This window comes from Streptomyces sp. NBC_00376, from assembly GCF_036077095.1.
In the GTDB taxonomy this organism is placed as follows: domain Bacteria; phylum Actinomycetota; class Actinomycetes; order Streptomycetales; family Streptomycetaceae; genus Streptomyces.
This window is the reverse complement of sequence record NZ_CP107960.1, coordinates 6,546,073-6,602,651: the sequence shown is the minus strand read 5'-3', so window position 1 is coordinate 6,602,651 and position 56,579 is coordinate 6,546,073. Positions and strand designations below refer to the sequence as shown.

Annotated in this window: 49 protein-coding genes and 1 tRNA gene (2 of these 50 only partly in view); 22 read left to right on the top strand and 28 right to left on the bottom strand. The window is 71.4% G+C overall.

The annotated features are described in order from the left end of the window. A protein-coding gene (gene uvrA, locus OG842_RS29770) for an excinuclease ABC subunit UvrA (protein WP_266736513.1) crosses the window boundary here: on the bottom strand, nucleotides 1-2,807 show its 5' portion. It extends 214 nt beyond the left edge of the window; the window shows 2,807 of its 3,021 coding nt (coding positions 1-2,807); it begins with the start codon at nucleotides 2,805-2,807; its stop codon lies off the left edge, out of view. 175 nt (nucleotides 2,808-2,982) lie between these two features. Here uvrA and OG842_RS29765 point away from each other — a divergent pair, with 175 nt between their 5' ends. Together OG842_RS29765 and OG842_RS29760 are read left to right on the top strand one after the other, a co-directional pair. Further along, a complete protein-coding gene (locus OG842_RS29765; protein ID WP_266736514.1) occupies nucleotides 2,983-3,672 on the top strand; it encodes a maleylpyruvate isomerase family mycothiol-dependent enzyme in 690 nt (229 codons plus the stop codon). Nucleotides 3,673-3,682: 10 nt separating this feature from the next. Next, entirely contained in the window at nucleotides 3,683-4,339 is a 657-nt protein-coding gene (locus OG842_RS29760; RefSeq protein ID WP_266736516.1) for an MBL fold metallo-hydrolase, read from the top strand. Between the two features lie 127 nt (nucleotides 4,340-4,466). Here OG842_RS29760 and OG842_RS29755 read toward each other — a convergent pair whose 3' ends face one another. The 5 genes from OG842_RS29755 to OG842_RS29735 all read right to left on the bottom strand — a co-directional run bounded on the left by OG842_RS29755 (nucleotide 4,467) and on the right by OG842_RS29735 (nucleotide 11,643). Further along, entirely contained in the window at nucleotides 4,467-5,477 is a 1,011-nt protein-coding gene (locus OG842_RS29755) for a TerC family protein (RefSeq protein ID WP_266736518.1), read from the bottom strand. A 294-nt stretch (nucleotides 5,478-5,771) separates the two neighbouring features. Next, nucleotides 5,772-7,715, bottom strand: coding sequence for a TerD family protein (locus tag OG842_RS29750; protein WP_266736520.1), 1,944 nt, complete (start codon nucleotides 7,713-7,715; stop codon nucleotides 5,772-5,774). A gap of 159 nt (nucleotides 7,716-7,874) precedes the next feature. Further along, complete coding sequence (locus OG842_RS29745; protein WP_073747806.1) at nucleotides 7,875-8,453, bottom strand: TerD family protein; 579 nt, start codon at nucleotides 8,451-8,453, stop codon at nucleotides 7,875-7,877. A gap of 131 nt (nucleotides 8,454-8,584) precedes the next feature. Beyond that, nucleotides 8,585-10,705: an excinuclease ABC subunit UvrB gene (gene uvrB / locus OG842_RS29740; protein WP_266736521.1), complete on the bottom strand. Its 2,121-nt coding sequence runs from the start codon at nucleotides 10,703-10,705 to the stop codon at nucleotides 8,585-8,587. Between the two features lie 62 nt (nucleotides 10,706-10,767). Beyond that, on the bottom strand, nucleotides 10,768-11,643 hold the full coding sequence (locus OG842_RS29735) for an MHYT domain-containing protein (RefSeq protein ID WP_266736523.1): 876 nt from the start codon (nucleotides 11,641-11,643) through the stop codon (nucleotides 10,768-10,770). Between the two features lie 215 nt (nucleotides 11,644-11,858). On the opposite strand from OG842_RS29735, the gene OG842_RS29730 reads away from it, so the two are divergent. The 3 genes from OG842_RS29730 (at nucleotide 11,859) to OG842_RS29720 (ending at nucleotide 14,900) form a co-directional block, all read left to right on the top strand. Further along, entirely contained in the window at nucleotides 11,859-12,851 is a 993-nt protein-coding gene (locus OG842_RS29730; RefSeq protein WP_266736525.1) for a glycerophosphodiester phosphodiesterase, read from the top strand. A 72-nt stretch (nucleotides 12,852-12,923) separates the two neighbouring features. Further along, nucleotides 12,924-13,466 carry a methylated-DNA--[protein]-cysteine S-methyltransferase gene (locus OG842_RS29725; RefSeq protein WP_266736527.1) on the top strand — a complete coding sequence of 181 codons (543 nt, stop codon included), beginning with the start codon at nucleotides 12,924-12,926 and terminating at the stop codon, nucleotides 13,464-13,466. 120 nt (nucleotides 13,467-13,586) lie between these two features. Further along, nucleotides 13,587-14,900 (top strand): MFS transporter, encoded by a 1,314-nt coding sequence (locus OG842_RS29720; protein ID WP_266736529.1) that lies wholly within the window; start codon nucleotides 13,587-13,589, stop codon nucleotides 14,898-14,900. A 65-nt stretch (nucleotides 14,901-14,965) separates the two neighbouring features. Here OG842_RS29720 and OG842_RS29715 read toward each other — a convergent pair whose 3' ends face one another. Further along, the gene (locus tag OG842_RS29715; protein WP_266736531.1) at nucleotides 14,966-15,328 is read right to left on the bottom strand and encodes a cupin domain-containing protein; all 363 of its coding nucleotides are present in this window, start codon (nucleotides 15,326-15,328) and stop codon (nucleotides 14,966-14,968) included. Nucleotides 15,329-15,501: 173 nt separating this feature from the next. Here OG842_RS29715 and OG842_RS29710 point away from each other — a divergent pair, with 173 nt between their 5' ends. Both OG842_RS29710 and OG842_RS29705 read left to right on the top strand, forming a co-directional pair. Continuing rightward, a complete protein-coding gene (locus OG842_RS29710) occupies nucleotides 15,502-16,467 on the top strand; it encodes a pseudouridine-5'-phosphate glycosidase (protein WP_266736532.1) in 966 nt (321 codons plus the stop codon). Then, the gene (locus tag OG842_RS29705) at nucleotides 16,464-17,429 is read left to right on the top strand and encodes a carbohydrate kinase family protein (protein ID WP_266736533.1); all 966 of its coding nucleotides are present in this window, start codon (nucleotides 16,464-16,466) and stop codon (nucleotides 17,427-17,429) included. Before OG842_RS29710 ends, OG842_RS29705 begins: the two co-directional genes overlap by 4 nt. 2 nt (nucleotides 17,430-17,431) lie before the next feature. On the opposite strand, the gene OG842_RS29700 is transcribed toward OG842_RS29705, so the two are convergent. Both OG842_RS29700 and OG842_RS29695 read right to left on the bottom strand, forming a co-directional pair. Continuing rightward, nucleotides 17,432-18,082 (bottom strand): uridine kinase, encoded by a 651-nt coding sequence (locus OG842_RS29700; RefSeq protein WP_266736534.1) that lies wholly within the window; start codon nucleotides 18,080-18,082, stop codon nucleotides 17,432-17,434. 7 nt (nucleotides 18,083-18,089) lie between these two features. Next, nucleotides 18,090-19,253: a nucleotidyltransferase domain-containing protein gene (locus tag OG842_RS29695; RefSeq protein WP_266736535.1), complete on the bottom strand. Its 1,164-nt coding sequence runs from the start codon at nucleotides 19,251-19,253 to the stop codon at nucleotides 18,090-18,092. A gap of 60 nt (nucleotides 19,254-19,313) precedes the next feature. Here OG842_RS29695 and OG842_RS29690 point away from each other — a divergent pair, with 60 nt between their 5' ends. Continuing rightward, nucleotides 19,314-19,679, top strand: a complete 366-nt coding sequence (locus OG842_RS29690) for a nuclear transport factor 2 family protein (RefSeq protein ID WP_266736536.1) — start codon at nucleotides 19,314-19,316, stop codon at nucleotides 19,677-19,679. Between the two features lie 68 nt (nucleotides 19,680-19,747). Here the strand turns inward: OG842_RS29690 and OG842_RS29685 are convergent, their stop codons facing one another. Together OG842_RS29685 and OG842_RS29680 are read right to left on the bottom strand one after the other, a co-directional pair. Beyond that, nucleotides 19,748-20,260 carry a cupin domain-containing protein gene (locus OG842_RS29685; RefSeq protein ID WP_401876456.1) on the bottom strand — a complete coding sequence of 171 codons (513 nt, stop codon included), beginning with the start codon at nucleotides 20,258-20,260 and terminating at the stop codon, nucleotides 19,748-19,750. Nucleotides 20,261-20,368: 108 nt separating this feature from the next. After that, nucleotides 20,369-21,037 carry a winged helix-turn-helix transcriptional regulator gene (locus OG842_RS29680; protein ID WP_266736537.1) on the bottom strand — a complete coding sequence of 223 codons (669 nt, stop codon included), beginning with the start codon at nucleotides 21,035-21,037 and terminating at the stop codon, nucleotides 20,369-20,371. A gap of 85 nt (nucleotides 21,038-21,122) precedes the next feature. Here OG842_RS29680 and OG842_RS29675 point away from each other — a divergent pair, with 85 nt between their 5' ends. Next, the gene (locus OG842_RS29675; protein ID WP_266736538.1) at nucleotides 21,123-22,334 is read left to right on the top strand and encodes a pyridoxal phosphate-dependent aminotransferase; all 1,212 of its coding nucleotides are present in this window, start codon (nucleotides 21,123-21,125) and stop codon (nucleotides 22,332-22,334) included. Nucleotides 22,335-22,347: 13 nt separating this feature from the next. Then, entirely contained in the window at nucleotides 22,348-22,965 is a 618-nt protein-coding gene (locus OG842_RS29670) for a peptidase (RefSeq protein ID WP_266736539.1), read from the top strand. Nucleotides 22,966-23,283: 318 nt separating this feature from the next. Here OG842_RS29670 and OG842_RS29665 read toward each other — a convergent pair. The 3 genes from OG842_RS29665 to OG842_RS29655 form a co-directional block, all read right to left on the bottom strand. Beyond that, nucleotides 23,284-23,369, bottom strand: a tRNA-OTHER gene (locus tag OG842_RS29665). Nucleotides 23,370-23,401: 32 nt separating this feature from the next. Continuing rightward, on the bottom strand, nucleotides 23,402-24,133 hold the full coding sequence (locus OG842_RS29660; RefSeq protein WP_266736540.1) for a DUF7873 family protein: 732 nt from the start codon (nucleotides 24,131-24,133) through the stop codon (nucleotides 23,402-23,404). A gap of 70 nt (nucleotides 24,134-24,203) precedes the next feature. Then, nucleotides 24,204-24,611 (bottom strand): RidA family protein, encoded by a 408-nt coding sequence (locus OG842_RS29655; RefSeq protein WP_266736541.1) that lies wholly within the window; start codon nucleotides 24,609-24,611, stop codon nucleotides 24,204-24,206. Between the two features lie 313 nt (nucleotides 24,612-24,924). On the opposite strand from OG842_RS29655, the gene OG842_RS29650 reads away from it, so the two are divergent. Then, nucleotides 24,925-25,416, top strand: a complete 492-nt coding sequence (locus tag OG842_RS29650) for a DUF3574 domain-containing protein (RefSeq protein WP_401876491.1) — start codon at nucleotides 24,925-24,927, stop codon at nucleotides 25,414-25,416. Nucleotides 25,417-25,498: 82 nt separating this feature from the next. Continuing rightward, nucleotides 25,499-25,810: a hypothetical protein gene (locus OG842_RS29645; RefSeq protein ID WP_266736543.1), complete on the top strand. Its 312-nt coding sequence runs from the start codon at nucleotides 25,499-25,501 to the stop codon at nucleotides 25,808-25,810. A gap of 32 nt (nucleotides 25,811-25,842) precedes the next feature. Here OG842_RS29645 and OG842_RS29640 read toward each other — a convergent pair whose 3' ends face one another. The 3 genes from OG842_RS29640 to OG842_RS29630 all read right to left on the bottom strand — a co-directional run bounded on the left by OG842_RS29640 (nucleotide 25,843) and on the right by OG842_RS29630 (nucleotide 31,223). After that, nucleotides 25,843-27,147: an SWIM zinc finger family protein gene (locus OG842_RS29640; protein ID WP_266736544.1), complete on the bottom strand. Its 1,305-nt coding sequence runs from the start codon at nucleotides 27,145-27,147 to the stop codon at nucleotides 25,843-25,845. Beyond that, entirely contained in the window at nucleotides 27,144-30,083 is a 2,940-nt protein-coding gene (locus OG842_RS29635) for a DEAD/DEAH box helicase (protein WP_266736545.1), read from the bottom strand. Before OG842_RS29635 ends, OG842_RS29640 begins: the two co-directional genes overlap by 4 nt. Nucleotides 30,084-30,173: 90 nt before the next feature. Next, entirely contained in the window at nucleotides 30,174-31,223 is a 1,050-nt protein-coding gene (locus OG842_RS29630; protein WP_266736547.1) for a slipin family protein, read from the bottom strand. 234 nt (nucleotides 31,224-31,457) lie between these two features. Between OG842_RS29630 and OG842_RS29625 the strand changes: the two genes are divergently transcribed. Beyond that, entirely contained in the window at nucleotides 31,458-31,805 is a 348-nt protein-coding gene (locus OG842_RS29625) for a hypothetical protein (RefSeq protein ID WP_266736549.1), read from the top strand. A gap of 32 nt (nucleotides 31,806-31,837) precedes the next feature. On the opposite strand, the gene OG842_RS29620 is transcribed toward OG842_RS29625, so the two are convergent. Then, nucleotides 31,838-32,545 (bottom strand): class I SAM-dependent methyltransferase, encoded by a 708-nt coding sequence (locus tag OG842_RS29620; RefSeq protein ID WP_266736551.1) that lies wholly within the window; start codon nucleotides 32,543-32,545, stop codon nucleotides 31,838-31,840. An 84-nt stretch (nucleotides 32,546-32,629) separates the two neighbouring features. Further along, nucleotides 32,630-33,841, bottom strand: coding sequence for a PucR family transcriptional regulator (locus OG842_RS29615; RefSeq protein WP_266737355.1), 1,212 nt, complete (start codon nucleotides 33,839-33,841; stop codon nucleotides 32,630-32,632). 193 nt (nucleotides 33,842-34,034) lie between these two features. Between OG842_RS29615 and OG842_RS29610 the strand changes: the two genes are divergently transcribed. The 3 genes from OG842_RS29610 to OG842_RS29600 are packed head-to-tail and all read left to right on the top strand — an operon-like array spanning nucleotide 34,035 to nucleotide 38,066. Then, nucleotides 34,035-34,931, top strand: a complete 897-nt coding sequence (locus tag OG842_RS29610; RefSeq protein WP_443064012.1) for an SGNH/GDSL hydrolase family protein — start codon at nucleotides 34,035-34,037, stop codon at nucleotides 34,929-34,931. Between the two features lie 6 nt (nucleotides 34,932-34,937). Further along, the gene (locus tag OG842_RS29605) at nucleotides 34,938-36,929 is read left to right on the top strand and encodes a hypothetical protein (RefSeq protein ID WP_266736555.1); all 1,992 of its coding nucleotides are present in this window, start codon (nucleotides 34,938-34,940) and stop codon (nucleotides 36,927-36,929) included. Between the two features lie 39 nt (nucleotides 36,930-36,968). Continuing rightward, complete coding sequence (locus tag OG842_RS29600; protein ID WP_266736557.1) at nucleotides 36,969-38,066, top strand: tyrosine-protein phosphatase; 1,098 nt, start codon at nucleotides 36,969-36,971, stop codon at nucleotides 38,064-38,066. A 145-nt stretch (nucleotides 38,067-38,211) separates the two neighbouring features. On the opposite strand, the gene OG842_RS29595 is transcribed toward OG842_RS29600, so the two are convergent. Further along, a complete protein-coding gene (locus tag OG842_RS29595; RefSeq protein WP_266736559.1) occupies nucleotides 38,212-39,330 on the bottom strand; it encodes an ADP-ribosylglycohydrolase family protein in 1,119 nt (372 codons plus the stop codon). Nucleotides 39,331-39,407: 77 nt separating this feature from the next. On the opposite strand from OG842_RS29595, the gene OG842_RS29590 reads away from it, so the two are divergent. Continuing rightward, the gene (locus OG842_RS29590) at nucleotides 39,408-39,686 is read left to right on the top strand and encodes a DUF6343 family protein (RefSeq protein ID WP_266736561.1); all 279 of its coding nucleotides are present in this window, start codon (nucleotides 39,408-39,410) and stop codon (nucleotides 39,684-39,686) included. A gap of 40 nt (nucleotides 39,687-39,726) precedes the next feature. Here the strand turns inward: OG842_RS29590 and OG842_RS29585 are convergent, their stop codons facing one another. From OG842_RS29585 to OG842_RS29575, 3 genes are all read right to left on the bottom strand, one after another. Next, nucleotides 39,727-40,095: a tetratricopeptide repeat protein gene (locus tag OG842_RS29585; RefSeq protein WP_266736563.1), complete on the bottom strand. Its 369-nt coding sequence runs from the start codon at nucleotides 40,093-40,095 to the stop codon at nucleotides 39,727-39,729. Between the two features lie 135 nt (nucleotides 40,096-40,230). After that, complete coding sequence (gene coaE, locus OG842_RS29580) at nucleotides 40,231-40,836, bottom strand: dephospho-CoA kinase (RefSeq protein ID WP_266736565.1); 606 nt, start codon at nucleotides 40,834-40,836, stop codon at nucleotides 40,231-40,233. Between the two features lie 34 nt (nucleotides 40,837-40,870). Next, on the bottom strand, nucleotides 40,871-41,809 hold the full coding sequence (locus tag OG842_RS29575; protein WP_266736567.1) for a PAC2 family protein: 939 nt from the start codon (nucleotides 41,807-41,809) through the stop codon (nucleotides 40,871-40,873). Between the two features lie 453 nt (nucleotides 41,810-42,262). Between OG842_RS29575 and OG842_RS29570 the strand changes: the two genes are divergently transcribed. Then, nucleotides 42,263-43,225 (top strand): right-handed parallel beta-helix repeat-containing protein, encoded by a 963-nt coding sequence (locus OG842_RS29570; RefSeq protein WP_266736569.1) that lies wholly within the window; start codon nucleotides 42,263-42,265, stop codon nucleotides 43,223-43,225. A gap of 100 nt (nucleotides 43,226-43,325) precedes the next feature. Here the strand turns inward: OG842_RS29570 and rpsA are convergent, their stop codons facing one another. Beyond that, a complete protein-coding gene (gene rpsA / locus OG842_RS29565; protein WP_072483117.1) occupies nucleotides 43,326-44,837 on the bottom strand; it encodes a 30S ribosomal protein S1 in 1,512 nt (503 codons plus the stop codon). Nucleotides 44,838-45,236: 399 nt separating this feature from the next. On the opposite strand from rpsA, the gene OG842_RS29560 reads away from it, so the two are divergent. After that, a complete protein-coding gene (locus OG842_RS29560; RefSeq protein ID WP_266736571.1) occupies nucleotides 45,237-46,061 on the top strand; it encodes a class I SAM-dependent methyltransferase in 825 nt (274 codons plus the stop codon). 55 nt (nucleotides 46,062-46,116) lie between these two features. After that, the gene (gene hrpB / locus OG842_RS29555; protein WP_266736573.1) at nucleotides 46,117-48,624 is read left to right on the top strand and encodes an ATP-dependent helicase HrpB; all 2,508 of its coding nucleotides are present in this window, start codon (nucleotides 46,117-46,119) and stop codon (nucleotides 48,622-48,624) included. Here hrpB and OG842_RS29550 read toward each other — a convergent pair. The 3 genes from OG842_RS29550 to OG842_RS29540 all read right to left on the bottom strand — a co-directional run bounded on the left by OG842_RS29550 (nucleotide 48,605) and on the right by OG842_RS29540 (nucleotide 51,657). After that, nucleotides 48,605-49,594, bottom strand: a complete 990-nt coding sequence (locus tag OG842_RS29550) for a DUF3068 domain-containing protein (RefSeq protein WP_266736575.1) — start codon at nucleotides 49,592-49,594, stop codon at nucleotides 48,605-48,607. The genes hrpB and OG842_RS29550 overlap by 20 nt on opposite strands. A 56-nt stretch (nucleotides 49,595-49,650) precedes the next feature. After that, a complete protein-coding gene (locus OG842_RS29545) occupies nucleotides 49,651-49,788 on the bottom strand; it encodes an SPW_0924 family protein (protein ID WP_266736577.1) in 138 nt (45 codons plus the stop codon). Between the two features lie 150 nt (nucleotides 49,789-49,938). Continuing rightward, nucleotides 49,939-51,657, bottom strand: coding sequence for a lytic transglycosylase domain-containing protein (locus OG842_RS29540; RefSeq protein WP_266736579.1), 1,719 nt, complete (start codon nucleotides 51,655-51,657; stop codon nucleotides 49,939-49,941). A gap of 252 nt (nucleotides 51,658-51,909) precedes the next feature. Between OG842_RS29540 and OG842_RS29535 the strand changes: the two genes are divergently transcribed. Next, entirely contained in the window at nucleotides 51,910-52,740 is an 831-nt protein-coding gene (locus OG842_RS29535; RefSeq protein WP_266736581.1) for a DUF4184 family protein, read from the top strand. A gap of 59 nt (nucleotides 52,741-52,799) precedes the next feature. Here OG842_RS29535 and polA read toward each other — a convergent pair whose 3' ends face one another. Continuing rightward, entirely contained in the window at nucleotides 52,800-55,511 is a 2,712-nt protein-coding gene (gene polA, locus OG842_RS29530; protein ID WP_266736583.1) for a DNA polymerase I, read from the bottom strand. A gap of 145 nt (nucleotides 55,512-55,656) precedes the next feature. Here polA and OG842_RS29525 point away from each other — a divergent pair, with 145 nt between their 5' ends. Next, nucleotides 55,657-56,579 carry the beginning of an FdhF/YdeP family oxidoreductase gene (locus tag OG842_RS29525; protein ID WP_266736585.1) on the top strand. The gene runs 1,354 nt beyond the window's last position, so only the first 923 of its 2,277 coding nucleotides appear in the window; its start codon is at nucleotides 55,657-55,659; the stop codon falls past the right edge of the window.

The window sequence follows — 56,579 nt, the reverse complement described above, 5'->3', positions numbered from 1 at the left end:
TGGCTGGCCGGAACCCCGGCGACCTCCTCCGGAGTGCCCTCGGCGATGACCAGACCGCCGCCGCTGCCCCCTTCGGGACCCATGTCGATGACCCAGTCCGCGGTCTTGATCACATCGAGGTTGTGCTCGATGACGATCACCGAGTTGCCCTTGTCGACCAGCCCGGAGAGCACCTTGATGAGCTTGCTGATGTCCTCGAAGTGCAGACCCGTGGTCGGCTCGTCCAGGACATAGACCGTACGGCCGGTGGAGCGCTTCTGCAGCTCGCTGGCGAGCTTCACGCGCTGCGCCTCACCGCCGGAGAGCGTCGGCGCGGACTGGCCGAGCCGCACGTATCCGAGGCCCACCTCGTTGAGCGTGCGCAGGTGGCGGGCGATCGTCGGGACGGCCTCGAAGAACTCCAGGCCCTCCTCGATCGGCATGTCCAGTACCTCGGCGATGGACTTGCCCTTGTAGTGGACCTCCAGGGTCTCCCGGTTGTAGCGCGCTCCGTGGCAGACCTCGCACGGGACGTACACGTCCGGCAGGAAGTTCATCTCGATCTTGATGGTGCCGTCGCCGGAGCAGTTCTCGCAGCGGCCGCCCTTGACGTTGAAGGAGAAGCGGCCCGGCAGATAGCCGCGCACCTTCGCCTCCATTGTCTCCGCGAACAGCTTGCGGACATGGTCGAAGACGCCGGTGTACGTGGCCGGGTTGGACCGGGGCGTGCGGCCGATGGGCGACTGGTCGACGTGCACCACCTTGTCGACCAGGTCGTCGCCGTCGACCCGGGTGTGCCGGCCGGGGACCGACTTGGCGCCGTTCAGCTCGCGCGCCAGGTGGGTGTAGAGGATGTCGTTGACCAGCGTCGACTTCCCCGAACCCGAGACGCCCGTGACGGCCGTGAGCAGGCCGAGCGGGAAGGAGACGTCGATGTCCTGGAGGTTGTTCTCCCGGGCTCCGTGCACCGTGAGCCTGCGCTGCGGGTCGACGGGGCGCCGGACGTCGGGCATCGGGATCTGCTTCTTGCCGGTCAGATACTGACCGGTGATCGACTCGCCGTTGGCCAGCAGTTCCTTGAGCGATCCGGAGTGGACCACCTTGCCGCCGTGCTCACCGGCGCCGGGGCCGATGTCGACGACCCAGTCGGCGACCTTGATGGTGTCCTCGTCGTGCTCGACGACGATGAGCGTGTTGCCCATGTCGCGGAGCCGGACCAGGGTCTCGATCAGCCGGTGGTTGTCCCGCTGGTGCAGGCCGATGGACGGTTCGTCCAGCACGTACAGCACGCCGACCAGGCCGGAGCCGATCTGGGTGGCGAGGCGGATGCGCTGGGCCTCGCCGCCGGACAGGGTGCCTGCCGCACGGTTGAGCGAGAGGTAGTCGAGGCCGACGTCGACGAGGAACTTCAGCCGCTCGTTGACCTCCTTCAGCACCCGCTCGGCGATCTTCTTGTCGCGGGCGTTGAGCTTCATCCGGCCGAGGAACTCGGCGCATTCGCTGATCGACATGGCGGCGACCTCGGCGATGGACCTCTCCATCACCGTCACCGCGAGGACGATCGGCTTGAGCCTGGTGCCCTCACAGGTCGGACAGGGCACCTCGCGCATGTAGCCCTCGAAGCGCTCCCGGCTGGAGTCGCTCTCGGCGTCGGAGTGCCGGCGCTTGACGAACTGCACCGCGCCCTCGAAGGCGGGGGTGGTGTACGCGCGCTCCCGCCCGTAGCGGTTGCGGTAGCGGACCTCGGTCTGGATCTTGTGGCCGTGGAGCAGGGCCTTCTTGGCGCGCTGCGGCAGCCCTGCCCAGGGGATGTCCGTACGGAATCCGAGAGCGTCGGCGAGGGCGTTGATCTGCCGGCCGAAGTACTCCTTGGTGTGGCCGTGCGACCAGGGGTGGATCGCCCCCTCGTCGAGCGACTTCTCCTCGTCCGGGACGATCAGCTCCGGGTCGACCTCCATCCGCGTACCGATACCCGTGCAGTCCGGGCAGGCGCCGAAGGGCGAGTTGAAGGAGAAGGAGCGCGGTTCGAGCTCCTCGAAGGAGAGGTCGTCGTACGGGCAGTAGAGGTGCTCGGAGTACATCCGCTCGCGCTCGGGGTCGTCCTCGGGGAGGTCGACGAAGTCGAGCACGACCATGCCGCCGGAGAGCCCGAGCGCGGTCTCGACCGAGTCGGTCAGCCGACGCTTGGCGCTGTCCTTCACCGTGAGGCGGTCGATGACCACCTCGATGGTGTGCTTCTCCTGCTTCTTCAGCTTGGGCGGCTCGGAGAGCTGGATGGTCTCGCCGTCGACCCGGGCCCTGCTGTAGCCCTTTGTCTGCAGATCGGCGAAGAGGTCGACGAACTCGCCCTTGCGCTCGCGCACCAGCGGCGAGAGCACCTGGAAACGGCTGCCCTCGGGCAGGCCGAGCACCTTGTCGACGATCGCCTGCGGCGACTGGCGGGAGATGGGCCGGCGGCACTCCGGGCAGTGCGGCTTGCCGATCCGGGCGAAGAGCAGCCGGAGGTAGTCGTAGACCTCGGTGATGGTGCCGACCGTCGAGCGCGGGTTGCGCGAGGTCGACTTCTGGTCGATGGAGACGGCGGGCGAGAGGCCCTCGATGAAGTCGACGTCCGGCTTGTCCATCTGACCGAGGAACTGGCGGGCGTACGAGGAGAGGGACTCCACGTAGCGCCGCTGGCCCTCGGCGAAGATCGTGTCGAACGCAAGGGACGACTTGCCCGACCCGGAGAGCCCGGTGAAGACGATGAGGGAGTCGCGCGGGAGGTCGAGCGAGACGTTCTTGAGGTTGTGCTCGCGAGCGCCACGGACGATGAGACGGTCGGCCACGCCGGTCCGCACCTTTCTGGAGAGAGATGGGGGAACTGAGCCCCTGTCCCAGGGTATGGGGGGCGCCACAGCGGTGTACGAAGCTTTCGACTCCGAGCGTATAGCACGCACATTCGATTTACGGACGGCCATGGACTCCTTCACCCGAACGAGTGGCGAGGCTAGGCTCGGCCTCATGATTGATCATGCGCGCGACCTGGACGCCGTACGTGAAGCAACCGATCGACTGCTCAGCGCCACCGGGAAACTGGACGCTGCCGCGCTCGCCCGACCGTCGCGATTGCCGGGCTGGAGCCGGGGCCATGTTCTTGCGCACCTCTCTCGTAACGCCGACGCGCTCGTAAATGTTCTCCAGGGCCGTCCCATGTACGCAGACAGCGAAACCCGCGACCGCGACATCGAGCGCGACGCACCCCGGCCGCCGGCCGAGCAGCTGGCCGATCTGGCCGGGAGCGCGGACCGCCTCGGGGCCGCCGCGGCGGTCCCGGCCGACTGGTCCCGCACGGTCACCCTGCGCAACGGCGTGACGGACTCCGCCTCCCGTATCCCGTTCCGCCGCCGGGTCGAGGTCGAGCTGCACCATGTCGACCTGGGCATCGGCTACGAGCTGGAGGACCTGCCGGAGGATTTCGTCTCCCGCGAGATCGACTTCCTCGCCGAGCGGTTCGACGGGCACCCCGATGTCGTGTCCACGAGGATGACCGCCGACGGGGGCCCGGTGCGGACGACCGGCGGCGGCGCGGAGGGCGGCCCGGTCACGGTCCGCGGCACGGCGCCCGAGCTGCTCGGCTGGCTCAGCGGGCGCCGGGACGGCTCGGCGCTGACCGTCGAAGGCGGCCCGCTTCCCGTCCTGCCCCCGCTATAGGCTGAGACGTATGACGTACAGCGGAGCGGTCAAGGTCGGCGGGCGTGCGGATGTGCACGAGCTGACGGATCTGATGATCTCCAAGGTCGCCGTCGGCCCGATGAACAACAACGCCTATCTGCTGCGCTGCCGGGCCACCGGTGAGCAGCTCCTGATCGACGCGGCCGCCGAGGCCGGGACGCTGCTGCGGCTGATCGGTGACGACGGCATCGCGTCCGTCGTCACCACCCATCGGCACGGCGACCACTGGCAGGCACTGGGTGAGGTGGTGGCGGCCACCGGAGCACGCACCTACGCGGGGCGGTACGACGCCGAGGGCATCCCGGTCCCGACCGATGTCCTCGTCGACGACGGCGGCACGGTCCGTGTGGGTGAGGTCTCCCTGACCGCCCGGCACCTCGTGGGCCACACCCCGGGCTCCATCGCGCTGGTCTACGACGACCCGCACGGCGCCCCGCACCTGTTCACCGGGGACTGCCTCTTCCCCGGCGGGGTCGGCAATACGCACAAGGACCCCGAGGCCTTCGCGAGCCTGCTCCACGACGTGGAGACCAAGCTCTTCGACCAGCTGCCCGACGAGACCTGGGTCTATCCGGGCCACGGCCACGACACCACGCTCGGCGACGAGCGTCCGCAGCTGCCGCAGTGGCGCGCCCGCGGCTGGTGAAGACGGCGGCCACTGGCCGGACCTCCTCGTGACAACACCGGCCGGGGCGGGCAACTTGCCGTTGCCCGCCCCGGCCGGTGCCGGTTCCCGTCCGTGCCGGACGGCCGCGCCGGGCCGTCCGCCGCGGTCAGGCGTCGATGCCCGCGCCCTTGTCGGCGCCCGGCACCTTGTCGGCGGGTTCGCCGGACTCCGCCAGGGTCTGCTTCTTGTTGGCGATGAGGCTGGTGATCGTGGTGATCACCAGAACGCCGCAGATGACGCCGAGCGAGACCGGGATGGAGATCTCGGGGACGTGCACCCCGGACTCGTGCAGTGCGTGCAGCACCAGCTTCACCCCGATGAAGCCGAGGATGACCGAGAGTCCGTAGCTGAGGTGGACCAGCTTCTTCAGCAGCCCGCCGATCAGGAAGTACAGCTGCCGCAGCCCCATCAGGGCGAAGGCGTTGGCGGTGAAGACGATGTACGGGTCCTGGGTCAGACCGAAGATCGCGGGGATGGAGTCCAGGGCGAACAGCACATCGGTGGTGCCGATGGCGAGCATGACGACCATCAGCGGGGTCAGGACGCGCTTGCCGTTGTTCCGGATGAAGAGCTTGGTGCCGTGGTAGCGGTCGGCCACCCCGAAGCGGCGCTCGATCGTCTTGAGGAGGCGGTTCTCCTCGAACTCCTCCTCTTCCTCACCGGCCCGTGCCTCCTGGATGAGCTTCCAGGCGGTGTAGATCAGGAAGGCGCCGAAGATGTAGAAGACCCACGAGAAGTTGGCGATCACTGCGGCACCGGCGGCGATGAAGATCGCCCGCAGCACCAGCGCGATCAGCACACCGACCAGCAGCACCCGCTGCTGGAGGTGCGAGGGCACCGAGAACTTCGCCATGATCAGGACGAAGACGAAGAGGTTGTCGACACTCAGCGACTTCTCGGTGATGAAGCCGGCGAAGAACTCGCCCGCGGCCTGGCTCTCACCGAAGACCAGCAGGCCGAGCCCGAAGAGGGCGGCCAGCGCGATCCAGACGATCGTCCAGATCCCGGCTTCCTTGGTCGTCACGTCATGGGGCTTGCGCCCGATGAAGAAGTCGACGGCGATAAGGGCTGACAGACCAAGAATGGTCAGCACCCAGAGGGTCCATGAAACGTCCACTGCGCCTCCGGCAGTTCGCTACGGCTACTGATCAGCGTCGTCGCTGCCGGAGGTCTCTTCCACCCGGGCACGCGGGCTGCGCGCACGGGCCGGCGCCCCGGGACCGGTCACGGTCCGTATTGACGGGTACGCCGCGTATGGGAGTACTCCCCTCCGCCCAAAGAACAGTACAGGGAATACCAAGGAAAGGTAAAGGGGAGGGTAAAGATCTTCCAAAAGCGCTGGTCAGGCGGGTCTGAGCTCCGTGCTGGTCTGCCCGGCGCCGTGTGAGTCGGTGCCGGTCCGCCCGGCCACTCAGGGGCGCTGGGGGCGGCGGGCCGCCGCCACCTTGGCGAGCACCTCCTCCAGGACCCGGCTGCCCGGCGGCATCCGCGGCGGCTCGTACGTCCAGGCGTGCCCCACCCAGGGGTCGGCCAGGTGGTCGTCGGCGACCGGGGTGACGCGCAGCAGCGAGCGCCACAGCGGGTCGAGCACCGGCCCGTACGCACTGGCGTCCTCCCGGTCCGCGACCATCATCAGATGGACGCCGACCGAGGGCCCCTCGTCGGCGAGGTAGCGCAGCTGGGTGACGGCGCGGTCGTCGAAGCCGTGCGGGAAGTCGTTGACGATCAGCAGCTGCTCGCCGGTGTCCAGGTCCGGCGGGAGCGAGTCGGCGGCGCCGGCCCTGATCGCCATCTGCACCAGGTCGACGCGGCGGGTGAGACGGGCGAGGACCGAGGACACTCCCCCGGCTCCGGAGGCGGGCGGCCCGGCGAGCGCCCCGGACCGGACGAGCGGTGCGAGCGCCCCGGCCGCCGAGCCCGCGGGGTCGATGACATGGACCGAGAACTCGTCGGCCGGGTAGACGGCCAGCAGCCGGGCCGCGTGCGCGACCGCGCTCTCCATGGCGAGGGTGCGCAGCCGGGCGCTGTCCATCAGGGCCGCGGCATCGGACGTCGTGCGGCCGCTGTCGATCCACATCCCGCGCTCCAGCGGCAGCCGGACCAGCAGCGGGATGTGCAGGCCGGGGTTCTCGGGCAGGTGGAGGTCGCCGATGCGCAGCGCCATGGGGATCTCCATCGGGACGCGGTAGGCGTGCCAGACGGGGTTGTCCCAGCCCGCGAACGCGGCGGGCAGCGCGGGTTCCACCACGGCGGACTCGGCGGCGAGCTGGGCGAGGTCTCGGTCGAGGGCCTCGCGGGCCCGTGCGGTCAGCTCGTCGCGCTTGGCGCGGGCCTGCTCGCGGGCCCGGTCCCCCGCGCCGCCGATCCGGCTGCGCGGGTCGGACAGGGTGCGGTCGAGCTCCTGGTCCATGCGGGACTCGGCGAAGTCGACGGCGCTGCGATAGGCGGCGGTGGTGCGGGCCAGGTCCTCGAACATGCCCCAGATCTGGTTGTAGAGGCGCTCGTCCATGGACCAGCCGGTCGCGTCCCCGGCGACGGGCTGTGCGGGGCGGCCCGGCTCGGCGGGCGGCGCGGTGGGAGGGGGCGGTGGGGGTGCGGTCGACTGGCGGCGCGGGTGCGCGTAGTTGATGGGCCCGCCCGTCGTGGCGGTGGGCGGCGCGGCGGCCGGCTCCGCGAGCGGTTCGGGCGGCTGGGGGGCGGGGCGGCGGCCGTCCGGAGGCGGCACGGGGCCGGGTGCGCCTGCGCCGGGTGCGACCCGGTCGGCGTCCGGGGTGCGCGGCGGGGGCGGGGCGACCGAGCGGGCCATTGCCCGGGTGACCGCGTCCTGGATGGAGCGGGCCAGCTCGGCGGCCCGGGGCAGGCCCTGGTCGGCGAGCATGGCGTCGAGGCCGCCCGCGTAGCCCTGGCCGACGGCGCGTACCTTCCAGGCACCCTGTCGGCGGTAGAGCTCCAGGGCCGCGACCGCGGACTCGGTGTCCAGGCCGGTGAGCGTGAAGGTGGCGATCTCGGTGCCGTCGAGCCCGGTGACGGCGACGAACGGGGAGGCGACCGCGCCGAACCGGACCGGCCCGCCGACGCCGGTCGGCAGGGCCAGCAGCACGGTGACCCGGTGGACCGAGGCGGGCAGGGCGTCCAGGTCCACGGCCAGCCGGTGGTCGGCGGCGGCCTGCCTGGACACTTCGAGCCCGGGGAGCTGCGGCGACCCCGGATGGGCGATCCATTCGGTGCCGCGCACCGTGCCGTTCTCGTCGCCGAGCGTGGCACCGGCCACGACGGGCGTGCCGGCCGATACCCGGATCTCCAGACGGGTCTGGGGCAAGGTGTGGTTCTGCCCCCGGACCAGCTCGGCCGTCATTGCCCTGTCCCCTCGACGAATTCGCTGCTGTGTGTTGTGCGTTGCGCGCCGCGTGCGGTGCGGCGCGATGCGGTGCAGCTCCCGGCGGCCGATGCCTCCGGGAGCTGCGGGTACCGATACGTACCGATCCGGGAGTGCCCTCCCGGATCGGTCCCCTGCCTACAGGTGCGGCAGGATCGCCGGCATCAGGTCCTGGAAGGTGCGGCCGTTGGCCGGGTTGCCGAGGGCGGTCATCTGCCACCCGTTCCCCGAGCGGTGCACCTTCGCCATGATCTGGGCGGTGTACTGCCCGCCGCCGTCCAGCGTGTAGCGGGCGAGCTCCTGGCCGTTGGTCTCGTCGACGATGCGGCAGAAGGCGTTCTGCACCTCCTGGAACGTCTGGCCGGTGAAGGAGTTCACCGTGAAGACGATCTGGTCGATGTGGACCGGCACCCGCTGCAGGTCGACGAGGATCGCCTCGTCGTCGCCGCCGGAACCGGCGCCGCCGACCAGGTTGTCCCCGGTGTGCTTGACCGAGCCGTCGTCACTGACGAGGTGACGGAAGAAGACCACGTCGACCGGCTGCTTGTCGGCGAAGAGCACCGCCGACGCGTCGAGGTCGATCTCCCGTGTACGTGAACCGAACAGACCCCGGCGCGGTGCCGCCTGCCAGCCGAGCCCCATCCGCACCGCGGTCAGGGTCCCCCCGTCGCTCTTCTGCAGGCTGATGGCCTGACCCTTGGTCATATTGACCGTCACGCGCTGTCCCCTCTCCGCTTTCCCCGCAACCGTCCGTGCGCGGTTTCCCAGCACCCTACGCAGTTACGCCGGTGGCGCGACCGCTCGGGGCCGTTTTGTGTCGGTCCTGCAACACACCAGGTACTGCGGGCTCAGGCGAGGCCCGCCTCCCGCATCTGGCGCAGCTCCTTCTTCAACTCCCCGACCTCGTCACGCAGTCGCGCGGCCACCTCGAACTGGAGGTCCGCGGCAGCCGCCCGCATCCGTTCGGTCATCTCCTCGATGATCCCGGCGAGTTCGGTGGCGGGCCGGTCGGTGACCGTTTCGCCGCCGCCCTTGGCCTTCTTGGAGCCGGTCGTCTTGATGCCCAGCGCGGGAACGGGGGCCTTGGCGCCCTTCACCTGGCGGTAGCCGGTGCCGAGCAGCTGCTCGGTGTCGACCTCCTCTCGGGCGATCGTCGCGACGATGTCGTTGATCTTCTTCCGCAGCGGCTGCGGGTCGAGACCGCGCTCGGTGTTGTAGGCGATCTGCTTCTCGCGGCGGCGGTTGGTCTCGTCGATGGCCTGTGCCATCGCCGGGGTGATCTTGTCCGCGTACATATGGACCTGTCCCGAGACGTTTCGGGCGGCGCGCCCGATGGTCTGGATCAGGGACGTACCCGAACGGAGGAAGCCCTGCTTGTCCGCGTCGAGGATGGCGACGAGCGACACCTCGGGCAGGTCGAGGCCCTCGCGCAGGAGGTTGATGCCGACCAGTACGTCGTACTCTCCGGAGCGCAGCTCGCGCAGCAGCTCGATGCGGCGCAGCGTGTCGACGTCGCTGTGCAGATAGCGGACCTGGATGCCGAGCTCCAGGAAGTAGTCGGTGAGGTCCTCGGCCATCTTCTTGGTGAGGGTGGTGACCAGGACCCGCTCGTCCTTCTCGGCGCGCGTGCGGATCTCGTGCACCAGGTCGTCGATCTGGCCCTCGGTGGGCTTGACGACCACTTCCGGGTCGACGAGGCCGGTGGGGCGGATGATCTGCTCCACGAAACCGTCACCCCGGGACAGCTCGTACTTCCCTGGAGTGGCGGAGAGATAGACGGTCTGGTCGATCCGGCTCAGGAACTCCTCCCACTTCAGCGGGCGGTTGTCGAGCGCGGAGGGGAGCCGGAAGCCGTGGTCGACGAGGGTGCGCTTGCGGGAGGCGTCGCCCTCGTACATCGCGCCGATCTGCGGCACGGTGACATGCGACTCGTCGAGGACGAGGAGGAAGTCCTCGGGGAAGTAGTCGAGGAGGGTGTTGGGGGCGGTGCCGGGCGAGCGGCCGTCGAAGTGCATCGAGTAGTTCTCGACGCCGGAGCAGGTGCCGATCTGCCGGAGCATCTCGATGTCGTACGTGGTGCGCATCCGCAGCCGCTGGGCCTCCAGCATCTTGCCCTGCTTCTCCAGCTCGGCAAGGCGCTGCTCCAGCTCCTGCTCGATGCCGTTGACCGCCTTCTCCATGCGCTCGGGACCCGCGACGTAGTGGCTGGCGGGGAAGACGTGGAGGGACTGGTCCTCGCTGATCACCTCGCCGGTGAGCGGGTGGAGGGTGGAGAGCGCCTCGATCTCGTCGCCGAACATCTCGATGCGGACGGCGAGCTCCTCGTAGACCGGGAAGATCTCGATGGTGTCGCCGCGGACCCGGAAGGTGCCCCGGGTGAAGGCGAGGTCGTTGCGGGTGTACTGGATCTCGACGAAGCGGCGCAGCAACTGGTCCCGGTCGATCTCGTCACCGACCTTGAGCTGGACCATCCGGTCCACGTACTCCTGGGGCGTACCGAGGCCGTAGATGCAGGAGACGGAGGCGACCACGACGACATCGCGCCGGGTGAGCAGCGAGTTCGTCGCGGAGTGGCGCAGCCGCTCGACCTCCTCGTTGATCGAGGAGTCCTTCTCGATGTAGGTGTCCGACTGCGGTACGTACGCCTCGGGCTGGTAGTAGTCGTAGTAGGAGACGAAGTACTCGACGGCGTTGTTGGGCAGCAGCTCGCGGAACTCGTTCGCCAGCTGTGCGGCGAGCGTCTTGTTCGGTGCCATCACGAGCGTGGGGCGCTGCAGCTTCTCGATCATCCACGCGGTGGTCGCCGATTTACCGGTGCCGGTCGCGCCGAGCAGGACGACGTCCTTCTCGCCGGCGCGGATGCGCCGCTCCAGCTCGGTGATGGCCGCGGGCTGGTCGCCGCTGGGCTGGTAGGGACTGACGACCTCGAAAGGCGCCACCGAACGTTCGATCTTCGAAACGGGCCGCATGGAACCACCGTACGACCCGCCACTGACAACCGGGCCGGGTCAGCCGATGCGCGGGGCCGGTCTCACCATTCTCCCGGTGGCGCGGGGTCGCGCGGCCGGGAGTGGAAGGACGCCGGGTCGGCGTGCGTACCGAACCGCGGCACCTGCCGCTGGGCCGGGATTCCGGGCTTCCGGGCGGCCCCGCCCGGGCCCCCGGGGTCGTTCCAGTCCGGGGTGCCCATCACCATCAGCGGATCGAACATCACGACCACCGCGGCCAGGATCAGGAAGCAGGCGGGCCCGATCAGCAGCGGCACGAGCGGTGCGCTCGACCCGTCGCCCGCGACGGCGTCGGGGTGCAGATGGACGCTGAGCGCGGCCATGCCCGTGTAGTGCATGCCGCTCACCGCGACGCCCATGACGACGCTGGCGCCGAGGCTGGGCAGGAATCCGTGGACGGAGACGGCGGCCCAGAGCGCGGTCGTCGCGGCCACCACGGCGATGACGACGGAGAGGGCCACGGTGACCGTGTCGTACTCGAACTGTCCGTCGAGACGCATTCCGGCCATGCCCAGGTAGTGCATGGTGGCCACGCCCAGCCCGGTGATCGTGCCGCCCGTCACCAGGGCCATTCTGGTGGCGCCCCGGTAGCCGACGATGAAGATGCCGACGCCGACCATGCCGACGGCGACCGCAAGGCTGGCGAAGGTGATCGGCATGTCGTAGCCGATGGCCACCCCATCCACGGAGAAGCCCATCATCGCGATGAAGTGCATCGTCCAGATGCCGGAGCCTATGGAGGTCGCGCCGAGGGCCAGCCAGCCGGCCTTGAAGGTGCGCTCGGTACGCAGCGAACGGTTCGTGCAGCGCAGGCCGAGGGCCGCGCCGAGGCAGGCCATGAGGAAGGCCGCGACGGGCGTCACCGCTCCGTAGCTGAAACCGTCGATCGTGCCCTGCATGCTCGTACGCCCTTCGCGGAAGCCCGGGTTCGGGGTGACCCTAAGGCGCGAGTCCCGGCAAACAAACAGAAGAGCTGCATTTTATCGAGAGGGAATCCGGCCCGTTACCCGGCATCGTCGGCCGCGTTCACGTTGTGGCCATCCTTCGCCTGTCCCCCGTTGGGGCGCGACTGTCACTCTCGGCCCGTCCGCAACTTCTGACGCAAGGAGTACACGTGTACGCACGCACCGCAACCGCCGCCCTCGCCGCCACCGCCCTGATGGGCGCCGGCGCCTATCTGATGTCGACCGCCGATACGCGGACCACCGCCAGGACCACCGCGGCCGGGCATACAACCGCGGTCACCGGCGTCACGGGCGTCAGCACCGTGAGCGCCCGGACCGGGGACGCGGGGGCGGCCGGCGATGCGGAGCTGACCGGGGACGCGAAGCGGACCGCGCCCGTCGTCTTCGCCCACCGGGGCGCCTCGGCCTACGCGCCGGAGAACACCCTGGCCGCCGTCGACAAGGCCGACGTCCTCGGCTTCGACTGGGTGGAGAACGACGTCCAGTTCACCAAGGACGGCGTACTGGTGGTCGTGCACGACACCGATCTGAGGCGGACCACCGACGTCGAGGAGGTCTTCCCGGACCGGACCTCGTGGGCGGTCAAGGACTTCACGGCGGCGGAGATCGCCCGGCTGGACGCGGGCAGCTGGTTCGGTCCGAAGTTCGCCGGTACCCGGGTGCCCACGCTCAAGCAGTACCTGGACCGGGTCGAGCGCAACCGGCAGAAGCTGCTCCTGGAGATCAAGAGCCCCGAGATCTACCCGGGCATCGAGAAGGAGACCCTGCGGGTGCTGCGCCAGAAGGGGTGGCTCGACCGTTCGCACGTGAAGAACAGGCTCGTCATCCAGAGCTTCGGCGCGGACAGCGTGAAGAAGGTGCACCAGCTGCGCCCGGACGTCACGACGGGCTTCCTCGGCACTCCCGCAGTGGCCGACCTGCCCTCGTACGCGGCCTTCACCGACCAGATCAACCCCTCCTACCCATCGGTTTCGGCCGACTACGTGGACGCTGTGCACGCGCTGAAGGGCGCGCACGGCAAGAAGCTCCGGGTCAACACCTGGACGGTCAACGACGCGGCGACCGCCGCGAAGGTGGCGGGCCTCGGCGTGGACGGGATCATCACCAACAACCCCGATGTGGTGCGCGAAGCCACGCACTGACCGGGCGGACGGGCCCACCGTCCGTCAAGCCGTACGGACCTGTTGTCAGTGGCCGGCCGTACGGTGGTTCACATGAACAGCAACGGGGTTGTCGAGTGGGCCGTCGTCGGGAGCGACATCGGCCCGCTGCTGCTCGCCGCGACCGGCACGGGGCTGGTGAACGTGGTCTTCCACGCCCGTCCCGAGGTGCGGGAGAAGGCGGTCGGGCAGCTGCGGACGCGACTGGGCGCGGAGCCGGTGGAGAGTCCCGGCTCCGCCCGGCTCGCCGAGCCGATACGCCGGCTCGCGGCGTATTTCGCGGGCTCGGCGCGGGAGTTCTCGCTCGACCTCGACTGGTCGCTGACCTCCGGCTTCAACCGCCAGGTGCTCCGCGAGCTGGCCACGGGTGTGCCGTACGGGACGGTCGTCGGGTACGGGGATCTCGCCCGACGGGTCGGGCAGCCGGGCGCCGCGCAGGCGGTCGGGGCGGCCATGGGGTCCAATCCGCTGCCGGTGGTGGTGCCGTGCCATCGGGTGGTGGAGAGCGACGGCGGACTCGGCGGGTTCGGCGGCGGACTCGAAACCAAGCGGCAGCTGCTGGCTCTGGAGGGCGTGCTGCCCCAGCCGCTGTTCTGAGCCGGACGCCGGGACCCTGAGCCCTCGCCCGGCCACGTGCACCCTCGCGCCGGGGCCTTGCTGCCCGTGCCCGGTCCGAGCGCTGTTTCGTACCTGTGTACGGGCTGGCACACTGCGTCAGTGACCAACGCCCTCGATGAACCTGACACCCCTGCCGGACCTGGCGGGTCCGCCGCCCCGGTCTCGGCAGCCGAGCTGCCCGGACTGCGGCGCCGAACGTCCGCGGTGCTCATAGTCAGCCAGATACTCGGCGGCCTCGGCGTGCCCATCGGCATCGCCCTGGCCCCCGTGCTGGCCACGGAGGTGAGCGGCTCCGAGGCACTGTCCGGTCTGGCCCCGACCGCCTCGGTGGCCGGAACCGCTCTGCTCTCGCTGCCGCTGGCCGCACTGATGACCTCGCGCGGCCGGCGCCCCGGTCTCGTGGCGGCGTATCTGATCGGTGTACTCGGCGCGGGGCTCGTGGTCCTGGCCACTCTCGTGGACAGCTTCCCCTTGCTGCTGCTCGGCATGGCCGGATTCGGTGCGGGTTCCTCGGCCAATCTGCAGGCCCGGTTCGCCGCCGCGGACCTGGCCGAACCCGACCGGCGTGGCCGGGCGATCTCGACCGTCATCTGGGCCACCACGATCGGTTCCGTGCTCGGGCCGAACATCGCCGCCCCGGTGGGCCGTCTCTTCCGGGGCTCCGCGATATCCGAGCAGGCCGGCCCGTTCGTCTTCGCGGCCGGGATCTTCCTGCTGGCCGCCGTGGTGGTCGGGGTGCTGCTGCGGCCGGACCCGCTGCTCACGGCGCGGGCGCTGGCACCGCAGGGCGACGGGTCCTCGGCCGGCCGTTCACTGCGCGCCGGGATCGCGGCGGTCCGGGCCTCTCCGATGGCACGGCTGGCGCTGGTGACGGTGGCCGTCTCGCACACCGCGATGGTCTCGATCATGGTGATGACCCCGGTCGACCTGGGCCACCACGGCGCCGGGCTCCAGCTGATCGGTCTGGTCATCAGCGGCCACATCGCGGGGATGTACGCGTTCTCCCCGGTGATGGGCTGGCTCTCGGACCGTTTCGGCCGGCTCGCCGTGATCGGTCTGGCGGTCGGGCTGCTCTCCTGCGCCGCACTGCTGGCCGGAACCGCGGGCCCCAACCACGGGCAGACCGCTGCCGGTCTCTTCATTCTCGGTCTCGGCTGGTCGGCGGGGCTGGTCGCCGGTTCGGCGCTGCTCACCGACTCCGTGCCGCAGCCCGCCCGCGCCGCCGTGCAGGGTCTCTCGGATCTGACCATGAACACGGCGGCGGGCATCGGCGGAGCGGTCGCCGGGCTCATCGTCGCCCGGGCGAGCTACGGCTGGCTGAACGTGGTCGGAGCATGTCTGCTGCTGCCGATGGCCGCGCTGGCACTGCGCCGGGCACTCGCCCGGCCCGGCGCTTCCGGCACGGCTTCCTGAGGAAAGCTCCGACGGGTTCCCGCGGAAGGCTCCGAAGGGTTCCTGAGGAAGTTTCGCAGGGGGCTTCAGAGGCTGATGTGGTACGCCTTGCGCAGCGTCTCGTGCACCGTCCACGTCGTACGGTCGCCCTCGCGCAGCACGCAGGCGTCCCCGGGCCCGATCTCCAGCGTCTCGCCGCCCTCGACCACCACGGTCGCGCGCCCGCTGACGACCACGAAGAGTTCGTTGGCCTCGGTGTCGGTGACCACGCCGGGCGTGATCTGCCAGATGCCGCGCACCTGCTTGCCGTCGGGCGACTCCCAGAGGACCTTGCCGGTCACCACGGGCTCACCCGAGACGATCTGCGCGGGATCCAGCGGTTCCGGTTCGAGTTCGGCGTCCGGAATGTGCACGGCGAACGAGGCAGGGGCTTGATCAAATGTGGTCATGGCCGGTCACCTTAGCGACCGCCGGAAGGCGACTCGACAGCAGGATGTGCCGGAAACAGGCGGGCCCACGGGCGGAACGGCAGGCTGAAACCAGACGGTCCGACCCGTGTCGCACGGGTCCGCCGCCCCGGCCGCACGTTTGAGGCGGCCGCGCCCGCGACAGGGATGTGGACATGTCATCCAACGCGTCGCACCGCGCACACCCCTGCGCCCCCGTCCTCTCCGACGAGGTACGGGCGGCCCTCGCCGCGCACCATCCCGTCGTGGCCCTGGAGTCGACGATCATCGCCCACGGTCTGCCGCGCCCCCGCAATCTGCGGGTCGCCGAGGAGCTCGAAGGGCTCGTACGGTCCGCCGGCGCGGTACCCGCGACGATCGCCGTGCTCGACGGAAGAGCCCGTATCGGCCTGGACAAGGCCCAGCTGGAGCGGGTCGCCACGGACCCCGCGATGCGGAAGCTGGGGCACCGGGACCTCGCACCGGCCCTGGCTACGGGCGCGAGCGGGGCGACGACCGTGTCCGCGACTGCGTTCCTGGCCGCCCACGCCGGCCTGCGCGTCTTCGCGACCGGCGGTCTCGGCGGCGTACACCGGGAATGGACGCGGACCCAGGACGAGTCCGCCGATCTCCGGCTCCTGGCGCGGACCGGCATCACCGTGGTGTGCGCGGGGGTGAAGTCGATCCTGGACGTCCCGGCGACGCTGCAACGCCTGGAGACGCTGGGCGTCACGGTGCTCGGTTACGGCACCGACCGCTTCCCCGGCTTCTATCTGACCAGTTCGGGCGAGCCGGTCGACTGGACGGTGCGCACGCCCGAGGAGGTCGCGGATGTGATGCGGGCACAGGACGTGCTCGGCGGCCCCGGGGCCGCGCTCGTCGTCGCCAACCCCGTGTCCGAGGCGGACCAGTTGGATCCCGCGCTCCACGACCGTGTGCTGGCCGAGGCCCTGGCGGAGTGCCGGGAGCGGGGCATCGCGGGCCAGGCCGTCACGCCGTTCCTGCTGGACCGGCTGATGCGGGGAACCGGCGGCGCCTCGCTGGAGGCCAATCTCGCGGCCGTACGCGGAAACGTGTCGCTCGCCGCGCGGATCGCCGAAGCCTGGGCCGCCACGCCCCAGGCTTCGGCGGCCGGACGATGACCGAGGGCCGGACGACAACCGACAGCCTGGCAACATCCGGCGGCGGCCTGCTCGTCATCGGGGACGTGGTCACCGATGTGGTGGCACGGCACGGAACGGCGCTGGTCCACGGCACGGACACCCCGGCCCGGATCCGCACCCTCCCCGGCGGCGCGGGGGCCAACGTCGCCTGTTGGGCGGCCCGTTCCGGTTGTGCCGACGTGCGGCTGCTGGCCCGGGTCGGCGCCGACAGCGCGGACTGGCACCGCGACGCACTGCGGCGGGCGGGGGTGCGCTGCCTGCTGGCCGTGGACGAGGACGCGCCGACCGCCACCGTCGTCGCGCTCGTCGATTCCGCCGCCGAGCGCACCTTCCTCACCGACAGCGGCGCCGTGCTCCGCCTCTCCCCCGACGACTGGTCACCGTCGGTGCTGGACGGCATCGCCCATCTCCATCTCTCCGGCTACCTCCTCTTCGCCGCGACGAGCCGCGCGACGGCCCTGCTCGCCCTGCGGGAAGCACGGCGGCGGCGGATCCCGGTGAGCGTGGATCCGGCCTCGGCCGGTTTCCTCGCCGAGCTGGGCGCCGACCGGTTCCTGACCGCCGTGGAGGGCACCGATCTGCTGCTGCCCAACGCGGACGAGGCCCGGCTGCTCACCGGGCTGCCCGAACCGGCCGATGCCGCGGCCAAATTGAGCCTCCAGGTGGGCAGGGTGGTCGTCACACTGGGCGAGCACGGAGCGCTGCTCGCCGCCGCCGGTGCGGTGACCGGGCGCGTCCCGGCGGTCCGGGTACGTGGTGCGGTGGACTCGACGGGGGCGGGCGACGCGTTCACCGGCGGCTTCCTCGCGGCGCGACTGGCGGGGGCGGGCGACGCCTCGGCCGCGGCGGCGGGATGCCGGGCGGGCGCGGAGGCGGTCACCACCGTGGGCGGCCGTCCGGAACCGTCAACAGGGCCCCTGGGCCACCGCCCCGCACCGTGACATCAGGCCGCCGCCCCGCGCCATCCGGTCCAGGCCGGGTGGAGCGGGTCGTCGGCGCGCACGACCGCGTCCGCGCGGTCGCCCGGCGCCGCCTCGTCCTCGTACCGCGCGAAAGCGGGCAGTGTCCAGCGCTCCGCCGCCTCGGTACGCCTCCGGAGCGCGCCCGGCGACAGCCGCAGATGGACGCTCAGGTCGAACGGGAACCAGTGCCCCAGCAGCAACGGCCCGTGGACCACCAGAACCCCGCCCTCGGGCAGCGGCCGGTACGGGCTCCGCGTGGCGCGGTCGGTCGCCCGATCCCAGAGATCGGGCAGCACCCGCCCGCTCCCGCCGGCCTCCAGCGGCCCGAAGACCTCGCGCCACAGCGCGCCCGTGTCGAACCAGCTGTCGTAGTACGAGTCGGGGTCCTCCTTGCCGTACTCGTACCGGAGGCTCGCCGGCCGCAGGAACCCCTCGGTGGACACGACCAGCACCGCACGGCCCCGGACCCGCAACGCCTGTGCCACGCGCTCGGCGAGCTCCCCGGTACGGGCCGCCGGAGCACCGTCGACGGCGACCTTCAGCCAGGGGCCGCCTTCGGCGGGCTCCAGGGCGTCGGTACGTACGGCGAAGGCTTCGGCCAGCCGCTCCCAGGTGATCGCTTCGAATCGCACCCGCCCATCATCGCCCCGGGTCCGGTGCTCGGTGCCGGGCGTCCCACCAGCGAGGGGCGTCCTCGTCGGGTTCGTCGGGGCTCGCGAAGCGGAACGGGACGCCGAGCCGCTCCGCGAGTTCCCGGCCCGTCCGCGCCGCCTCGTCGGTCCCCGCCGCGCCGATCCGAAAGCCTGCCAGGGCGGTGCTTTCCCACGGCTCGGCCAGAACGGCGGTCAGCACCACGATCCAGCCCCGGGTGTCGCCGTCCCAGACCGCCTCGACGGCCACGGGATCGCGGGGCAGGGAGCCGGCGGCCCCGGCCAGGGTGTCCACGTCCCGGGGGGCCAAAGGCGGTATGCGGTCGGCGAGCTCGTGGAGGCGCCCGTCGAGCACCTCCACGCATTCGTGCAGCTCGGGACGGGGGTCGATGCCGCTCTCCCGCATCGCCTGGACGGCCTGGATGTTCCGGCCCGCCAGGACCAGTTCGTCGACCCGCTCGCGTACCCCGGCGGGGAGCGTCCGCCAGAGGAGCTTTGCCCGGTGGCTGTCGGTGAGGCGCAGTACTCGGTCGGCGAGCGGGCGCAGGTCAGGTTCGCGGCCGGCCGCGGTTTCGGCGAGCCTGCGGATGTCGGCGAACCACCGTCCGGACAGGCCGTCCGGCGCGTCGATGCGCCGGAAGCCGCGCTCCAGCAGCCCCTGGGCGTTCTGCGGCTGCCCGCGCAGTACGGCCTTCGTCGCGGCGACCGCGTTGGCCAGCGCGCTCGCCGGGTCCGACCAGTCGTCACCGCACGACGCGGGACGGCTCTCGCCCGGTGCGGCCGGTGACGACCCGACCTCCAGGTCCATGCGCCAGAAGAGCGGAAGCCCGTGGAAGGCGGCGAAGAGCAGCCGCCGCTCGCGGGAGTTCCGCGCATCGGGGTCCGTACGCAGGGAGTCCAGGGGCGCGACCGATTCGAGTACGTCGCGGACAGCGGCGAGGCAGGGGTCGAACCGGTCGCCGGGCACGGTCCAGACGATGTCGATGTCGCTGTATTCGTCCGCTGTTCCGCGGGCGAGCGAGCCCCGCAGCTCCGCCCGCGAACCGGGGCAGTGCGCGGTGAGCGCCCTCAGCAGCTCCTGTGCGAACGCGGCGCGCCGCGCCGGGTCGAGTCCGCCCTCGCCCGCCCCGTCCCGCGGGTTCTCCCCGTTCATGGCTGCTCCCTCCCCGTGCATTGCCGTTGTCTCCTCTTCTTGGCCGCCTACGATCTCTCCATGGACCTCGAATTCGCCCGCACATTCGCCGCCGAGTGGCTGGACGGCTGGAACTCCCATGATCTCGACCGCATTCTGACGCACTATCACGACGACGTGACGTTCAGTTCGCCGGTCATCGCGCAGATGACCGGCGACGCCTCGGGCACGGTGCACGGCAAGGAGGCCCTGCGCGCCTACTGGGCGACGGGCCTGGAGCGCATCCCCGAGCTGAAGTTCGAGCTGGTGGACGTCCGGGTGAGCGTCCACGACCTGGTGATCGACTACCGCAACCAGATCGGCGGCCGGGTCAGCGAGGTGCTGACCTTCCGCGACGGTCTGGTGGTCTCCGGTTTCGGGGCGTACGGCGAGACGCTCGCCAACTGACGACCGACGGCGGCGGCGACCGACAGCGACGGCAGGCCGCGGACCCGCCGGTGGACGAGCGGCGCGCGCTACTTCTTCGCGCCGCAGTCCACCGCCTCGGCGTCGTCGGAGAGTTCGCTGCCCTCGGGCAGCAGATACGCCACCAGGAGCACGACGGGTTCGGCCTCCAGATTGCGTCCGATGTGCCGGTGGTCGGTCCCGGACTGTTCGATGAGTGTCGAGCCCGCGGGCGTCACCTCGACCGAGCAGTCGCCGAAAGTACGCGTCAGTGTCCCGGACTTGACGACGACGACCAGCTGACCGCGGTGCGTGTGCCAGCCGGTGGAGCCGCCCGGCTCGATCGTGATGGTCCGGAAGGTCACATCGGTGCGGCCGTTCGGCGTCCGCACATTCAGCTTCCCCGTCGATGTGCCCTTCGCGAGCACGGTGCCGCTCACCCCGCTGCCCGGCGTGGCGACGGCCGCCGACGGCACGAGGCCGAGCGCGGCCACGCAGCCCGCCAGGACCAGGGCCTTGCCGGACGGCCCCCGGCCCGCCCACCGCTTCTTCTCGCCCCTTCGCCGTGCATCACCGCTGTGCACACCCGACTCCTCTGCCTCTGCCTCGGCGTCCGGTGATCACCCCGAACCGGCCAACACCCATGATCCATGCGGGAGTCGGAACAGGGAACCGCGCACCATGACGCCCCGTCAGTCGCCGCGCAGCGCAGCGGCGAGCGGTCCGTCGCCCGACACCGAGACGCGTCCGTCCTCGACGGCCTCGGCGAGGGTCAGCCCGCCCTGCGCCAGCTCCAGGCAGACCTCGACGTCGAGCGCGATGCGGGCGTCGGCACAGTCGGCGGGGCCGTCCCCGTACACCGCCGCTCCGCCCTCCGTCCCACCGGCGCGCACGTGGAACTCGCCCTCGTCCAGGTGCACTTCGACGACCCCCTCGTAGGCCGGCCCGCCCAACGCACGCAGCAGCGGAAGAGCGAACCAGTGGGCCCGCACCGCGTCGGTCGGCCGCCGTTCGGCGAGCGCGGGCGCGCCCCACTCGGCGAGCGCGGCGAGCACCGGCATCAGGCCGTGGCCGCGCTCGGTCAGCTCGTAGACCGAGGCGGCGGCGGGCGGCGGGAGCCGGCGGCGGGTGGCGAGGCCGTTCTGCTCCATGTCCCTGAGCCGGGAGGCGAGCACGTCCGTGCTGACGCCCGGAAGGTCGGCGTGGAGGTCGGTGTAGCGGCGGGGGCCCGCCAGCAGTTCACGGACGATCAGCAGCGTCCACCGGTCGCCCACGGAGTCGAGGGCGCGCGCGGTGGCGCAGAACTGGTCGTACCTCCGGCGGCGAACCGGGCGCGTTGCGGGCTGTTGCTGACGTGGCATGCGACGCAGTCTAGACATGTTGTTGGACTTTCCAAGCCCGAGCTTGGTAAAACCAAGTATCGCAATCGGGTCGGGGAGGCACCGCATGGAATTCCGGCAGTCCAGCAAGCTCAACGAGGTCTGTTACGAGATCCGGGGCCCGGTCATCGAGCACGCCAACGCCCTGGAGGAGGCGGGCCACAGCGTGCTCCGGCTCAACACGGGCAACCCCGCGCTCTTCGGTTTCGAGGCGCCGGAGGAGGTCGTCCAGGACATGATCCGGATGCTTCCGCAGGCCCATGGCTACACGGATTCGCGTGGCATCCTGTCCGCCCGCCGGGCGGTGGCACAGCGCTACCAGGCGATGGGGCTGGCTGACGTCGGGGTCGACGACATCTTCCTCGGCAACGGCGTCTCCGAGCTGATCTCGATGGCCGTGCAGGCGCTGCTGGAGGACGGCGACGAGGTGCTGGTCCCGTCCCCCGACTACCCGTTGTGGACCGCGGTGGTGACCCTCGCGGGCGGCAAGTCCGTGCACTACACCTGTGACGAGGCGTCGGACTGGAACCCCGACCTCGCCGACATGGCCTCGAAGATCACCGACCGCACCAAGGCCGTCGTGATCATCAACCCGAACAATCCGACCGGTGCCGTCTACCCACGCGAGATCCTCGAAGGCATCCTCGATCTGGCGCGCAGGCACGGCCTGATGGTGTTCGCCGACGAGATCTACGACCAGATCCTGTACGACGACGCCGAGCACCACAGCGTGGCGGCCCTCGCCCCCGACCTGGTCTGCCTCACCTTCAGCGGCCTGTCGAAGACGTACCGCGTGGCGGGATTCCGCTCCGGGTGGATGGTGGTCTCCGGCCCGCAGCAGCACGCCCGCAGCTATCTGGAGGGGCTGACCACGCTCGCCTCCATGCGTCTGTGCCCCAACGCGCCCGCGCAGTACGCCATTCAGGCCGCGCTCGGCGGCCGGCAGTCGATCCGGGAGCTGGTCACGCCGGGCGGCAGGCTGTACGAGCAGCGCAACCGGGCCTGGGAGAAGCTGAACGAGATCCCGGGGGTGTCGTGCGTGAAGCCGAAGGGCGCGCTGTACGCGTTCCCGCGCCTCGACCCGAAGGTGCACCGCATCGTCGACGACGAGAAGTTCGTGCTGGATCTGCTGTTGCGGGAGAAGATCCAGGTCGTGCAGGGAACCGGCTTCAACTGGCCGCGTCCCGACCACTTCCGGATCCTCACGCTCCCGTACGCTGACGATCTCGACGCGGCGATCAGCCGCATCGGCCGCTTCCTGACCGGATACCGCCAGTGATCGGACGCCCTCGGTGACCTGTTCCACCTGCCGCTTCCCCGTCCACACCCAGTTCGCCTCGTTCGGGCTGGTCGGCCCGATCGTGGAGGACGGGCTCGATCCGGCCACCGACCCGGCCTGGGCGGATTCGGGCGCGGCGTCACCGGCCGAGTACGCGCGCTGGGCAGGCCATCTGTGCGGTATGACCTGCCTGCGCATGGCACTCGGCGCCGGAGCCCCGTCCTTGTTCGCGCTGCGCGACGGGGCGCTCGGATACGGCGCGTACACCGAGGACGCGCAGGGGGAGATCCGGGGGCTGATCTACGCCCCCTTCGCCGAGTACGCACGCGAGGTGCACGGCGTGGACGCCACGGTGCACCGCCATCTCTCGCCGAAGGAGATCCTCGGCCTGCTGGACGGCGGCCGTACGGTCATGGCCTCGGTGCACTACGGCATCCGGTACCCGGGGCGGCCGGCTCCGGGGCGGGGCGGGCATCTGGTGCTGCTGACGTCCCGTACGGCCGACGGCGGGGGCGTCCACTTCCACAACCCGTCGGGGACGACGGCTCAGACCCGGGCCGCGGAGCTCGCACTGTCCGACTTCGAGCGCTTCTTCGCCGGGCGCGGGGTGTCGCTGCCCGCGAGCGCGTGAGCGGCGCGCCGTCCGGAGACAGGAGCGGGCCCGGGGGCGTAGCCGACCCCCGAGCCCTGGTGTGCCACCCGTTCGGCACGCCGACACTTTTAAGGACCCGTGTCAGGTTTATGTCGCCGCGTCCTGCCTTTAGACGACCGCAGATCGAAGCTCCGCGGGCCGGAGTCGAACCGGCATCTCGACGCCCATGGGCACGGGCCCGTTTGATTCGGCGATGGGTGGCGAATGCTGAGTCTGGAGCAAGAGTCTGAGATTGATCGCGGTCTGCCTCTACCATTTGGGCCACCCCGGCCCGTTCGTGCGCCGGGGCGCACGGAGTGCCGGGGGGAGGACTCGAACCTCCACTGGAACCGCGTCGTCACGACAAGCTTCAGTTTCAGCTTGCGCTCCTGGCGCACCCCGGCCGAAATGAGTCGGCCGGGGAATCAATGGTCGGTCACCCGAAGAGGTAACCGAATACCGCATCACCCACCCGCTGGTCGGTGACGTCCGCGCCGTTGGCTTCCTCGCGGGCGTACTTCACGGCCTGCTGGAGCTTCTCCACCCGGTCCAGCAGCTCGTTGACGCGCCGCGCGGGAAGGGCGCCGGAGAACTTCACCGTCGTCCAGTACCCGATCGGGACGTCCTCGTAGTACACCTCGACCTGCGCCGGGTGCTTGTCGGTGGCCTCCGCCTTCACGTGGTTGCGGGGCACCTTCTTGGTACGGAGGGTCCGTACCGGATCGGTCTTCCAGGAGTCCGTCGACGGGTCCTGGGTCCAGGCCTCCGCGGCGTCGAGCACCGGCAGCTTGCGGACAAAGGTGTTGAGGTCCGTCAACTGCTTCTCCAGGAAGAGCAGATAGGAGACCGGCACGTCGCTCACGAGCACCCGCCCGTCGACCTTCACGTCCGCGCGGGCCGTGCAGTTGGCCCAGTCCTTCGTGGCGGTCACATCGAAGAGCCGGGTCAGGGTCGCCGCGGTCTCCCGCAGCACGTCCTCGGCCTTGATCTGCACCAGCGTCGACTCGGGCGGCAGCTGCTCGCCCTCCTCGTCCTTCGGCTGGTACGTCCGGGAGATCCCGGCCAGCAGGCCGGTCTTCTGGAGGCCGTGATGGGCCGCCGTCAGGTCCTGGTGAGCCTTGGACTTGACGCCCTTCTCCACTGCGATGATCTGATTGAGTTTCGCCACGTCGGGGACGCTAGCAGCGCCGCCCAACCCGGGCCAAACACTTTTCACATGGCCCGCTCTTCGGTCCGGTTCAGGGAAGCGCCACGGTGAGGTCGACCTCTACGAGCTGTCCGGAGAAGCCGAGCCCCGCGACGCCGAGGAGCGTGCTCGCGGTACTGAACGCGGACCCGATGACCGAGCCGGTGAGCCGGCGCCAGGCGGCCCCCAGGACCGCGACATCGTCGCTGACCACGTAGATCACCGACCGGACGACCTGCGCCGGTCCGGCCCCCACGGCGTGGAGTGCGACGCGTGCGTTGCCCGCTACCTGGTCGATCTGGGTGTCGAGGTCGCCCGGACCCACCAGGGTGCCGGAGGGGTCGAGCGGGCACTGCCCGGCCAGATACGCGGTCCGGCCCGCTTCCACGACGGTGATGTGGTGATAGCCGGGCGTGGGGTGCAGTTGCACCGGGTTGATCCGGCTGATCTCGGCAGTCATGAGGGTGATTCTGGCGGTCGGCGCCTCGGGGCGCAGCGGGATTTCACCGGCGCGCCGGACCGACCCGTGCGGGTGGTTCCCTCCGGGCGCCCATGTCCTTGCCACTGTCCGGCGGCGGCCGCTTGTCACAGTGAGGCCCGCGTGTTCGCGCCGCCCGGCCCGCGGGCTCTCCCCGGCATCGCCCATATGGACACCACGCGTGTGCGGACACCACCCGCACACGGACGCCACCCGTATATGGACACCACCCGTCACCGCCTCCACCAGGCGCCGAACGAAGGGCCCCACCTTGTCCCGCACCCCCCGCTTCACCATTGCCCAGGGCCGTACCGGCCCGAAGAAGCGTGCCGCGCCGACCACGGCGGCCGTCGCCCTGGCCGTACTGGCCGTGGGCACGCCCGTCGCGTCCGCCACGCTCGGCGACGAAGCCCCCGCGGCCTCGCGGTCCGAGGCGCCGGCCCTTGCCACGCACGGGAGTGCGTACATCGAGACCCGGCTCTTCTTCGGCACCGAACGCCCCGACGGCGGCTCGGATGTCACGGATCACCAATTCCGGGCATTCATCGACGAGGAGGTCACGCCGCGCTTCCCGAACGGGCTGACCATCCAGGACGGCCGGGGTCAGTGGCGGGACTCCAACGGGATCATCGAACGGGAGCGCAGCTACGAACTGACCCTGCTCTACCCCGCGTCCGAGGCCCGCGTGCGCGATGCCCAGATCGAGCGGATCCGTGACGCCTACGAGAATGCGTACGCCCAGGACTCGGTGGCCCGGCTCCAAGAGCGCACGACCGCCGACTTCTGAACCCCGGGCGCGGCCCGGCCGGGGTACTGTGCCCCGGCCGGGTACGGGACCGTACACACGCGCCGAACGGGGGACGATCCACATGGGCACGCCAGTACGCCACTTCACGGCCACGACACCGGACGGTCAGGTGTTCACGGTCAACATCGAGCGGGACTTCCGGTACGACCCGTACCGCGACTTCCTTGTCTGCACCCACTGCGACTGGTCGCCGTCGCTGCTGACCATGAAGAAGATCGTCGACATGGCCGGGGAGCATCTGGCATCGGTGCACGGTGCCGACCAGGGCCTGTCCCAGCAGGACAACGAGGGGTTCCGCAAAGCCAGGCTGATCATGCTGCCGATCGTCGCCGTGTTGCTGATCGGGCTCTTCGTCTATCTGCAGAGTTACTGAGGCAGAGCTGCCGCGGTCCCGACCGGCCGGATTCAACCCCCGCTGAGCTCCATGAGCGCGCTCACCGGATCGGTGTCCGGAGTGGCGCGGGGCCACCAGTCGTCCTCGCCCGGCTCGGATTCGTAGCCGTACCAGCGGCCGTCGTGGCCGAAGCGGAGCTGGAGCGTGCCACCGGGATGGGTGAGGTGGTTGCGCCGGGGCTGGAAGCGGGGGAAACCGGCAGCCGCGAGCGCGGGACGGGCCCGGTCGAAGGGGCCGGCCGGGGGGTCCCAGGGGGTTTCGAGGACGGCCAGCCCTCCGGCACCGCCCTGGCGCCAGGCCGCGACGGCACGGGCCAGGTCGGTGGTGGTGCGGCCGGTGGCGTATGCCAGCTCGCGGTAGAGGGCGCGGGTGGTGGCGGTGAGCCCGGCGGTGGGACGGGACGCTGCCAGCCTTACCGCGTCCTGCCAGGGGGTGAGTCCGGCGAGCGGGTCGCGGCCGGTGGTGAGGAGCGCGTGCGCGCGGGCCGCCGCGTCCGTGGCGAGGTGGTCGAGGGCCAGCGGGTCCCGCGCGCCGGGCAGGCTCGGGTACGAGGGCGGCTGCGCGGGGTGCGGCAGCACCGGGAGCGGGGCGGGGAGCGGCGGGAGATAGCGGTCGGCGAGGGCCTCGCGGGCCGGCACGGAGGGGGTGGCGGGGGCCGAGGGGCGTTCCCGCGCGGAGTGGGCGGCGTTGCGGCGGCCCAGCTCTTCGAGGAGTTCCCGTTCGCCCCGGCCGCGCAGCAGCAGGAGAACGAACGGGTCGGTGTCCAGGAGTCGCGCCATCTGGTAGCAGAGCGCGGCCACGTGCTTGCAGGGCCAGCCGTGGTCGGGGCAGGAGCAGCCGGGGTCGAGGTCCCCCGCGGCGGGCAGCAGTGCTATGCCGGCCTCGGCCGCCGTGTCGGCCAGCGAGTGCGGCATCTCCTTGGTGAGCAGCGCGGCAAGGTGGCCGGGCCGGGCCGCGACCGCGTCGAGGAAGGTGTCCCAGTCGGGCTCGGCGAGGGTCCGCAGCCGCAGTTCGCAGCGGTAGGGGCGGGGCCGGCTGCCGTGGACGTAGGCGACGACCCGGCCGGGGGTGACGGTGATCGCGGCGACCTTGCCGCTGTCGGCGTACGTGCGGCCGCGGGAGAGCCGGGCCTCGTCCATCGAGAGGGATTCCAGGGCGGCCACCCAGGCACGGCCCCACCAGCTGTCCGCGAAGGGTTCGTCGCCGTCCCCCGTGCGGGGCGGTACGGCCTCGAAGGTGCGCCGCAGGTCGTCGGGGCCGGGGCGCGGGCGTGCGACGGGACGGGGGTCGTGGCCGGTGTGCGGGCGGGGGCTCATGCCGGCCTCCGGAGCGAGACTAGATCGGCCAGGTCGCGGTCGCTGAGCTCGGTCAGCGCGGCCTCGCCGGTCCCGAGGACGGTGTCGGCCAGCGCCCGCTTGGCCTCCAGCAGCTCACCGATCCGGTCCTCGACGGTGCCTTCCGCGATCAGCCGGTGCACCTGCACGGGCTGTGTCTGGCCGATGCGGTACGCCCGGTCCGTGGCCTGTTCCTCGACGGCCGGGTTCCACCAGCGGTCGTAGTGGATGACGTGGGCGGCCCTGGTGAGGTTCAGTCCGGTGCCCGCCGCCTTGAGGGAGAGCAGGAAGACCGGGACCTCGCCGGACTGGAAGCGGTCCACCATCCGTTCCCGTTCGGCGACCGGTGTGCCGCCGTGCAGGAGCTGGGAGGGGACGCCGCGCGAGGCGAGGTGGGCGGAGAGGAGCCTGGCCATGGTCACGTACTGGGTGAAGATCAGGACCGAGCCGTCCTCGGCGAGGATCGTGTCGAGGAGTTCGTCGAGCAGGGCGAGCTTTCCGGAACGGCCGACGAGGCGGGTCGGTTCCTCCTTCAGATACTGCGCGGGGTGGTTGCAGATCTGCTTGAGCGAGGCCAGCAGCTTCATGATCAGGCCGCGCCGGGCGATGCCTTCCGATGCCTCGATGAACGCCATCGTCTCGCGGACCGCCGCCTCGTAGAGCGTGACCTGCTCGCGGGTGAGGAAGACGGGGTGGTCGGTCTCCGTCTTGGGCGGCAGCTCGGGGGCGATGCCCGGGTCGGACTTCTTGCGGCGCAGGAGGAAGGGCCGGACCAGGCGGGAGAGCCGTTCGACCGCTTCGTCGTTGGCGAGCCCGGCGGCCGTGCCGGTGTTCTCGACGATGCGGGCGTGCCGGGCCCGGAACGCCTTGAGGGGGCCGAGCAGCCCTGGGGTGGTCCAGTCGAGCAGGGCCCACAGCTCGGAGAGGTTGTTCTCCACCGGGGTACCGGTGAGGGCGACCCGGGCCGGGGCCGGGATGGTGCGCAGCGCCTTCGCCGTGGAGGACTGGGGGTTCTTCACATGCTGGGCCTCGTCGGCGACGATCAGGCCCCAGCTGTGGCCGGCCAGTTGCGCGGCACTGGAACGCATCGTGCCGTACGTGGTGAGGACGAAACCGCCGCCGGCCCCGGCCAGGGTGCGGTCGGTGCCGTGGAAGCGGCGCACGGGGACACCGGGAGCGAAGCGGCCGATCTCCCGGTGCCAGTTGCCCAGCAGGGAGGCGGGGCAGATCACGAGGGTGGGCTCGGAGCGGGCGCGGTGCAGATGGAGGGCGATGAGCGTGATCGTCTTGCCCAGGCCCATGTCGTCGGCGAGGCAGCCGCCGAGGCCGAGCGAGGTCATCCGGTCCAGCCAGGCCAGGCCGCGCAGCTGGTAGTCGCGGAGGGTGGCGTCGAGGCCGGGCGGCGGGGCGATGGTGGTGTGGTCGGCGGTGATGCGCTCGCGGAGCGCGGACAGCGCTCCTACGGGCACTGCTTCGACCTGTTCGCCGTCCACCTCGGCGGTGCCGGTCAGGGCGACGGCGAGGGCGTCGACCGGATCGAGCAGGCCGAGCTCCCGCTTGCGTGCCTTGCGTACGAGCGCGGGGTCGACGACGACCCATTGGTCCCGCAGGCGCACCACCGGGCGGTGGGCCTCCGCGAGGATGTCCATCTCCGCCTCGGTGAGCCGATCGTCGCCCAGCGACAACTGCCAGTTGAAGGCGAAGAGCTGCTCGGCGTCGAAGAACGAGGTGCCGTCGGTGGCCGAGCCGGGCGCGGGCCGCACGACGGCGGAGGCGGTGAGCGAACGGGCCAGCTCCCTGGGCCAGTGGACGCTCACCCCGGCCGCCGCCAGCCGGGATCCGGCATCGCCGAGCAGCTCGTACAGCTCGTCCTCCGCGAGGGCGAGCACATCGGGCACCGGCTGGTCGAGCAGTCTCTCCAGCGGCGTCCAGACGCGGGCGGCCCGGCGCAGGGCGAGGACGGCGTCGATCCTGGCGCGCGGGCCGAACGGCTCGCCCGCCCCGCCGTTCCACAGTGCGGCGGCGTCGGTGACGTAGGTCGGGTCGGCGAGGCTGTGCACCTGGGTGACGGCCGCGGCGGCGTGCCGCGCGGCGCCGGGGCCGGAGGCGTCGGCCCCGTGGGGACCGGTGGCGTCGGAGGTGTCGTACGTATCGGCCGTGTCGAAGAGCTCGTACGCCGACAGGTCCAGGCGCAGCGACACCCGTACACCCGCGTCGAGCCCGGACGCGACCTCGACCGCCCAGTCGCGGGCTCCGGGCAGGTGCTGGGCCTCGCGGGCCGCGAAGGGCGCGCCCATCGCGTACGCCGCCGCGGGCGTACGGGGCAGGGTGTCGGCGACCGCGTCGAGGAAGGATCCGAGCAGCCACCGGGGGTCGGGGAGCCGGAGCGGGGTGAGATCCGGCAGCGGTACCGCGTGGCCCTCGGCAGGCATGGCGGCGGCGATCGCCCGGAGATGGGCCATGTCCTCGGCGTCGCGCGGCCCGGCCCGCCAGGCGTCGTGGTCGTCGCCCGTCAGACCGGGGAGCAGTCTGCCGCGCGCCGCGAGGTTGAGCGCCTGGAGCGCGGCGGCGCCCCAGCAGCGCGTGGCGGGGTGGGCGGACTCCTGGTACCGGGCCCGCATCAGCAGCGGCAGCGCATCGGCGACGGGCAACAGCACCGCGGGCACCGTGTGCCGGCGGACGCCGTCGCCCTGCCCGTGCCTGCGGACGACGGTGATCTCCGCCGTGCGCGCACCGGGTGCCGGACTCCCCGGGTCCACGGGGTGTGCGCAGAGGCCGCCCGGCTCCGGGAGGGGGCCGCCGGCGGGATCCCAGAAGGCGACGCTCCCGTCCCTCGGCAGCGGCGCGGGCAGGAACACGGCGGCACAGCGCAGGAGACGGACGGCGGAGGCGTCCTGCTGCTGTTGTGCCGTGGTCATCGGTCCCCCTCCCCTCCCGCGCCGATCCTCTTGATCGCCTTGATCCTCATGACTCCTGCGAGTCTAGGCGGGGGGTCTGACAACCGGTCCTCAGTGCTTGGCCAGCGGCTTCGGACGCGAGGGCCGGGCGGGAACAGCGGCCGGGGGCGGTGGCGCGGGCATGGGCGCGGGCGCCGCGGCCGACGGCTGCGGCGATCGCGGCTGGGCCGGGCGCTGGGCCTGGGCGGGGCGCTGCGGCGGGGCGGGGCGGGGCGCCTGTGCATGGCGCTGCGGCTGCGGCTGCCGCTGCGGCTTGGCGGCGGCGCTCTGCGGGGGCGGCGCCGGCTGCTGCGCGGGCGCAAGCTGCTGCTGTCCGAGCGCCGGCTGTTGCTGCTGTCCGGGCTGCTGTGCCCGCTCCAGGAAGCGGAGCAGCTCCACCGGGAACGGCAGCACCAGTGTGGAGTTCTTCTCCGCCGCGACCGCCACCACTGTCTGCAACAGTCGCAGCTGGAGCGCGGCCGGCTGGGCGGACATCTCCCCCGCCGCTTCCGCGAGCTTCTTCGATGCCTGGAGCTCGGCGTCCGCGTTGATGACCCGGGCCCGCCGCTCACGGTCGGCCTCGGCCTGGCGGGCCATGGAGCGCTTCATGGTCTCCGGCAGCGAGACGTCCTTGATCTCCACCCGGTCGATCTGCACGCCCCATCCGACCGCAGGGCTGTCGATCATCAGCTCCAGACCCTGATTCAGCTTCTCGCGGTTGGACAGCAGATCGTCCAGATCGCTCTTGCCGATGATCGACCGCAGCGAGGTCTGTGCCATCTGCGACACCGCGAACCGGTAGTCCTCGACCTGGATCACGGCGCTCGCCGCGTCGACGACCTTGAAGTAGATGACCGCGTCCACCCGCACCGTCACGTTGTCCCGGGTGATCCCGTCCTGCGCCGGCACCGGCATCGTCACGATCTGCATGTTGACCTTGCGCAGCCGCTCGATGCCGGGGATCACCATGGTGAACCCGGGCCCTCGTACATCGTCACGGAGCCTGCCGAGCCTCAGCACGACGCCCCGCTCGTACTGCTTGACGACCTTGGCCGCCGCAGCCACGTACAGCGTGCCCACCGAGGCCGCCGCCACTATCGCGATCACGAGTTCCTGGACCATGTCGGCCCCCTGAAAGCCGAAAACTGACCGAATGCGACTGAATCAAACGAATTCCGCGAATCGCACGAATCAGCCGCTGATACCACGGTATGCCCAGTCTCAATCAATAGGAACACGGACGGGCCCCCTCCGTGCGCGGCCCTCCCCCGCCCGGCCGCGCACCGGATGCCGGGGCACCGGCGAGGGGGCAGGGTTTCCGGCGTCAGCACGTACTCCGTAGACGAGGACCCGCCCATGCCCGTGATCGCTCACCGAAGCCGCCGCCTCGGCATCGCAGCCGGGACCGCGCTCCTGACCCTCACCGTCGCAGGCTGTTCCGGCCTCGGCCGGACCGCGGTCGGGCCGATCACCTACACGACGGGGCGGGGCGCCGTGATCATGGTCAACAGCCCGTCCGTGAAGGGCTGCCACCGCCTCGCTCCCTCGGGCGCCACGGCGGTGAACAACAACACCCTGGTCGACATCATCCTGTACCGCACACGCAACTGCACCGGTCCGGGGACGACGTACCTCGCGACGACGCTCAGCGATGTCAACGGGCTCTCCGCGCTGCCGTGGCGGAGCTACAGCACGGTCCACTGACCGGACAAACCGCGTTCAGCACGGTCCGGCGGCTACGCGGGCACGGCGCGCACCCAGATTCCGTCGTCCGTGAGATACCGGTCGACGGTCAGGCCCGCCGCCGCCAGATGCCCTTCGAACTGTTCCTTCGACAGCTCCCGCGACCGGAACGTCTGGGTCCATCGCGCGTCGTCGAAGATGTACTCGGCATGCACCGAGTCCACCCCGTCCCCCACGGGCCGGGCCGAGACGATCCGTACGGTGTAGCCGCCCGGGTATCCGTCCGGATAGGTCCGCTCCCTCGGCAGGTTCGTGCGGTAGTCGGCGCCCTCGCGCTGGAAGAGCACGACGCCGCCGTCCTTGACGTGCTTGCGGCAGGTCCGCAGCAGCCCGTCACGCACCCGGTCCTCGCTCGCGTGCACCAGGAACGACGCCAGCATCACCACGTCGAACCTCTCCTCGCCGAGGTCCAGCGACTCGATGGGGCTCCGCACGGTGCGGGCGCCCCGGACGTGCTCCAGCATCTGAGCCGATTCGTCCACGGCGGTGACCGCGAAGCCGCGCTCGATCAGCGGATGGGTCACCCGGCCCACGCCGCAGCCCAGTTCCAGAATGCTCGCCCCGGCGGGCACGGCCGCCGCGATCACGTCCGGTTCGTCGCGGACGGGCAGACGTCTGTACAGCTCGACCGCGCATCCGTCCGGAGTGATCGCGCCGGGCCCCGTCCCTGAATATCCCTCACGCACCAGTTGTCCGCTCATGTATGGACGAACGTACGGCCGCTGACGGTGGTTCCGGCCACAAGACCGTTCCGCCACCCTCCCCGTTCCCGTTCCCGTTCCCGTTCACAGCGAACGACGGGCGACCAGTGCCGCGCTGATGTGCTGGAGGTCGGCCGGGCGGGCCGGGGAGAGCCCGGTCAGCCGGTCGATGCGGCGGATGCGGTAGTCGACGGTGTTGGGGTGGATGTGCAGGGCGGCCGCGGTGGCCCGCCGGTCCAGGCCCAGTTCGAGATACGTCTCCAGCGTGCGCAGCAGCTCCGGCTTCGCCTCCAGCGGCCGCAGCAGCTGCGCGAGCCCGCGCAGGGCCTCGCTGGGCCGGCTGAGCTGGTATTCGAGCAGGACATCGGCGAGCCGGTACAGGCCGGGCGGCCGGCCGGTACGGGCGATCAGGTCGACGATCTCGGTGTTGCGCGCCACGGCGGCCGGCACCGCCTCCGGTCCGGCGGTCTCCGCGGCGGCGGTGATGGGGACACCGGCGGCGCGGGTCGCCTCCTCGATCAGCTCGCACAGACCGCCGGGTCCGTGCCACGGCGGCGGCTCGGCGACGGGCAGCAGCACCGTGCCGCCGGAGGCGTCGAGGGCGGTGAGTGCCGGCGTACCGGCGAAGTGGTCGAGGGCTGTGCGGACCCGGCGGATCTTGCGCCGGGCCGCGACGCCGGCCCCCGGCCCCGGTGACTGGTTCAGCTCGTCGGGGTGCGGGCCGAGCGCGAGGGTCATCGTGAGGTAACGGGCGGCCGGGCGCAGCCCGGTGCGGTGGGCGAAGCGGTCCAGGGGTTCACCGGTCAGCAGGGCGGCCATCAGTGCGTGCCGGCCCCCGTGTTCCTGGCTGTCGAGGATCTGCCGGGCCTCCAGGTACGCGCTGCTGACGGCGGAGGTCAGCTGCTGCTGGAGGACCATGATGCGGTCCATGATCTCCAGAACGGTGGCGAGATCGCCGGGCAGCGCCCCCTCCGCGGTCTCCTGCCAGCACATCGCCGTGCCGACCTGGTAGGCGGTGAGGATCGCGTCCAGCGGCACGCCCTCCTCGGCGCGCTGGGCCGCCGAGTCCCGCTGCTGGGCGAGTTCGGCGTCCGTGGCGGGGCGGCGGTGCTCGACGACGTCGGCGAAGAGCCGCAGATTGTGCTGGACGATATCGGCGATGTCGCCGGAGATCTCCTCGTGCGGCAGATCGGCGTAGACCGGAAGATCGGCCAGCAGCCGGGCGACGACACGGCCGGTCAGGGCCGGGACCCGGGCGCGCAGCTGCGCGGCCACCGGGCGCCCGGCGATGGACAGCGGCTGGCCCTGTGGCCCGCCCGGGACACCGTGCTCCCCCGTGATCACGAGCGGCCGATTGTCACGCGTCACAAGTTCCCCCGCAGAAGTCTGCGTTACCCACCAGTTAAACGACGGCAGTTGAGTCTGCATGATGACCGGCGTCACACGCCATGCCACGTTCCGCCCCCCACCGTCGGAGGATTCCGTGAACATGCCGCAGAACAAGGACATCTGCCGTTCCGTCAGAACCATCATGGGTGCGCTCGCCCTGGCCGGCCTGGCCGTGGGTACCGGTGCGGTCCCGGCTTCCGCAGCCGGTACGGACGACGCCACGTCCTATGTCGCGCTCGGCGACTCCATGGCCTCGGGACCGCTCATCCCGGACATCACGGGGCCGGTGGCCTGCGGCCGTTCCACGCACAACTATCCGCACGAACTGGCCGCGCGCCTCGGTGCGTCGCTGACCGACGTCACGTGCAGCGGCGCCTCCTCCAAGCACATGACCGAGAAGCAGTCGCTGTCGCTGCTGGACATCCCGATGGGCTCGGCCCCGCCCCAGTTCGACGCGCTGCGCGCGGACACCGACCTGGTGACTCTGACCATCGGCGGCAACGACGCCGGTCTGGTCGGCATCGCGCAGAAGTGCACCACCCTCGACCCGAACGCCACCCCGTGCAAGGAGAAGTACAACGAGGGCGGCGTGGACCAGGTGGGGCAGCGCATCGCGGAGTTCGCGCCGAAGCTGGGCGCCGTACTGGACTCGATCCACCAGCGTTCGCCGCAGGCCCGGGTGGTCGTCACGGGGTACGGCCTGTACATCAAGCCCGGCGGCTGCTGGCCGCTGCAGCCGGTCCTCCCGGTGGACGCGGACTTCCTCCAGGGCAGCGTCGACCGGATGAACGCGGTGATCGCGCAGCAGAGCGCCGCGCACGGGGCCGAGTACATCGATCTGGCCACGCCCAGCAAGGGCCACGACTCCTGCCAGGCCCCGTCGGACAAGTGGGTCGAGGGCTACGTGCCGACCGCGGCCGCCGCCCCGCTGCACCCCAACCGCAAGGGTGAGGCGAACTACGCCGCCATCATCGGCGCGCACCTCCAGGGGAGCTGACCGAAGTTGCTCCATCGCCTGCTGCGCGGGCTGCTGGCGGCGGCGCTCGGCGCCGCCGCCCTGCTCGTCCCGGAAGCCTCCGCGGCGCGGGCCACCGGGGCGTCCGGGCCCGGCTGCGACCCGCTGGCGCCCGTCGAGTGCCTGCTGCCGTTCCCGAACGACTGGTACACACGGCCCGACCCGGCCACCGACACCGGCCGCCGCGTGTCCTTCGGCGCCACCACGCTGCCGCGCGCCACGGCCGGCCGGCCCATCGACCCGACGGCCTGGAACCGGTCCGACGGCTTCTCCCCCGGCTCGACCCTGATCGCGCACGTCCCCGGCCTCGACCCGGCGGCGACCGGCATGGCCCCCATCACCGACATCGGCCGCTCCCTGGCCCCGGACGCCCCCGTCGTACTGCTGGACGCCCGGACCGGCGAGCGGTGGCCGTACTGGGCGGAGCCGGACTCCAACGCCACCGACCCGGAGCGCCGGGCCCTGCTGATCCATCCCGCGCGCAACTTCCGCGACGGTCACCACTACGCCGTAGCCCTGCGGAACCTCAAGGACGGGGCGGGGCGGACCGTCCCGGCCGCCGAGCCGTTCGCCGCCGTCGCCGGGAAGCCGCTGCCCGCCGGGCATCCGCTGCACGCCCGGCAGCATCAGCTCCGCCCGGCCCTGAAGGCGCTGCGCAGGGCCGGGGTCCGGTCCGAAGGGCTCTATCTGGCCTGGGACTTCACCGTCGCGAGCACCCGCGGTCTCACCGGCGACCTCTTCACCATCCGTGACGACGCGTTCCGCCGGCTCGGCGGCCGTTCCCCCGCGTTCACCGTCACCGGGGTCACCGACTTCACGGCCGAGCAGGACCCCCGGATCGCCCGCGAGGTGACCGGCCGGATCGAGGTGCCCAGCTATCTGAACCTGCCCGGCGGCCCGCCCGGCTCCGTACTGCACCGCGGCCGCGACGGCCTGCCGCGGCGGCTCCCGTCGAACACCCAGGCCGCCACGTTCCGCTGCGAGATACCGCGCGCCGCCTTCCGTACGCCCTCGCACCCCGCCCTCTACGGGCACGGCCTCCTCGGCCGCCGCTCCGAGGTCGGCGCGGGCAACGTCAAGGCGATGGCGGCGGAGCACGATCTCACGTTCTGCGCGACGGACTGGATCGGGATGGCCGAGGAGGACATACCCGTGATGCTCGGCGCGCTCGCCGACCCGAACCTCTTCCCCGCCGTCCCCGAACGCAGCGAACAGGGCATGCTGAACGCCCTCTTCCTCGCCCGCGCCCTGATCCACGGCGACGGCCTGACCACCGACGCGGCCTTCCGCGACGGCGACGGCCGCCCGCTCGTCGACATCCGGCACGGCATCGGGTACGACGGGAACAGCCAGGGCGGAATCCTCGGCGGCGCGCTCGTGGCCGCCTCGCCCGACATCCGGCGCGGGGTCCTCGGCGTCACCGGCATGAACTACGGCCTGCTCCTCAACCGCAGCGCCGACTTCGCCCCGTTCCAACAGGTCCTGGACCTCTCCTACCCGGACAAGCTGCGCCAGCAGATCGTCCTCCAGCTGTTCCAGATGGTGTGGGACCGCGGCGAGACCAACGGGTACGCGAGCCACCTCACCGACCGCCATCAGGTGCTGATGCACATCGCGTACGGGGACCACCAGGTCGCCAACGCGGCGGCCGACGTGGAGGCGCGCACCATCGGCGCCCGGCTGATCGCCCCCGCGCTGGCACCGGGCCGCAGCCCGGACACCGTCCCGTACTGGGGCATCGGGACCGTCACCCGCGAGCAACTGCCCCACCGGGGCTCAGCGATGACGGTGTGGGACAGCGGCACGCCCAGCCCACCGATCACCAACACCCCGCCGACCGGGCCGAATTACGGCCACGACCCGCACTCCGACCCCCGCAACTCGTCGGCGGCCCGTCAGCAGAAGGCCACCTTCCTGACCACCGGCCGTGTCATCAATGTCTGCGGCAACACGCCGTGCACCGCCGTCCCCGCCTCCTGACACCCCCCACCCCCGACAGGGATGCAGACAAGGAGCACCATGCGCACGCACCGCATCACCCAGGCAGCCGTCGCGGCCGTCCTGCTCGCCGGTACGGTCCTCGTACCGCCCGCCCTCGCCGCCACACCGGCCGGCGCACCCGCGACGAGCGCCGAGGCCCGGGCGCGGGCCGCCGCCGTGCCCTTCACCGCGGCCACCGCCAAGCGCGCCGCCGACGGCGGCTACACCATCTCCTGGTCCTCCGCCGCCCGATCGGTGACCGTCACCGCCGTCACCTCCCCCGACGCCACCACCGGCACCCCGGTGGGCACCGCAGCCGGCACCGGTTCGCTGACCGTCCCCGCCGCAGCCCTCGCCGAAGCGGGGCGCTGGTACTTCCGGCTGGTACCGGACAGCGGCTCCCCGCTCGTCGTCGCCGACCGTTCGCTCGGGATCGATTCCGCCCGCAACTTCCGGGACATCGGCGGCTACCGCACCACCGACGGCCGCTGGGTGCGCCCGGGTCTGGTCTACCGCTCCAACAAGATCAACAGCCTCACCGACGCCGAGCAGCAGCGCCTGCTCTCCCAGCGCCTCACCCTCGATGTGGACCTGCGCAACGCGGTGGAGCGGCACGACGACCCGGACCGGCTGCCCGCCGGCGTGAAGTACCAGGTCGCCGATGTGGTGTCGCTCAGCCATGGCATCCGCTTCCACGACTCGGCCCTGATGACCCTGGCCGAGGCCATCGCGGCCGGGCTGTTCTCCGGCTCGTCCGACCTCGGCCAGTCCATCGGCTACCCGTTCATGGTCAACTTCGTGGGCGCCGACTACGCCTTCCACGACCTGCTCACGGCCGTCGCCACGAACGACTCCGGCGCGACGGTCTACCATTGCAGCTCGGGCAAGGACCGCACCGGCTGGAGCACCGCCGTCCTGCTCACCCTGCTCGGCGTCCCGCGCGAGACCGTCGAGGCGGACTTCCTCGCCAGCAACGACTACCTGGGCAACCCGAAGGCCGTCGAACTGAGCTGGCTGCGCGCGGCGTTCGACGAGGTGGACCATCTGTACGGCGACTTCGGCACCTACGTACGCGAGGGCCTGAAGATCGACGACGCGACGGTGGCCGCACTGCGCACCAAGCTGCTGACCGACTGACGCACCTTCACCACCCGGTGTGCCGAGGAGCGGTGTCCCCGCCGACCAGCGGCGGACGGCCGCCCGTCAGCACATCGGGTGCCGTCGGCCCGTCAGCGCATCGGGTATCGGCCGTCCCTCAGCACATCAGGTGCCGACCCGTCCCTCAGCACATCGGGTACCGGCCCTCCGGCCAGGTGACCGCGTGCTCGGACTCCAGGCACAGGTCGTCGGCCACCTCGGTGATCACCGTGCGGCCCTCGGTCGCCACCAGCCAGGACGGCGGAAGGTGTACGTCCCCGTGGCGTGCGCCGAGCAGGTTGCCGCAGACCGCTCCCGTGGAGTCGCTGTCGCCCGAGTGGTTGACCGAGAGCAGCAGCGCCCCGGCCACCTGATCGGCGCCGGGCAGCACCAGAGCGCAGTAGACAGCGATGGCGAGGGCCTCCTCGGCGACCCAGCCGGCCCCCAGCGTCTCCACCTTCTCACCGGTCGGCGCGCCCTCCGCGGCCAGGTCGACGGCGGCCCGCAGCGCCTTCGCCGTCTCCTCGTGCCCCGGGTGGCGGCGCAACAGCTCCATCGCCCTCAGCACGGCGCCCGCCATCGAGTCGCCCTCCAGGAGGTGCGCGACGATCGCGGCGAGGGCCCCGGCCGCGTACGCGCCGGTCGGATGGCCGTGGGTGATCTGCGCGCACCAGTACGCGAGCCGGAAGCTCTCCTCGGCGTCCTGGCCCACCAGCCCGAAGGGGGCGGACCGCATCACCGTGCCGCACCCCTTCGACCCGGTGTTGACGGGGCCGGGCTCACCGAGCCGGTGCGTCGGCTCGGGGACGTGGCCGGTGGCGAGCCCGGTCAGGCAGGCGTTGCCCGGGGCCCGGCGCGCGTACAGCCAGGGCTGCCGCCGGAGCCAGCCGGTCCGGATCGGGTTGTCACCGCCCGCGACGGGCGGCGCGGGGTGGTTCTGGGTGTCCAGCCAGCGCAGGTAGGCGTTGCGTACGAGCGCGGTCTCGGCACCGCCGATCCCCTTCGACTCCGCCCTGGCGTGGGCCCTGATCAGCGCTTCGGCCGTGAACAGGGTCATCTGCGTATCGTCCGTGACCCGTCCGACGACCCCTTCCTCGTCCGGGAGGAGCCCCTGTACGCCGTGCTCACCGTGCGCGCGACGGATGCCGGCCAGGGACAGGAACTCCACCGGGTTTCCCAGCGCGTCCCCGATCGCCCCGCCCAGCAGGCAGCCCCGCACCCTCGACCTGCGGCCGGTGCGGTCCTCCCACGATGTGCCGTTCACGCGCGATCTCCTCAGTCCGACGTCGACATGTCCCAAAACGCCGTCGTGGGTCCATCCTGGTAGGAGAGGCGATCGCCATGCGTACCGGCAATGAACCGACGACTGCCCGCAGTCCACTGCGGCTGCGGCTCTGGCTGAGTCTATGGGGGCTGGCCTGGGCCGTCTTCGGCCTGGCGGCCTTCACGCTGACCGGCCGACCGGGCTGGGCCGCCGCCTGCGGCCTGCTGCTCCTGCTGGTCCTGGTGGATATGGCGGTGATCGTGCACCACATCCACCAAGGCCCGCACTACCAGCCCGGCCGCGACATCCCGCCGTACGAACCCGACCACGGCGGACGCGGCAGGTACGGGCACTGAACCGGGCCGGGCGGGCGCGTACCCGCCCGGCACCGTCGTCTCAGTCCTGGGCCGGGAATCGGGCCGCCTTCAGGTACTCCGGGTTCGGGTCGAGCGCGGCGGCCAGCCGGAAGTGACGGGCGGCCCGGTCGGTGCGGCCTGCTCGCTCGAAGGTGCGGGCCAGCGCGAAGTGCGCGAAGGCGTTGTCCGGTTCGCGCTCCAGGACGAGTTCGAATTCGAGCTCGGCGGGGCGCAGCTGGGCGGCGGCGAAGAACGCGCGGGCGCGCAGCAGCCGGGCCGCGGTGTTCTCCGGATGGGCCGCGATCACCGAATCGAGCAGCTTCACCGCGCCACGGGGGTCGCGCGCGGCCAGCAGTTGTTCGGCCGCGCGGAAGTCGATGACGTCGGTCTCCGGGGTCCTCTCGGGCACGGTCTCGTCCTTCCCTTCGTCACCGAGTCCTCGACTCGTCACCGGGTCCTCAACGTCCGGGCGCGGTCCGGTATTCCGGTCCTGGCCGGGGCCGGGGCCGCCCGCGGACGCCCGCCCGGTCCGCCGGTGCCCGGGTCAGCCGGCCTCGGCGGCCCGCCCGGTCAGCTCCGACCAGACCTTGCGGACCTGCGGCTCCAGGTTCTCCAGCGGCCCGTCGTTGTCGATGACCAGATCCGCCACGGCCCGACGCTGCTCCCGGGTGGCCTGGGCGGCCATCCGGGCGCGGGCCTCGGGCTCGGTCATGCCGCGCAGCCGTACGAGCCGGTCGAGCTGGGTTTCGGGGCTCGCGTCCACGACGACGACCAGGTCGTAGAGCGGCGCCAGACCGTTCTCGGTGAGGAGCGGGACGTCGTGGACGACGACCGAGTCGGGGCCCGCGGCCCGCTCCAGCTCGGCGGAGCGGGCGCCGACCAGGGGGTGGACGATCGCGTTGAGAATGGCGAGCCGGTCCGCGTCGGCGAAGACGATCGAGCCGAGCTTCGGCCGGTCCAGGGTGCCGTCGGCGGTGAGGATGCCGGCGCCGAACGCCTTGACGACGGCCGCGAGCCCGGGTGTCCCCGGCTCGACGACCTCCCGGGCGATCCGGTCCGCGTCGATCAGCACGGCTCCGTATCCGACGAGCAGCCGTGACACTTCACTCTTGCCGGCGCCGATCCCACCGGTCAGGCCCACTTTCAGCATGCCCTGCAGCCTAAGGGCTGTCCGGCAGCGGCGATCAGGCGTCCCCCTCGCGCTCCGCGAGGAACCGCTCGAATTCGAGGCCGATCTCGTCGGCGGACGGCAGGTCCACCGGCTCGGCGACCAGGTTGCCCCGGGTCTCGGATCCGGCGACCGCGTCGTACTGGTGCTCAAGGCCCTCGACGAGCGAGACGAGCTCCTCGTCGCCCTGGTCGATCTGGCGGTCGATCTCGGTCTGGGTGCGGTGCGCCTCCGTGCGCAGCGCATGGGCGACGCTCGGCAGGACCAGGCCGGTCGCGGCGGTGACCGCCTCCAGGGCGGTGAGCGCCGCGTCCGGGTACGCGGAGCGGGCGACGTAGTGCGGCACATGGGCGGCGACACCGAGGACGTCGTGTCCGGCCTCCATCAGCCGGTACTCCACCAGGGCCTCGGCTGAGCCGGGCACCTGCGCCTCGTCGAAGGGGCTGCGGTGGCCGGGCATGAGGTCCGTGCGGTTGCCGTGCGGGGTGATGCCGACGGGGCGGGTGTGCGGGACACCCATCGGGATCCCGTGGAAATTCACCGCGAGGCGGACGCCGAGGCGCTCGACGATCTGCTCGACGGCGGCGGCGAAGCGCTCCCACTCCACGTCGGGCTCGGGCCCGGAAAGCAGCAGGAAGGGCGCTCCGGTGGCGTCCTGCACGACCCTGACGTCGAGCGTCGGGGTCTCGTAGGCGGCCCAGCGGTCGCGCCGGAAGGTCAGCAGCGGGCGCCGTGCGCGGTAGTCGACGAGACGGTCGTGGTCGAATCTGGCCACGACCTGGTGCGGCAGCGTTTCGAGCAGGCCGTCCACGATCTGCTCGCCGGTCTCGCCCGCGTCGATGTATCCCTCGAAGTGGTAGAGCATGACCAGGCCGGCCGACTCCTGCGCGAGCGCCATGTCGACGACGGCCAGGCCTTTCGGCTCCCATTCGTACAAACTCTGCGGATCAGGCACGGTTACCGCTCCTCCTCGTGTTCCTCGAGAAGAACGTCCGGCAGGGCACATGCATTCCCGGACTGTGCCCTTTCACCGGCCGGTTCATGCCCGATCCGACGCGAGAACCCGGGCGCGGCTCCCGAGGCGGACTCCCCTGACGGGCGTCCACCTTCCCCTTGGAGATACAGGCGTTGGAGTTCATGTCGATGAACACCTCTACGAGGAAGCCGAGTTCACGACCGGCCCGAGGCCACCGCATCCGTGGGCGGGCGAGCAACGGGCCGTCAGTTTCCCGTGCACCACACAGGCGTTCCTCCGTTCACCCGGTCCGCCGATCCACCCTCGCCCGGCATTGGTCCAGACATTGACACCGCCGCACCCCATCCCTACCGTCACTGGGCAGAGCGTTCAGAGACTCGCCCCACATTCATGTACGAGAACCTCGAACTCCTTCGACGGGAAGGCACCCCCATGCGCACCCGCACTCTCCTCCCGGCCCTGCTGGCCGCCGCGCTCGCCACCGGCGGCCTCGCCCTCGCCTCCGCCACCACGGCGGGTGCGGCAACGGTCATCGACGTGAGCACCGCCGCCCAGCTCAAGTCCGCCCTCACCGCCGCCGCCCCCGGCGACACCATCCGGCTCGCCGACGGCGCGTACACCGGCAACTTCAAGGCGACCGTCCCCGGCACCGCTTCCGCCCGGATCACCCTCACGGGCTCGGCCAAGGCGATCCTCACGGCCGGCGGAGGCTACGGACTGCACCTCAACGGGGCCTCGTACTGGACGGTCGAGGGCATCACGGTCACCGGCGGCCAGAAGGGCATCATGGCCGACACCGCCACAGGGGTCGTCATCGATTCGGTGACCGTGCACGACCTGGACATGGAGGGCGTCCACTTCCGCAAGTCCAGCAGGAACGGCGTCATCAAGAACTCGCGGATCTACGACACCGGGCACGACGGCCGCGGCATGGGCGAGGGCGTCTACGTCGGCACGGCCGGCGATCTCTCCGACCGGAGCGACGGGGTGCAGATCCTGCGGAACACGATCGGCCCGGGGGTCGGCGGCGAGAACATCGACATCAAGGAGGGCACCACCGGGGCGAGGATCATCGGCAACACCTTCGACGGCAGCGGGCTGACCGGCGCCAACTACGACGACTCCTGGGTCGACGTGAAGGGCAATGACGTACTCGTCGAGGGCAACAAGGGCTCCCGTACGACCAACAACGGCTACGAGACCCACACTCAGCAGAGCGGCTGGGGCTGCGGCACCGTCTTCCGTGACAACACCTCGGACCTGACCGGCGCCGAGGGCGACAAGCAGCTCGCGATCAACGTCACCAACTACGGCACGGGCTGCCCGACCACCGTCCACAGCAGCAACACGGTGACCGGCGGCAAGGGCCTGACCAACATCACCGTCACCCCGTAACCGCCGCCCGGCGGAAACGAGTGAGGCCCGCTCCCCTCGGGGAGCGGGCCTCACTTTTCAGCTACTGCGGTCGATCACCGACCGGAGGGGGTGCAGAGCGTCAGCTCTGGCCGCCCGCCAGCTTCTCGCGCAGGGCCGCCAGGGCCTCGTCCGACGCCAGGGCGCCGGAGTTGTCCGCGGACTCCGAGGAGTACGAGCCGCCACCGCTGCCGCCGGAGGCAGCCGGGGCGCCACCGGCCGGGGCAGCAGCGCCCTCGGCAGCAGCGGCCTCGTCGGCCTCGCGGGACTTGATGACCTGGGCCTGGTGCTGCTCGAAGCGCTGCTGCGCCTCGGCGTACTGCGTCTCCCACGCCTCGCGCTGGGTCTCGTAGCCCTCGAGCCAGTCGTTGGTCTCGGGGTCGAAGCCCTCGGGGTAGATGTAATTGCCCTGGTCGTCGTAGGACGCGGCCATGCCGTACAGGGTCGGGTCGAACTCGACCGAGGCCGGGTCGGCACCGAAGGACTCGTTGGCCTGCTTCAGCGAGAGGCTGATGCGACGACGCTCGAGGTCGATGTCGATGACCTTGACGAAGATCTCGTCGTTGACCTGGACGACCTGCTCCGGGATCTCCACGTGGCGCTCGGCCAGCTCGGAGATGTGGACCAGACCCTCGATGCCCTCGTCGACGCGCACGAACGCACCGAACGGAACGAGCTTGGTGACCTTACCGGGAACGACCTGCCCGATCTGGTGCGTGCGGGCGAACTGCTGCCACGGGTCTTCCTGCGTCGCCTTGAGCGACAGGGAGACGCGCTCGCGGTCCATGTCGACGTCGAGAACCTCGACGGTGACTTCCTGGCCGACCTCGACAACCTCGGAGGGGTGGTCGATGTGCTTCCAGGACAGCTCGGAGACGTGCACGAGACCGTCGACGCCGCCGAGGTCCACGAACGCACCGAAGTTGACGATCGAGGAGACGACGCCGGAGCGGACCTGGCCCTTCTGCAGGGTCGTGAGGAACGTCTGGCGAACCTCGGACTGGGTCTGCTCCAGCCAGGCACGGCGGGACAGGACCACGTTGTTGCGGTTCTTGTCCAGCTCGATGATCTTGGCCTCGAGCTCCTTGCCCACGTAGGGCTGGAGGTCGCGGACACGGCGCATCTCGACGAGGGAGGCCGGCAGGAAGCCACGGAGGCCGATGTCGAGGATGAGACCACCCTTGACGACCTCGATGACGGTACCGGTGACGATGCCGTCCTCTTCCTTGATCTTCTCGATCGTGCCCCAGGCACGCTCGTACTGAGCGCGCTTCTTGGACAGGATGAGGCGGCCTTCCTTGTCCTCCTTCTGGAGAACCAGGGCCTCGATCTCGTCGCCGACCTTGACGACCTCGTTCGGGTCGACGTCGTGCTTGATCGAAAGCTCGCGGGAGGGGATGACGCCTTCGGTCTTGTAACCGATGTCGAGCAGGACCTCGTCCCGGTCGACCTTCACGATGACGCCGTCGACGATGTCGCCGTCGTTGAAGTACTTGATCGTCTCGTCGATCGCGGCGAGGAAGGCTTCCTCGTTACCGATGTCGTTGACCGCTACCTGCGGGGTGGTGGCGGTGGTCTCGGTGCTGCTCGTCATGTGGGAAAGGGCTCCGGTACGGACAGTGAGTCGTAGGTACTGCTACGCCGGGAGCCCGTATCACCTCTGCAGAAGCCGGACAGCTCCGGAAGCACCGAACCCGCTGGACGGGAGACGCCTCGTGAACCGAGGGGACATACAACAGATGCGAGCGCGGCCTGCTAGGTCTGAGGCGCGCAGGCTCGCGGCGCAACTTGTAGCATACGGGGGCAGCCGGGCACGGTCAATGCGCGAAGGCGCACACCGGGGGCGCAACGGCTCATATCCGGCACAACTCGTGTTCCCCGAGGCCAGATCGGCCCCAGGAGACAAACCATGGGCACGGGAGCCGTACCCACAGGTACCCCCAGGTACGTACCGCGTGCGGCGGGGTGAAGGCAAACTACAACGACGGACACGATGAGCCAAGAGATCTACCCGGCCGAACCCGAGGCGACGCGCCGCGACGCGTCACAGACCGAGAGCAGCCGGGCCAGTCGCGGCTGGTGGGACCGGAACGCCGACGAGTACCAGAGCGACCACGGCGCCTTCCTCGGGGACGACCGGTTCGTCTGGGGTCCGGAGGGGCTCGACGAGGCGGAGGCCGGTCTGCTGGGCCCCGCCGGGTCGCTGCGCGGCCTGGACGTCCTGGAGATCGGCGCGGGCGCCGCGCAGTGCTCCCGCTGGCTCGCCGCTCAGGGCGCCCGCCCGGTGGCGCTGGACCTCTCGCACCGGCAGTTGCAGCACGCGCTGCGGATCGGCGGCAGCGATGTGCCGGCGGTCCGGCTGGTGGAGGCGGACGCCGGGGTGCTGCCGTTCCGGGACGGCTCCTTCGACCTGGCGTGCTCCGCCTACGGCGCGGTGCCCTTCGTCGCCGACCCCGTGCGGGTCTTCCGCGAGGTGCGCCGGGTGCTGCGCCCCGGGGGCCGCTGGGTCTTCTCGGTGACGCACCCGGTCCGCTGGGCGTTCCCGGACGAGCCGGGGCCCGAGGGCCTCTCGGTCGCGGCCTCCTACTTCGACCGCACCCCCTACGTGGAGCAGGACGAACGGGGCGAGGCCGTGTACGTCGAGCACCACCGGACGCTGGGCGACCGGGTGCGGGACGTGGTGGCCGGGGGCTTCCGGCTGGTCGACCTCGTCGAACCGGAGTGGCCCGCCTGGAACCACCAGGAGTGGGGCGGCTGGTCCCCGCTGCGCGGAAACCTCATCCCCGGCACGGCGATCTTCGTCTGCGAACGGGACTGATCCCGTAGCGCCACCGGGGTACGGGAGCGGGTGCGGGCCGTACGAGACTGGGGGCGTGATCCGTACCGACGCCCTGGACCAGTTGCCCGTACGCACCGCTGTGCCCGCCCTGGAGCGGGCGCTCGACGACCGCGGCGTCGCGGTGCTGTGCGCGCCGCCCGGCACCGGCAAGACGACCCTCGTACCGCTGGTCCTGGCCGGTCTGGCCGGCGGCGGTCCGGTGCGCCGGGTGGTGGTCGCGGAGCCGCGGCGGATCGCGGCACGGGCGGCGGCGCGGCGGATGGCGTGGCTCATCGGGGAGCGGGCCGGCGGCCGGGTGGGGTTCACGGTCCGCGGGGAGCGGGTGGTGGGGCGCGACACGGTGGTGGAGGTGGTGACCACCGGTGTGCTGCTCCAGCGGCTCCAGCGCGACCAGGAGCTGGCCGGGGTCGACGCGGTGATCATCGACGAGTGCCACGAGCGCCATCTGGACGCGGACACGGTCGCCGCGTTCCTGCTCGACGTGCGGGAGGCGATCCGGCCCGATCTGCGGCTGGTCGCCGCGTCCGCGACGACGGACGCGCAGGGCTGGGCGCGGCTGCTGGGCGATGCCCCGGTGGTCGAGGCACAGGGGGTCTCGCATCCCGTGGAGGTGGTCTGGGCGCCGCCCGCCGCTCCGGTGCGTCCGCCGCACGGGATGAGGGTCGATCCGGCGCTGCTGACGCATGTGGCCGCGACGGTGCGCCGGGCGCTCGCCGAGCGGGACGGCGACGTGCTGTGCTTCCTTCCGGGCGTCGGCGAGATCGGCCGGGTCGCGGGGCAGCTGGCCGGGGTGGCCGCCGAGGTGCTCCAGGTGCACGGGCGGGCTCCGGCGGCGGTGCAGGACGCGGTGCTGGCCGGTTCGTCCGGCGAGGGGCGGCGGGTGGTGCTGGCGACCTCGGTGGCGGAATCGTCCCTCACGGTGCCCGGGGTGCGGGTCGTGGTCGACTCGGGGCTGGCCAGGGAACCGCGCACCGATCACGCGCGGGGGCTGAGCGCGCTGACGACGGTACGGGCCTCGCAGGCGGCCGGAAGGCAGCGCGCGGGCCGGGCCGGACGGGAGGCGCCCGGGGCGGTGTACCGGTGCTGGGCGCAGGCGGAGGACGGGCGGCTCGCCCGGTTCCCGTCCCCGGAGATCAAGGTCGCGGACCTGGCGGCGTTCGCGTTGCAGGCGGCGTGCTGGGGTGATCCGGACGCCTCCGGGCTGGCGCTGCTCGACCCGCCGCCCGCGGGTGCGATGAGCGCGGCGCGCGAGGTGCTGACGGCGGTCGGCGCGGTGGACGCGGAGGGCCGGGTGACCGACCGGGGCGTACGGATGTCCCGTCTGGGCCTGCATCCGCGGCTGGCGCGGGCGCTGCTGGACGGCGCCGACGAGGTGGGCGGGCGGCGGGCGGCCGAGGTCGTGGCGCTGCTGAGCGAGGAACCGCCGAGGGAGTACGGGGACGATCTGGCGGCCGCGCTGCGTGCCGCCCGGCGGGGCGGGGACGGGTACGCGGCGCGCTGGCGGCAGGAGGTGCGGCGGCTGTCCTCCTTCGTCGCGGACGCGGGCGGGGGGTCCGGGCCGGACGACGCGGCCGTGGGCCTGGTGGCCGCGCTGGCGTTCCCGGAGCGGGTGGCTCGGGCCCGGGGCGAGGGGGCGTTCCTGATGGTTTCGGGGACGGGTGCGGAGCTGCGGGACGGATCGGGGCTGCGCAGCGCGCCGTGGCTGGCGGTCGCGGTCGCCGACCGGCCCGCGCACTCGGCGTCCGCGCGGGTGCGGCTCGCGGCCGTCATCGACGAGGACACGGCACGGGTGGCCGCCGGGCATCTGCGGTTCGCGGGCGAGGAGGTCCACTGGGCCGGCGGCGACGTGGTGGCCCGCCGGGTGGAGCGGCTGGGCGCCGTCGAGCTTTCGGCGCGCCCGCTGAAGCAGCCGGCACCGGAGCTGGTGCGTGGGGCGCTGGTCGAGGGGCTGCGGCGCGAGGGACCAGGACTGCTGCGCTGGACGCGGGAGAGCGAGCAGTTGCGGGAGCGGCTCGCGTTCCTCCACCGTGAGCTGGGCGAACCCTGGCCGGACGTGTCGCGGGACGCGCTGCTGGAACGTACCGACCAGTGGCTGGAGCCCGAGCTGTCCCGGGCCCGGCGGCGCTCCGATCTGGCGCGGATCGACGCGGGGCAGGCGCTGCGGCGGCTGCTGCCGTGGGCGACCGGCGAGGCGGTGCGGCTGGACGAGCTGGCGCCGGAGCGGATCGAGGTGCCGAGCGGTTCCCGTATCAGGGTGGAGTACGGCGGGGCACAGCCGGTGCTCGCGGTGAAGCTCCAGGAACTGTTCGGTCTGCGGGAGACCCCGCGGGTGGCCGGGGTGCCGGTCCTGGTCCACCTCCTCTCCCCGGCCGGCCGGCCCGCCGCCGTCACCGCCGATCTGGCGTCGTTCTGGCAGGACGGCTACCGGGCCGTGCGGGCGGAGCTGCGCGGCCGCTATCCGAAGCACCCGTGGCCGGAGGACCCCACCACGGTGGAGGCGACCCGGTTCACGAAGGCGCGGCTCAAGCGGGAGCAGGAGTAGGGGCGGGGTCCGGTGTCGGGTCCGGGCGGCGGGAGCGGGCCTCCAGCCACAGGGCGAGGGCGAGCAGTCCGGCGCCGAGGACCAGGAAGCCCCAGGGCAGGTACGAGGTGAGGAGCAGGACCAGCAGGCGCTGGGACTTGACCAGGTCGACGATCGATTCGACGTAGTCCGGGCGCATCTTCACGTGCCCGGCGAACACGGTCATGGTGTCCTGCGGCATCCCCATCTTCTTGGCGTTGCGCAGCTCCTCCTTGTGGATCTCCTCGCCGTTGACCGGCGCTCCGGTGACCGGGTCGATCCAGAACATCCGCTTGGTGGTGTACCAGCGGGTCATGCCCGTCTTCGCGATCTGTTCCGGGGTGACGCCCTTGATCGGCATCTTCTTCGGCATCGGGACCTTGGTCCACGGGATGGTCTGCTCGAAGTAGTAGACGTCCATGCCGTGGAAGGTGCGGTTGCCCTTGTAGTGGATGGGCGAGCTGGTGCGGGTCTGGGCGTCGAAGTACTCGTAGTCGCGCTTCTCGGTGAGGAAGGGCCACTTGAACTCGATGCCCTCGCGCCGGACCGGGTCGCCGTCGACGGATTCGCCGGTGGCGTGGACGGGGGCCTGGCTGTGGGCGTCGAAGATGTAGCGCTCGGGGATCTGGGAGACCATCTTGCCGTCCGGGCCGGCCACGAAGCTGAGGGCGTCCCAGACGACGACGTCGCGTCCGGCGCTGCGCTCGATCTTCTCGGACTCCTCGACGTTGCCCTTGAGGGTCTGCACGATGGTGACCTTGGGGACCGTCTTCACCTTCATGTTGTCGTTGTAGTCGAGGAGGGTGGCGGGCTTCGCCTCCAGCACCGTCTCCTGGTACTGGCTGGGCGGGATCTTCGCCAGCCTGGGGAAGACGTACCAGCGCATCAGTGGCGACATGGCGGCGAAGAAGACGGCGAATGCCAGGAGTACGAGGCTGGCTCGGCGGCGCATGTGGGTGCCCTCCCTCGGCTTCGGTTGCTTCCGGTGGTCAGTGCCGGTGAGGGGCACTAGTTCTTGGGGCCCGGGATGGTGGTCAGCAGGGGTTTGGGTGAGGTCTCTCCGGGCGGGGCGCCGATCGCCGTGATGGTGAAGACGAGCGCGAGGGCTGCGGCCAGCCCGATGGCGGCGGCGACGAGAGCACGCATGCCGGTCCTCCCGGAGAGCATGGATCTGATGGGTCGTCAGGGTTGGGGCACCGTAGCAACGCGGGCGCGAGATGAGAACACGTAGAACAGCCCCTCTGCCGGGTGGTGGCGGAGGGGCTGCTGCGACGTGCGGAGGAACGGGGCCCTAGGTCAGGCGGCGGGCGTCCCGGACGGCTCGGGCGTCTCGGAGGCGTCGGGCGTCCCGGAGGGATCGGGCGTCGCCGAGGGTTCGGACGCCTCGACCTTCAGCTCGATGACGACCGTGGCGCCGCCCTCGGTGGTGAGGCGCAGCTTGTAGGTGCCCGCGGTGCCGTCGGCGTAGATCGCGGGCAGCTTCAGGGTGCCGTCGGCGCCGGTCTTCAGCCCCGTGAGGGTACGGACCGTCTTGCCGTCGGCGTCCTTGAAACAGGGGCCCTTGTCGTTCTCGGCCGGCTTCTCGGCGTCGGTGATCATGGTGGCGGTGACGGCGACCCCGGACGCGATCTTGCCCTTGTAGGTGGCCTTGACCTCGACGGTGTCGGCGAACTCGGCACCGGGCGCCGCGGTCAGCGCCTTGTCGTCGGTCCTGGCGATCGCGTCGGCCTGGCGGGCGGTGACGGTCGCGCCGTAGGTGACGGGGGGCAGCGAGCGGCCGGTGGCGGTGGCCCGCACCGTGAACTTCCCGGCCTTCTCGCCCGCCTTCAGCACCGGGGCGGTGACCGTTCCGTCGGCGCCGGTCCGGAGGGTGACCGCCTTCTTCCCGCCGTCGAAGGCGGCGTCGGTGTCACCGGCGACGGTGAAGGTCACGGACACCTTGGCGAGCGGGCCGCCGAGGCTGTTCTTGGCCCGCACCTTGATCCGCTCGGCGAAGGCGTCACCCGCGGTGGCCGCGAGTGTGCCCGTACCGGCGTTCTCCACGGCCGCGAGGGTCTCGGACGGCGTCGGCTCCGGGGTCGGGCCGGTCGATCCGCCGCCACCCGGCTTCGAGGGGCCGGGGCTCGGCGTCGGCTTTCCGGGGCCGGACGGCGAGGGCGACGGGCTCGGGCTGCCGGAGTCGCGGTCCGCACCTGAGCCAAGACCGGGCGGCACGGCGCCGGTTCCGTCGGGAATCTCGTGGGTGCCGCGCTTGTAGTAGTCGAACCACGAGCGGACGGTACGCAGATAGGCGTCCGAGTGGTTGTAGCTCAGGACCGCCCGGTCGAGGTCCGCGGCGAGGGACAGATCGCGGGAGCCGGCGCAGAGGTAGCGTCCGGCGGCGAGCGCCGCGTCGTAGATGTTGTTGGGGTCCTTGCGGCCGTCGCCGTTGCCGTCCTGGCCCCAGGTCGCCCAGGTGGACGGGATGAACTGCATCGGGCCGACGGCACGGTCGTGGGTCGAGTCCCCGTCGTACGCCCCGTTGTCGGTGTCCTTGATCATGGCGAAGCCCCGGCCGTCGAGGACCGGGCCGAGGATCGGCGAGAACGTGGTGCCGTTCGCGTCGACCCGGCCGCCGCGGGCCTGGCCGGACTCGACCTTGCCGATCGCGGCGAGCAGCTGCCAGGGCAGCCGGCAGGCGGCGTCGCTGCCGGCGACGGTCTGCTCGGCCTTCTTGTACGCGGCCAGGATCGAGGCCGGGATGCCGGATTCGGCGCTGCCGGTGACGGGCAGATTCGTGGACGTGCCCGGCTTGTTGGGGGTGTTCAGCGGGGGCAGGTCCGTGTAGTACGGCGAGTTGCCGGTGGCCGCGCTGTCGTCGGGCGGAGGTGTCGACCCGGTGGCCTGCGGGTCGCCGCTCCCGGTGACCAGAGTGGCGCCCGGGGCCCCCGAGGCGGAGAGCGCCGCCACGGCAACGGCGGCCACAGCGGTGGTGGTCGCCCCCTTGCGAAGCCGGCGACCGAATTGCGCTGCCATACCTCAGGCCCCTCCCCTTCGAGAAAGTCCCCGCTCCCCAGCGACAGGACTCAGGCGACCCTACGGCAACTTGTGCCACCGGGACACTGTGCACTGACCGGTTCTTACCTGTTTTTCACGTTCCCGACGGCAAGTTGTACGGCGGCGCACGGACTGGACACGGCAGGCCGCGGTGGCCGGACCAGGACACGGCAGGCCTGGGCGCACGGACTGGGCACGGCAGGCCGCGGTGGCTCGCGCATACTTGCCGCCATGCCGTTCACACTGAGTCATGCCGCCGCCGTGCTGCCCGGGATGCGGCGGGACGGGACGGCGCGTGGGCCGTTGTTCGCCTCGGCCCTCGTCGCGGGTTCGTTCGCCCCCGACATGACGTACTACGCGGACACCGCGATCCCCGGTGCCATGGAGTTCGGGCAGGTCACCCACTCGGTGTGGGGCGTGTTCACCGTCGACGTGCTGATCACCGCGGCCGTGGTGGCGTTGTGGCTGCTGCTGCGCGAACCGCTGGTGGCGCTGCTGCCGGGCAACTGGCAGGGGCGCGTCCACGCGTTCGTACGTGGACGGCCCGCGGCCCGGGGTGTCCGGGCGGCCGCGGGGTTCGTGGTGTCGGCGATGGCCGGGGCCGCCACCCACGTCGTCTGGGACGCCTTCACCCATCACGACCGGTGGGGTGTGCGCCTGGTACCGGTGCTCGACGGGAGCGTCGGCGGATTCCCGGTGTTCCAGCTGGTGCAGTACGGCAGTTCGGCGGTGGCCCTGGCGGTGCTCACCTGGTTCACGGCGTCGGGGCTGCGCGGGACCGGCGCTCGCCCGGCCCCGCCGGCGGTGCCGGTGCTGGACCGACGGGGCCGGTGGGCGGCGGGAGTGCTGCTGGGCGTCTGCCTGCTGCTCGGCGTCGTCCACCGGTGCGCGCGCTGGTACGCGTACTTCGGGCACATCGACACCCCGCTGGACATCATCCCGACCGCCTGCTTCGGCGCCGGGGCGGGGCTGGCGGTGGGTCTGGTGCTGTACGGGGCCTGGATGCGGCTGCGGATGCGGCGACCGCGCCCGGCCGCACCCGCGGTCGCCGGACGGGCCTGACCCGGATACCCGGACGGGCCGGGGCAGCGTGCCCCCGCCCGTCCGGCGCCCTCGCAGGGTCAGTGCGCCGCGGACTCCCAGTCCGTACCGACGCCCACCGAGACATCCAGCGGGGCGCGCAGCTGCACGGCCGTGGACATCTCGTGGCGCAGGATCTCCTCCACCTGCGCCCGCTCGCCCTCGGCGATCTCCAGCACGATTTCGTCATGGACCTGGAGCAGCATCCGGGACTTCAGCTTCGCCTCGGTCAGCGCCCGGTCGACCTGGAGCATGGCGACCTTGACGATGTCCGCGGCCGTGCCCTGGATCGGTGCGTTGAGCGCCATCCGCTCGGCCATCTCGCGGCGCTGGCGGTTGTCGCTGTTGAGGTCGGGGAGGTAACGGCGGCGGCCGAAGACCGTCTCCGTGTATCCCGTGGCCCTGGCCTCCTCCACCACCCGGTGCAGATAGTCACGCACTCCGCCGAACCGCTCGAAGTAGGTGTCCATCAGGCCGCGTGCCTCGCCCGCCTCGATGTTCAGCTGCTGGGACAGGCCGAACGCGGAGAGCCCGTACGCGAGTCCGTAGCTCATGGCCTTGATCTTGCGGCGCATCTCCGGGTCGACGGCCGACTTGTCGACGCCGAAGACCTGCGAGGCGACCGTGGTGTGCAGGTCCTCGCCGGAGGTGAACGCCTCGATCAGGCCGGCGTCCTCGGAGAGGTGGGCCATCACCCGCAGTTCGATCTGGCTGTAGTCGGCCGTCATCAGCGTCTCGAAGCCCTCGCCGACGACGAAGCCGCGGCGGATGGCCCGGCCCTCGTCCGTACGGACCGGGATGTTCTGCAGGTTGGGGTCGGTGGAGGAGAGCCGGCCCGTCGCCGCCACCGTCTGGTTGAACGTGGTGTGGATACGGCCGTCCGCCGCGATCGTCTTGATCAGACCCTCGACCGTGACCCGCAGCTTGGCCTGCTCACGGTGGCGCAGCATGATCACGGGCAGCTCGTGCTCGGTCTGCGCGGCGAGCCAGGCCAGCGCGTCGGCGTCCGTGGTGTACCCGGTCTTCGTCTTCTTCGTCTTCGGCAGGCCCAGCTCACCGAAGAGGACCTCCTGGAGCTGCTTGGGCGAGCCGAGGTTGAACTCACGGCCGACCGCGGCGTGCGCCTCCTTCACCGCCTGCTGGACCGCACCGGCGAACTGCTGCTCCATGCCTTCCAGATGGGCCCGGTCGGCGGCGATGCCGTGCCGCTCCAGACGGGCCAGCAGCGCGGACGTCGGCAGCTCCATGTCGTGCAGCAGCCCGGCCGCGCCGACCTCCGCGAGCCGTGCGGTGAACGCGTCGCCCAGGTCGAGGACCGCGCGGGCCTGCGCCATCAGGGACTCGGCCTCGGCCTGGTCGTCCGCGCCGAAGGCCAGCTGCCCGTCGGACGCCGCGGCGGGAGCCAGCTCACGGCCCAGGTACTCCACCGCCAGCGCGTCCAGCGCGAAGGAACGACGGCCGGGCTTGACGAGATAGGCGGCCAGCGCGGTGTCCATCGTGACGCCTTCGACCTGCCAGCCGTGCTCCGGGAAGACCCGCATCGCGCTCTTCGCGTTGTGCATGACCTTGGGCCGGTCCGCGTCGCCGATCCACGCGGCGAACGCCTGCTCGTCGGCCTCGTCGAGCGCGGCCGGGTCGAACCAGGCCGCCGCCCCGTCCGCCGCCGCCAGCGCGACCTCGGTGACCGCGCCACTGCCCACCGCCCAGGTGTCGACCGTGGCCACACCGAGCGGCTGCCCGCCGTGCTCGGCGAGCCACGGCGCGAGCTCGCCGGCGCCCAGCACCGCACCGTCCAGCTCGACGCCCGCGGCGGGCGCCGGCGCCTCGTCCTCGGCCGCGCCCGGGTCGACGGCCAGCAGCCGCTCGCGCAGGCTCGGATTACGGATCTCCAGGACATCCAGCACACCCGTGACCGCCGCGCGGTCGTACGGGGCACGCTCCAGGTCCTGCGGGGTCTTCGGCAGCTCCACGTCACGGACCATCTCGGTCAGCCTGCGGTTCAGCCGCACCGCGTCCAGGTGGTCCCGGAAATTCTGCCCGGCCTTGCCCTTGACCTCCTCGGCCCGCTCGACCAGCTCGGCGAACGAACCGAACTGGTTGATCCACTTCGCGGCGGTCTTCTCACCCACACCGGGGATGCCCGGCAGGTTGTCCGACGGGTCACCGCGCAGCGCCGCGAAGTCCGGATACTGCTGCGGCGTGAGCCCGTACTTCTCCTCGACCTTCGCCGGGGTGAAACGCGTCAGCTCCGAGACGCCCTTCGTCGGGTACAGCACCGTGATGTTGTCCGTGATCAGCTGGAACGAATCCCGGTCACCGGTGACGATCAGCACCTCGAAGCCGGCCGCCTCGGCCTGCGTGGCCAGCGTGGCGATGACGTCGTCCGCCTCGAAGCCGTCGACCGCGAAACGGTCCGCGTGCATCGCGTCCAGCAGCTCGCCGATCAGCTCGACCTGCCCCCTGAACTCGTCCGGGGTCTTCGAGCGGTTCGCCTTGTACTCCGGGAACTCCTGCGAGCGCCAGGTCTTGCGGGAAACGTCGAACGCCACCGCGAAATGCGTCGGCGCCTCGTCACGCAGTGTGTTCGCGAGCATCGACGCGAAGCCGTACACCGCGTTCGTCGGCTGCCCCGACCCTGTCGTGAAATTCTCCGCAGGCAGCGCAAAGAACGCCCGGTACGCCAGGGAGTGCCCGTCCATCAGGAGCAGGCGCGGTCGGTTGTCTGCCGTCTTCTTCGATGCCGTCTCAGCCACGCCCCCGATCCTGCCACGGACCACTGACATTCCCGACCGACCCGGCTAGGACAGCCCGCAGGGGCTCTCCCCGTCAGTGCCACGTGTCAGTGCCGCATGACAGGATCGGCAAAGGAACAACGGCAGCTCAAAGGGGAGCACGCAAATGGCCACCAAGCCGCCCACAGGAGATCCGGTCCAGGACGCGCCGCGGGTCGAGCCGGCCCAGCACGCCGCCGCCGGGCTGCCCGCCGTCGCCCACAGCCTGCTCGTCGCACAGCAGCAGATGGGCGTGCGGCGCACCGCACAGACCCTCCTCAAGGTCAACCAGAAGAACGGCTTCGACTGCCCCGGCTGCGCCTGGCCCGAAGGCGACAAGCGGCACACGGCCGAATTCTGCGAGAACGGCGCCAAGGCCGTCGCCGAGGAAGCGACGCTGCGCCGGGTCACCCCCGACTTCTTCGCCGCGCACCCCGTCGCCGACCTCGCCACCCGCAGCGGGTACTGGCTGGGCCAGCAGGGCCGGATCACCCAGCCGATGTACCTCCCCGAGGGCGCCGACCGGTACGAGGCGGTGCCCTGGGAGCGCGCCTTCGACATCATCGCCGAGGAGCTGCGCGCGCTCGGCTCCCCCGACGAGGCCCTCTTCTACACCTCGGGCCGCACCAGCAACGAGGCCGCGTTCCTGCTCCAGCTGTTCGCCCGCGAATTCGGCACCAACAACCTCCCCGACTGCTCCAACATGTGCCACGAGTCCTCCGGCTCCGCACTGACGGAGACCATCGGCATCGGCAAGGGCAGCGTCTTTCTGGAGGACCTCCACCAGGCGGACCTGATCATCGTCGCCGGGCAGAACCCCGGCACGAACCACCCCCGGATGCTCTCCGCCCTGGAGAAGGCCAAATCGGCCGGAGCGAAGATCATCTCGGTGAACCCGCTCCCCGAAGCCGGCCTGGAGCGGTTCAAGAACCCGCAGACCCCGCTCGGCATGATCAAGGGCGCCGCGCTCAACGACCTCTTCCTCCAGATCCGGATCGGCGGCGACCAGGCCCTCTTCCGGCTCCTCAACAAAATGATCCTGGAGACCGA

Coding starts and splice junctions, on each gene's coding strand:
- OG842_RS29765 (WP_266736514.1), top strand. CDS start 2,983: ATGATTGATCATGCGCGCGACCTGGACGCCGTACGTGAAGCAACCGAT.
- OG842_RS29760 (WP_266736516.1), top strand. CDS start 3,683: ATGACGTACAGCGGAGCGGTCAAGGTCGGCGGGCGTGCGGATGTGCAC.
- OG842_RS29750 (WP_266736520.1), bottom strand. CDS start 7,715: ATGACGGCCGAGCTGGTCCGGGGGCAGAACCACACCTTGCCCCAGACC.
- uvrB (WP_266736521.1), bottom strand. CDS start 10,705: ATGCGGCCCGTTTCGAAGATCGAACGTTCGGTGGCGCCTTTCGAGGTC.
- OG842_RS29735 (WP_266736523.1), bottom strand. CDS start 11,643: ATGCAGGGCACGATCGACGGTTTCAGCTACGGAGCGGTGACGCCCGTC.
- OG842_RS29725 (WP_266736527.1), top strand. CDS start 12,924: ATGAACAGCAACGGGGTTGTCGAGTGGGCCGTCGTCGGGAGCGACATC.
- OG842_RS29715 (WP_266736531.1), bottom strand. CDS start 15,328: ATGACCACATTTGATCAAGCCCCTGCCTCGTTCGCCGTGCACATTCCG.
- OG842_RS29710 (WP_266736532.1), top strand. CDS start 15,502: ATGTCATCCAACGCGTCGCACCGCGCACACCCCTGCGCCCCCGTCCTC.
- OG842_RS29705 (WP_266736533.1), top strand. CDS start 16,464: ATGACCGAGGGCCGGACGACAACCGACAGCCTGGCAACATCCGGCGGC.
- OG842_RS29695 (WP_266736535.1), bottom strand. CDS start 19,253: ATGAACGGGGAGAACCCGCGGGACGGGGCGGGCGAGGGCGGACTCGAC.
- OG842_RS29690 (WP_266736536.1), top strand. CDS start 19,314: ATGGACCTCGAATTCGCCCGCACATTCGCCGCCGAGTGGCTGGACGGC.
- OG842_RS29680 (WP_266736537.1), bottom strand. CDS start 21,037: ATGCCACGTCAGCAACAGCCCGCAACGCGCCCGGTTCGCCGCCGGAGG.
- OG842_RS29675 (WP_266736538.1), top strand. CDS start 21,123: ATGGAATTCCGGCAGTCCAGCAAGCTCAACGAGGTCTGTTACGAGATC.
- OG842_RS29655 (WP_266736541.1), bottom strand. CDS start 24,611: ATGACTGCCGAGATCAGCCGGATCAACCCGGTGCAACTGCACCCCACG.
- OG842_RS29645 (WP_266736543.1), top strand. CDS start 25,499: ATGGGCACGCCAGTACGCCACTTCACGGCCACGACACCGGACGGTCAG.
- OG842_RS29640 (WP_266736544.1), bottom strand. CDS start 27,147: ATGAGCCCCCGCCCGCACACCGGCCACGACCCCCGTCCCGTCGCACGC.
- OG842_RS29635 (WP_266736545.1), bottom strand. CDS start 30,083: ATGACCACGGCACAACAGCAGCAGGACGCCTCCGCCGTCCGTCTCCTG.
- OG842_RS29630 (WP_266736547.1), bottom strand. CDS start 31,223: ATGGTCCAGGAACTCGTGATCGCGATAGTGGCGGCGGCCTCGGTGGGC.
- OG842_RS29625 (WP_266736549.1), top strand. CDS start 31,458: ATGCCCGTGATCGCTCACCGAAGCCGCCGCCTCGGCATCGCAGCCGGG.
- OG842_RS29620 (WP_266736551.1), bottom strand. CDS start 32,545: ATGAGCGGACAACTGGTGCGTGAGGGATATTCAGGGACGGGGCCCGGC.
- OG842_RS29610 (WP_443064012.1), top strand. CDS start 34,035: ATGCCGCAGAACAAGGACATCTGCCGTTCCGTCAGAACCATCATGGGT.
- OG842_RS29600 (WP_266736557.1), top strand. CDS start 36,969: ATGCGCACGCACCGCATCACCCAGGCAGCCGTCGCGGCCGTCCTGCTC.
- OG842_RS29590 (WP_266736561.1), top strand. CDS start 39,408: ATGCGTACCGGCAATGAACCGACGACTGCCCGCAGTCCACTGCGGCTG.
- coaE (WP_266736565.1), bottom strand. CDS start 40,836: ATGCTGAAAGTGGGCCTGACCGGTGGGATCGGCGCCGGCAAGAGTGAA.
- OG842_RS29570 (WP_266736569.1), top strand. CDS start 42,263: ATGCGCACCCGCACTCTCCTCCCGGCCCTGCTGGCCGCCGCGCTCGCC.
- rpsA (WP_072483117.1), bottom strand. CDS start 44,837: ATGACGAGCAGCACCGAGACCACCGCCACCACCCCGCAGGTAGCGGTC.
- OG842_RS29560 (WP_266736571.1), top strand. CDS start 45,237: ATGAGCCAAGAGATCTACCCGGCCGAACCCGAGGCGACGCGCCGCGAC.
- OG842_RS29550 (WP_266736575.1), bottom strand. CDS start 49,594: ATGCGCCGCCGAGCCAGCCTCGTACTCCTGGCATTCGCCGTCTTCTTC.
- OG842_RS29545 (WP_266736577.1), bottom strand. CDS start 49,788: ATGCGTGCTCTCGTCGCCGCCGCCATCGGGCTGGCCGCAGCCCTCGCG.
- OG842_RS29540 (WP_266736579.1), bottom strand. CDS start 51,657: ATGGCAGCGCAATTCGGTCGCCGGCTTCGCAAGGGGGCGACCACCACC.
- OG842_RS29535 (WP_266736581.1), top strand. CDS start 51,910: ATGCCGTTCACACTGAGTCATGCCGCCGCCGTGCTGCCCGGGATGCGG.